This window comes from Gemmobacter caeruleus (assembly GCF_008271655.1).
Taxonomy (GTDB): domain Bacteria; phylum Pseudomonadota; class Alphaproteobacteria; order Rhodobacterales; family Rhodobacteraceae; genus Gemmobacter; species Gemmobacter caeruleus.
Genome location: NZ_VKKX01000022.1, coordinates 609055 through 664438, shown reverse-complemented (window position 1 = coordinate 664438; position 55384 = coordinate 609055). Strand labels below are relative to the sequence as shown.

57 protein-coding genes and 3 riboswitches (2 of these 60 running past the window's edge) are annotated in these 55384 nt (G+C 68.5%); of the genes, 32 read left to right on the top strand and 25 right to left on the bottom strand.

Going from position 1 to position 55384, the window contains the following annotated elements; all coding sequences use genetic code 11:
* On the bottom strand, positions 1-39 hold the start of the coding sequence (locus tag FOA17_RS10185) for a methylated-DNA--[protein]-cysteine S-methyltransferase (protein WP_149141354.1). Its footprint begins 855 nt before the window's first position; the window shows 39 of its 894 coding nt (coding positions 1-39); the start codon lies at positions 37-39; its stop codon lies beyond the left edge, outside the window.
* A 111-nt stretch (positions 40-150) separates the two neighbouring features.
* Between FOA17_RS10185 and nth the strand changes: the two genes are divergently transcribed.
* Together nth and FOA17_RS10175 are read left to right on the top strand one after the other, a co-directional pair.
* A complete protein-coding gene (nth, locus tag FOA17_RS10180) occupies positions 151-795 on the top strand; it encodes an endonuclease III (protein WP_149141353.1) in 645 nt (214 codons plus the stop codon).
* Complete coding sequence (locus FOA17_RS10175) at positions 792-1775, top strand: adenosine kinase (protein WP_149141352.1); 984 nt, start codon at positions 792-794, stop codon at positions 1773-1775. Before nth ends, FOA17_RS10175 begins: the two co-directional genes overlap by 4 nt.
* A 261-nt stretch (positions 1776-2036) precedes the next feature.
* On the opposite strand, the gene FOA17_RS10170 is transcribed toward FOA17_RS10175, so the two are convergent.
* Entirely contained in the window at positions 2037-2696 is a 660-nt protein-coding gene (locus FOA17_RS10170) for a ribonuclease T2 family protein (protein WP_149141351.1), read from the bottom strand.
* 128 nt (positions 2697-2824) lie between these two features.
* On the opposite strand from FOA17_RS10170, the gene FOA17_RS10165 reads away from it, so the two are divergent.
* The 3 genes from FOA17_RS10165 (at position 2825) to FOA17_RS20300 (ending at position 6976) form a co-directional block, all read left to right on the top strand.
* Positions 2825-3568 carry a DUF1013 domain-containing protein gene (locus FOA17_RS10165; RefSeq protein ID WP_149141350.1) on the top strand — a complete coding sequence of 248 codons (744 nt, stop codon included), beginning with the start codon at positions 2825-2827 and terminating at the stop codon, positions 3566-3568.
* A 193-nt stretch (positions 3569-3761) separates the two neighbouring features.
* Entirely contained in the window at positions 3762-5969 is a 2208-nt protein-coding gene (locus FOA17_RS10160) for a Hint domain-containing protein (RefSeq protein ID WP_149141349.1), read from the top strand.
* A 104-nt stretch (positions 5970-6073) separates the two neighbouring features.
* Positions 6074-6976 carry a calcium-binding protein gene (locus FOA17_RS20300; RefSeq protein ID WP_149141348.1) on the top strand — a complete coding sequence of 301 codons (903 nt, stop codon included), beginning with the start codon at positions 6074-6076 and terminating at the stop codon, positions 6974-6976.
* 10 nt (positions 6977-6986) lie between these two features.
* On the opposite strand, the gene FOA17_RS10150 is transcribed toward FOA17_RS20300, so the two are convergent.
* Together FOA17_RS10150 and FOA17_RS10145 are read right to left on the bottom strand one after the other, a co-directional pair.
* Complete coding sequence (locus FOA17_RS10150) at positions 6987-7916, bottom strand: 2-hydroxyacid dehydrogenase (protein WP_149141347.1); 930 nt, start codon at positions 7914-7916, stop codon at positions 6987-6989.
* Entirely contained in the window at positions 7913-8335 is a 423-nt protein-coding gene (locus FOA17_RS10145; RefSeq protein WP_149141346.1) for a tellurite resistance TerB family protein, read from the bottom strand. Before FOA17_RS10145 ends, FOA17_RS10150 begins: the two co-directional genes overlap by 4 nt.
* A gap of 115 nt (positions 8336-8450) precedes the next feature.
* Between FOA17_RS10145 and FOA17_RS10140 the strand changes: the two genes are divergently transcribed.
* The gene (locus tag FOA17_RS10140; protein WP_149141345.1) at positions 8451-10031 is read left to right on the top strand and encodes a lysine--tRNA ligase; all 1581 of its coding nucleotides are present in this window, start codon (positions 8451-8453) and stop codon (positions 10029-10031) included.
* Positions 10032-10202: 171 nt separating this feature from the next.
* Here FOA17_RS10140 and truA read toward each other — a convergent pair whose 3' ends face one another.
* Entirely contained in the window at positions 10203-10976 is a 774-nt protein-coding gene (truA, locus tag FOA17_RS10135; RefSeq protein WP_149141344.1) for a tRNA pseudouridine(38-40) synthase TruA, read from the bottom strand.
* Between the two features lie 190 nt (positions 10977-11166).
* On the opposite strand from truA, the gene FOA17_RS10130 reads away from it, so the two are divergent.
* The 5 genes from FOA17_RS10130 to rodA are packed head-to-tail and all read left to right on the top strand — an operon-like array spanning position 11167 to position 16788.
* A complete protein-coding gene (locus FOA17_RS10130; RefSeq protein WP_149141343.1) occupies positions 11167-12201 on the top strand; it encodes a rod shape-determining protein in 1035 nt (344 codons plus the stop codon).
* A 26-nt stretch (positions 12202-12227) separates the two neighbouring features.
* On the top strand, positions 12228-13166 hold the full coding sequence (gene mreC / locus FOA17_RS10125; protein ID WP_149141342.1) for a rod shape-determining protein MreC: 939 nt from the start codon (positions 12228-12230) through the stop codon (positions 13164-13166).
* A complete protein-coding gene (locus FOA17_RS10120; protein ID WP_149141341.1) occupies positions 13159-13698 on the top strand; it encodes a rod shape-determining protein MreD in 540 nt (179 codons plus the stop codon). The genes mreC and FOA17_RS10120 overlap by 8 nt, the downstream gene beginning before the upstream one ends.
* Positions 13695-15638: a penicillin-binding protein 2 gene (gene mrdA, locus FOA17_RS10115; protein WP_149141340.1), complete on the top strand. Its 1944-nt coding sequence runs from the start codon at positions 13695-13697 to the stop codon at positions 15636-15638. Before FOA17_RS10120 ends, mrdA begins: the two co-directional genes overlap by 4 nt.
* 10 nt (positions 15639-15648) lie before the next feature.
* Positions 15649-16788 carry a rod shape-determining protein RodA gene (rodA, locus tag FOA17_RS10110; RefSeq protein WP_149141339.1) on the top strand — a complete coding sequence of 380 codons (1140 nt, stop codon included), beginning with the start codon at positions 15649-15651 and terminating at the stop codon, positions 16786-16788.
* Between the two features lie 40 nt (positions 16789-16828).
* On the opposite strand, the gene FOA17_RS10105 is transcribed toward rodA, so the two are convergent.
* The 3 genes from FOA17_RS10105 to dacB form a co-directional block, all read right to left on the bottom strand.
* A complete protein-coding gene (locus FOA17_RS10105; RefSeq protein ID WP_149141338.1) occupies positions 16829-17413 on the bottom strand; it encodes a hypothetical protein in 585 nt (194 codons plus the stop codon).
* A 21-nt stretch (positions 17414-17434) separates the two neighbouring features.
* Entirely contained in the window at positions 17435-18883 is a 1449-nt protein-coding gene (locus tag FOA17_RS10100; protein ID WP_149141337.1) for an OmpA family protein, read from the bottom strand.
* A 105-nt stretch (positions 18884-18988) separates the two neighbouring features.
* Positions 18989-20455, bottom strand: a complete 1467-nt coding sequence (gene dacB / locus FOA17_RS10095) for a D-alanyl-D-alanine carboxypeptidase/D-alanyl-D-alanine endopeptidase (protein ID WP_149141336.1) — start codon at positions 20453-20455, stop codon at positions 18989-18991.
* Between the two features lie 148 nt (positions 20456-20603).
* Here dacB and FOA17_RS10090 point away from each other — a divergent pair, with 148 nt between their 5' ends.
* The 8 genes from FOA17_RS10090 (at position 20604) to FOA17_RS10055 (ending at position 30799) form a co-directional block, all read left to right on the top strand.
* Positions 20604-21635 (top strand): lysine-2,3-aminomutase-like protein, encoded by a 1032-nt coding sequence (locus FOA17_RS10090; RefSeq protein ID WP_149141335.1) that lies wholly within the window; start codon positions 20604-20606, stop codon positions 21633-21635.
* Between the two features lie 257 nt (positions 21636-21892).
* Positions 21893-23470 (top strand): 2-isopropylmalate synthase, encoded by a 1578-nt coding sequence (locus tag FOA17_RS10085; RefSeq protein WP_149141334.1) that lies wholly within the window; start codon positions 21893-21895, stop codon positions 23468-23470.
* A 131-nt stretch (positions 23471-23601) separates the two neighbouring features.
* Positions 23602-25338 (top strand): heparinase II/III family protein, encoded by a 1737-nt coding sequence (locus FOA17_RS10080; protein ID WP_238991776.1) that lies wholly within the window; start codon positions 23602-23604, stop codon positions 25336-25338.
* Between the two features lie 13 nt (positions 25339-25351).
* Complete coding sequence (gene purH / locus FOA17_RS10075; protein WP_149141333.1) at positions 25352-26965, top strand: bifunctional phosphoribosylaminoimidazolecarboxamide formyltransferase/IMP cyclohydrolase; 1614 nt, start codon at positions 25352-25354, stop codon at positions 26963-26965.
* Between the two features lie 4 nt (positions 26966-26969).
* Positions 26970-27518 (top strand): signal peptidase II, encoded by a 549-nt coding sequence (lspA, locus tag FOA17_RS10070; protein WP_149141332.1) that lies wholly within the window; start codon positions 26970-26972, stop codon positions 27516-27518.
* Positions 27519-27569: 51 nt separating this feature from the next.
* Positions 27570-28079, top strand: coding sequence for a DUF3035 domain-containing protein (locus FOA17_RS10065; protein ID WP_203232297.1), 510 nt, complete (start codon positions 27570-27572; stop codon positions 28077-28079).
* An 81-nt stretch (positions 28080-28160) separates the two neighbouring features.
* Positions 28161-29495: a M16 family metallopeptidase gene (locus FOA17_RS10060; RefSeq protein WP_149141331.1), complete on the top strand. Its 1335-nt coding sequence runs from the start codon at positions 28161-28163 to the stop codon at positions 29493-29495.
* Positions 29492-30799, top strand: a complete 1308-nt coding sequence (locus tag FOA17_RS10055) for a M16 family metallopeptidase (protein ID WP_149141330.1) — start codon at positions 29492-29494, stop codon at positions 30797-30799. Before FOA17_RS10060 ends, FOA17_RS10055 begins: the two co-directional genes overlap by 4 nt.
* Here FOA17_RS10055 and cobF read toward each other — a convergent pair.
* The 9 genes from cobF to cbiE all read right to left on the bottom strand — a co-directional run bounded on the left by cobF (position 30788) and on the right by cbiE (position 37571).
* Positions 30788-31555 (bottom strand): precorrin-6A synthase (deacetylating), encoded by a 768-nt coding sequence (gene cobF / locus FOA17_RS10050; RefSeq protein ID WP_149141329.1) that lies wholly within the window; start codon positions 31553-31555, stop codon positions 30788-30790. The two genes, FOA17_RS10055 and cobF, sit on opposite strands and share 12 nt — an antisense overlap.
* Before the next feature lie 54 nt (positions 31556-31609).
* Positions 31610-32353, bottom strand: a complete 744-nt coding sequence (locus FOA17_RS10045; protein ID WP_149141328.1) for a CbtA family protein — start codon at positions 32351-32353, stop codon at positions 31610-31612.
* A gap of 16 nt (positions 32354-32369) precedes the next feature.
* Positions 32370-32540, bottom strand: a complete 171-nt coding sequence (locus FOA17_RS10040) for a CbtB domain-containing protein (RefSeq protein WP_149141452.1) — start codon at positions 32538-32540, stop codon at positions 32370-32372.
* A gap of 35 nt (positions 32541-32575) precedes the next feature.
* Positions 32576-32796, bottom strand: a riboswitch (cobalamin riboswitch).
* Positions 32797-32863: 67 nt separating this feature from the next.
* Positions 32864-33181 (bottom strand): DUF1636 family protein, encoded by a 318-nt coding sequence (locus FOA17_RS10035; protein ID WP_149141327.1) that lies wholly within the window; start codon positions 33179-33181, stop codon positions 32864-32866.
* Positions 33178-33906, bottom strand: coding sequence for a uroporphyrinogen-III C-methyltransferase (cobA, locus tag FOA17_RS10030; RefSeq protein WP_149141326.1), 729 nt, complete (start codon positions 33904-33906; stop codon positions 33178-33180). The genes FOA17_RS10035 and cobA overlap by 4 nt, the downstream gene beginning before the upstream one ends.
* Positions 33903-35237 carry a cobyrinic acid a,c-diamide synthase CobB gene (locus FOA17_RS10025; protein WP_149141325.1) on the bottom strand — a complete coding sequence of 445 codons (1335 nt, stop codon included), beginning with the start codon at positions 35235-35237 and terminating at the stop codon, positions 33903-33905. Before FOA17_RS10025 ends, cobA begins: the two co-directional genes overlap by 4 nt.
* A complete protein-coding gene (gene cobM, locus FOA17_RS10020; protein WP_149141324.1) occupies positions 35234-36013 on the bottom strand; it encodes a precorrin-4 C(11)-methyltransferase in 780 nt (259 codons plus the stop codon). The genes FOA17_RS10025 and cobM overlap by 4 nt, the downstream gene beginning before the upstream one ends.
* Positions 36010-36396: a cobalamin biosynthesis protein gene (locus FOA17_RS10015; RefSeq protein WP_149141323.1), complete on the bottom strand. Its 387-nt coding sequence runs from the start codon at positions 36394-36396 to the stop codon at positions 36010-36012. Before FOA17_RS10015 ends, cobM begins: the two co-directional genes overlap by 4 nt.
* The gene (cbiE, locus tag FOA17_RS10010) at positions 36393-37571 is read right to left on the bottom strand and encodes a precorrin-6y C5,15-methyltransferase (decarboxylating) subunit CbiE (protein WP_149141322.1); all 1179 of its coding nucleotides are present in this window, start codon (positions 37569-37571) and stop codon (positions 36393-36395) included. Before cbiE ends, FOA17_RS10015 begins: the two co-directional genes overlap by 4 nt.
* On the opposite strand from cbiE, the gene FOA17_RS10005 reads away from it, so the two are divergent.
* A complete protein-coding gene (locus FOA17_RS10005) occupies positions 37570-38331 on the top strand; it encodes a cobalt-precorrin-6A reductase (RefSeq protein WP_149141321.1) in 762 nt (253 codons plus the stop codon). The genes cbiE and FOA17_RS10005 overlap by 2 nt on opposite strands.
* On the opposite strand, the gene cobJ is transcribed toward FOA17_RS10005, so the two are convergent.
* The 7 genes from cobJ to FOA17_RS09970 are packed head-to-tail and all read right to left on the bottom strand — an operon-like array spanning position 38298 to position 46188.
* Positions 38298-39041 (bottom strand): precorrin-3B C(17)-methyltransferase, encoded by a 744-nt coding sequence (cobJ, locus tag FOA17_RS10000; protein ID WP_149141320.1) that lies wholly within the window; start codon positions 39039-39041, stop codon positions 38298-38300. The genes FOA17_RS10005 and cobJ overlap by 34 nt on opposite strands.
* Entirely contained in the window at positions 39038-39778 is a 741-nt protein-coding gene (locus FOA17_RS09995) for a precorrin-2 C(20)-methyltransferase (protein WP_203232296.1), read from the bottom strand. The genes cobJ and FOA17_RS09995 overlap by 4 nt, the downstream gene beginning before the upstream one ends.
* Before the next feature lie 2 nt (positions 39779-39780).
* Positions 39781-40410, bottom strand: a complete 630-nt coding sequence (locus tag FOA17_RS09990; protein WP_149141319.1) for a precorrin-8X methylmutase — start codon at positions 40408-40410, stop codon at positions 39781-39783.
* Positions 40410-41546, bottom strand: coding sequence for a precorrin-3B synthase (gene cobG / locus FOA17_RS09985; RefSeq protein WP_149141318.1), 1137 nt, complete (start codon positions 41544-41546; stop codon positions 40410-40412). Before cobG ends, FOA17_RS09990 begins: the two co-directional genes overlap by 1 nt.
* Positions 41543-44782, bottom strand: a complete 3240-nt coding sequence (gene cobN / locus FOA17_RS09980; RefSeq protein ID WP_149141317.1) for a cobaltochelatase subunit CobN — start codon at positions 44780-44782, stop codon at positions 41543-41545. The genes cobG and cobN overlap by 4 nt, the downstream gene beginning before the upstream one ends.
* A gap of 9 nt (positions 44783-44791) precedes the next feature.
* Positions 44792-45826 carry a cobalamin biosynthesis protein CobW gene (gene cobW, locus FOA17_RS09975; protein ID WP_149141316.1) on the bottom strand — a complete coding sequence of 345 codons (1035 nt, stop codon included), beginning with the start codon at positions 45824-45826 and terminating at the stop codon, positions 44792-44794.
* Positions 45827-45834: 8 nt separating this feature from the next.
* Positions 45835-46188: a DUF1636 family protein gene (locus FOA17_RS09970; RefSeq protein ID WP_149141315.1), complete on the bottom strand. Its 354-nt coding sequence runs from the start codon at positions 46186-46188 to the stop codon at positions 45835-45837.
* Positions 46189-46274: 86 nt separating this feature from the next.
* A riboswitch (cobalamin riboswitch) is annotated at positions 46275-46471 on the bottom strand.
* A 54-nt stretch (positions 46472-46525) separates the two neighbouring features.
* Between FOA17_RS09970 and FOA17_RS09965 the strand changes: the two genes are divergently transcribed.
* From FOA17_RS09965 to FOA17_RS09910, 12 genes are all read left to right on the top strand, one after another.
* On the top strand, positions 46526-47002 hold the full coding sequence (locus FOA17_RS09965; protein ID WP_203232295.1) for a CopD family protein: 477 nt from the start codon (positions 46526-46528) through the stop codon (positions 47000-47002).
* A 68-nt stretch (positions 47003-47070) separates the two neighbouring features.
* Positions 47071-47700 (top strand): cob(I)yrinic acid a,c-diamide adenosyltransferase, encoded by a 630-nt coding sequence (gene cobO / locus FOA17_RS09960; RefSeq protein WP_203232294.1) that lies wholly within the window; start codon positions 47071-47073, stop codon positions 47698-47700.
* A 56-nt stretch (positions 47701-47756) separates the two neighbouring features.
* A riboswitch (TPP riboswitch) is annotated at positions 47757-47859 on the top strand.
* 60 nt (positions 47860-47919) lie between these two features.
* Positions 47920-48720 (top strand): bifunctional hydroxymethylpyrimidine kinase/phosphomethylpyrimidine kinase, encoded by an 801-nt coding sequence (thiD, locus tag FOA17_RS09955; RefSeq protein WP_149141313.1) that lies wholly within the window; start codon positions 47920-47922, stop codon positions 48718-48720.
* A complete protein-coding gene (locus tag FOA17_RS09950; protein WP_149141312.1) occupies positions 48717-49703 on the top strand; it encodes an FAD-dependent oxidoreductase in 987 nt (328 codons plus the stop codon). Before thiD ends, FOA17_RS09950 begins: the two co-directional genes overlap by 4 nt.
* Complete coding sequence (thiS, locus tag FOA17_RS09945; protein WP_149141311.1) at positions 49681-49878, top strand: sulfur carrier protein ThiS; 198 nt, start codon at positions 49681-49683, stop codon at positions 49876-49878. Before FOA17_RS09950 ends, thiS begins: the two co-directional genes overlap by 23 nt.
* 1 nt (position 49879) lies before the next feature.
* The gene (locus FOA17_RS09940) at positions 49880-50653 is read left to right on the top strand and encodes a thiazole synthase (protein WP_149141310.1); all 774 of its coding nucleotides are present in this window, start codon (positions 49880-49882) and stop codon (positions 50651-50653) included.
* The gene (locus tag FOA17_RS09935) at positions 50653-51249 is read left to right on the top strand and encodes a thiamine phosphate synthase (RefSeq protein WP_149141449.1); all 597 of its coding nucleotides are present in this window, start codon (positions 50653-50655) and stop codon (positions 51247-51249) included. The genes FOA17_RS09940 and FOA17_RS09935 overlap by 1 nt, the downstream gene beginning before the upstream one ends.
* Complete coding sequence (locus tag FOA17_RS09930; protein WP_149141309.1) at positions 51246-52187, top strand: HesA/MoeB/ThiF family protein; 942 nt, start codon at positions 51246-51248, stop codon at positions 52185-52187. Before FOA17_RS09935 ends, FOA17_RS09930 begins: the two co-directional genes overlap by 4 nt.
* An 18-nt stretch (positions 52188-52205) precedes the next feature.
* Positions 52206-53141, top strand: coding sequence for an ABC transporter substrate-binding protein (locus tag FOA17_RS09925; protein ID WP_149141308.1), 936 nt, complete (start codon positions 52206-52208; stop codon positions 53139-53141).
* A complete protein-coding gene (locus tag FOA17_RS09920) occupies positions 53138-53809 on the top strand; it encodes a TenA family protein (protein ID WP_149141307.1) in 672 nt (223 codons plus the stop codon). The genes FOA17_RS09925 and FOA17_RS09920 overlap by 4 nt, the downstream gene beginning before the upstream one ends.
* Positions 53806-54522, top strand: coding sequence for an ABC transporter ATP-binding protein (locus FOA17_RS09915; RefSeq protein ID WP_149141306.1), 717 nt, complete (start codon positions 53806-53808; stop codon positions 54520-54522). Before FOA17_RS09920 ends, FOA17_RS09915 begins: the two co-directional genes overlap by 4 nt.
* Positions 54510-55253, top strand: coding sequence for an ABC transporter permease (locus FOA17_RS09910; protein WP_149141305.1), 744 nt, complete (start codon positions 54510-54512; stop codon positions 55251-55253). The genes FOA17_RS09915 and FOA17_RS09910 overlap by 13 nt, the downstream gene beginning before the upstream one ends.
* Here FOA17_RS09910 and FOA17_RS09905 read toward each other — a convergent pair whose 3' ends face one another.
* Positions 55254-55384 carry the 3' portion of a type II secretion system F family protein gene (locus tag FOA17_RS09905; protein WP_149141304.1) on the bottom strand. It continues 799 nt past the right edge of the window, so only the last 131 of its 930 coding nucleotides appear in the window; the start codon falls outside the window, past its right edge — the gene reads right to left on this strand; it ends in the stop codon at positions 55254-55256. It abuts the gene before it with no gap.

Genomic DNA, 55384 nt, shown 5'->3' with positions numbered 1-55384 from the left:
GATCACCGTGTAATGATAGCTCTGGCTTTGATCGGTCATCGGCGTCTCCTGCGCGGTATCGGCCCATATTAGGCGCCAATCGCCCGCGCTTCGACCCGGAACATGCGGCATCGCTTGGCAGCGCCTGCCCGGCAGGGTAGGAGGGGCGCCATGGCAAGGCAGCTCGATTATCACACGATCCGCGCGATCTTTACCCGGTTCCAGGCCGCCGAGGCCGAACCGCAGGGCGAATTGCACCATGTCAACGCCTATACCCTGCTGGTGGCGGTGGCACTTTCCGCGCAGGCGACCGATGCGGGGGTGAACAGGGCCACGCGGCCGCTGTTCGCCACGGTCGATACGCCGCAAAAGATGCTCGATCTGGGGCTGGAAGGCCTGACCGAGGCAATCAAGACCATCGGCCTGTTCCGGCAAAAGGCAAAGAACGTGATCCGCCTGTCGGAAATACTGGTGGCTGATTACGGCGGCGAGGTGCCCTCGTCGCGCGCGGCGCTGCAATCGCTGCCGGGCGTGGGGCGCAAGACAGCGAATGTGGTGCTGAACATGTGGTGGCATGTGCCGGCGCAGGCGGTCGATACCCATATCTTCCGCGTCGGCAATCGCACCGGCATCTGCCCGGGCCGCGATGTCGATCAGGTCGAACGCGCCATCGAAGACAATATTCCGGCGGAGTTCCAGCAACACGCCCATCACTGGCTGATCCTGCATGGCCGCTATATCTGCACCGCGCGCAAACCGCGCTGCGCCGATTGCCTGATCCGGGATCTCTGCTCATTCGAGGAAAAGACGGCATGAAAAAGTATCAGGTCATCGGCATCGGAAATGCCATCGTCGATGTATTCGCCCAGGCCGATGAGAGCTTTCTGGAGCTGATGGGCATCGAAAAAGGCATCATGCAGCTGGTGGAGCGGGAGCGGGGCGAACTGCTTTATGCCGCGATGAAGGACCGCGTGCAGGCGCCGGGCGGTTCTGTAGCCAATACGCTGGCGGGCTTGGGCAATCTGGGGCTGAAGACCGGCTTCATCGGGCGCGTGCATGACGATGCGCTTGGCCGCTTCTACGCCCGCGCCATGGCCGAGGAAGGCACCGATTTCGTGAACGCGCCGGTGCCGGGTGGCGAATTGCCGACCTCGCGGTCGATGATCTTCGTGGCGCCGGATGGCGAGCGGTCGATGAACACCTATCTGGGGATCTCGTCCGAACTTGGCCCCGAGGACGTGTCGGAAGCGGTGGCAAGCCAGGCATCGCTGCTGTTCCTGGAGGGCTACCTTTACGACAAGCCCAAGGGCAAAGAGGCGTTCGAGCGCACATCGCGTCTGTGCCGCAATGCCGGCGGTCAGGCCGGGATCGCGCTGTCCGACCCGTTCTGCGTCGATCGCCACCGCGCCGATTTCCGCCGTCTGGTGCGGGATTTGGATTATGTGATCGGCAACCAGCACGAATGGGAAAGCCTCTATCAGACCGACCTCGACAGCGCGCTGCAACAGGCGGCGGCCGATGCGGGGCTGGTGGTCTGCACCCGCTCGGGCGAGGAGGTGATCGTGATCCGCGGTAGCGAACGCGCCGTCGTGCCGGTGCGCCGCGTGGTGCCGGTGGATGCGACCGGCGCCGGCGACCAGTTTGCCGCCGGTTTCATTTATGGCATGGCGACGGGTCAGAGCCTGGAGATCTCCGGCCGCATGGGCTGCGCCGCCGCCGCCGAGGTGATCAGCCATTTCGGCGCGCGCCCCGAAACCGACCTCAAGGCGCTGTTCCGCAAGGAAGGCCTGATCTGAATGCAGGGGCCGCCCGGCTCGGGCCCCGTCGGGGCCTTCGCCGGGCGGCATTGCCATGGCAGGCGGCGCCCGCGCGCAGAAATTTTGCGGGCGCGCGGCGTCGGGCAAGAATGAGTATTTGGACAAGGAGCAAGGGGGCAGGCAGGTGCTGCGGTTGGTAAGCCGTTTGGCCATCCCCTTGGCCGGATTTGCCTTTGCTTCTTGCCCAAATACTCAATGACCCCATGCGGGATCAGCGCGGCGGTTCGAGGCCCCCGCGCATCAGCGCGGCGGTTCGAGGATCGCGTCTTTCAGTCGGCAATCGCGGATGGCATCCGGGCCGCAGCGGCGGGGCTGGAGGTCTTTGGTCAGGCAGAGCCGCACCTCCTGGATCAGGCCGTCATCGCAGGTGATGGTGATCTGATCGGCTTGCAGGCCGGGATTGGCCTCGAGAAAGGCGTCTTCGACCACAGAGGCGGGCAGGCTATAGCGTTGGTCGATGGCCGCGAAGACCGGCGGGATCGTGATGCTGGCGAAGGCCTGTCGCATCGTCGCATAATAGCTGCTGGCGGGCAGGCCGGCGCAGCGGCCGTGTTTCTTCCACTGATACCAGGCGAGGCCGGAGGCCCCCATGATATCCGCCATCGCCTCGCTTTCGCGGCGGCTGGGGTCGCGTTCGCCGGTGCGGCAATAGCTGGGCCAGCCCTGTTCGTTCTGCGGCCAGAGCCCGTGCAGGGTGAAGGCGCGGTTGCTGCCCTTGCGGCATTCGGGGGCGCCGCGGGCATCGCCCTCCTGGGCGCACCAGTTGGGCGACCAGCTGAGCGCCATGACGTAATAGTCGAAATCCCCGGCGCGTTCGCCTTCGGCGGTGGCGGGGGTGGTGGCGCAGGCGATCAGGATGGCGGTCAGGATCGCGGGGGCGGCCCCTGCAAATGCACGCATTTTCTCTTTCCCCCGCGCTGAATTCGCAGTATAGGGACCGCTGAATTCCCCGAAAACGTGGAAATCGCAGCCGGATCGGTTGCAGCCGTTTTCCCGGCACGGGAGAGATTTGTAAAGGAGAGATCCGCATGTCGAAACCGCTGATGGCCAAGGCGACCGCAGTCTGGCTGGTGGACAATACGACGCTGAGCTTCCGGCAGATCGCCGATTTCTGCGGGATGCACGAGCTTGAGGTGCAGGGCATTGCCGATGGCGATGTGGCGACGGGCGTGAAGGGTTTCGATCCGGTCGCGAACAACCAGCTGGATGCGATCGAGATCGAGCGCGGCCAGAAAGACCCGCTGTACAAGCTGAAGCTGAAGTTCAACGCCGCCGCCGTGGGCGAGGACAAGCGTCGCGGGCCGCGCTATACGCCGCTGTCCAAGCGTCAGGATCGTCCGAATGCGATCCTGTGGCTGGTGAAGTTCCACCCCGAACTGTCGGATGGGGCGATCGGCAAGCTGGTGGGCACCACCAAGCCGACCATCGCCTCTATCCGTGAACGGACGCATTGGAACATCCAGAACATGCAGGCGATCGACCCGGTCGCGCTTGGCCTGTGCAAGCAGTCGGAGCTGGATTCCGCGGTGCAGGCCGCCGTGCGCAAGAAGGCGGCCGAGGGCGGCGTGATGTCGGATGACGAGCGTCGCAAACTGGTGTCCACCGAACAGTCGCTGGGCATGGCGCCCGAGGCCCGCACGGCCGATGCGCTGACCGGGCTGGAGGCCTTTGGCGCGCCCGAGAAAGAGGAAAGCCCGGCCGATTATTCCGACGCCGACAGCTTTTTCAATCTGCCGCATGGCGATGACGAGGATGACGAGGACGAAAACTGATCCGGCGGACCCGGCGCAGTTCCTTGTAATTTCATGGGAAACCCCGGCCTTGCCGGGGTTTTTCCGTCACAGGTGGCGGGCTTTCCGCCGCCGGCCTGCCACCTTTGTCTAAAATTTGCCGCAAAGCTGACGTAATCTGGACGCCGAGCAGTTTCGCACCGGGGCAAACCCCGGGCATGACAGGCAGGCAGACGTGGCAACCTATAACGGAACGTCAGGGAACGACACCCTGAACGCGGGGAATGGTTCGGATTCGCTGTTTGGCGGCGCCGGCAATGACCTGCTGAGCGGCAATGGCGGTGCGGACACGCTGTTTGGCGGGGCCGGGGCTGATACGCTTTATGGCGGGTCGGGCACCGATACGGCGGATTATTCCGATTCCAATGCCGCGGTCGATGTCGATCTGGCCACGGGCGACGGGCATGGCGGCCATGCCGAGGGCGATGTCCTGTCCTCGATCGAGCGGCTGGTCGGGTCGGATTTCAATGACACGCTGACCGGCAACAGCAGTTCCAACCAGCTGACGGGCGGCGCCGGGGATGACCGGCTGGATGGCGGTGCCGGCAGCGATTCGCTCTATGGTGGCGAAGGTGCCGACACGCTGATCGGCGGCACGGGTTCGGATACGCTGGAGGGCGGCGCGGGCGTCGATACGGCGGATTATTCTGCCTCCACGTCGGGGGTGAATGTCTCGCTCGGGTCGGGCACCTGGCTGGGGCTTGACCTTCTGGGCAATGATCTCGGGTTTCTGACCAGCAGCCTGGGCACCGGCTATGGCGGCGATGCCAATGGCGACCGGCTGCGCGATATCGAAAACCTGCTCGGCAGCGCCTATGCCGACACCCTGACCGGCAACGAGGCGAACAACCGGCTCGAGGGCGGCGCCGGCAGCGATTACCTTTCAGGCGGCGAGGGCAACGATACCCTGATCGGCGGCGAAGGGGCCGACACGCTGATTGGCGGCGAGGACATGGATTATGTGGACTACAGCGACTCGAACGCTGCGGTCTCGATCAACCTTTCCAACAATACGGCCAGTGGTGGCCATGCCGCGGGCGATGTGCTGTCCGGGGTGGACGGCGTGTTCGGGTCGGCCTTCAACGACACGATCATCGGCTTCGACAATCAGGGCCTGTCGGGCGATATCTATACCAACGTCCTCTATGGGGCGGCGGGCGATGACTATATCGACGCGCGCGGGTCCGATGACCAGGTCTATGGCGGGGTCGGCAATGACACGGTGTTGGGCGGCGCCGGCAATGACTCGCTCTGGGGGGATGCGGGCAACGATCTTGTCTATGGCGGCGACGGGCAAGACAACCTTGACGGCGGCGCGGGCAATGACCTGCTGGATGGCGGATCGGGCAATGACCTTCTGTATGGTGGCGCCGGCAACGACACGCTGAGCGGCGGCGCCGGCAATGACGCGCTGCTGGGCGATGACGGCAATGACTCGCTTTATGGCGGGCCGGGCGACGACACGCTGGATGGCGGGGCCGGCAATGACTGGCTTGAGGCGGGCGACGGCAATGACTGGCTCTATGGCGGCGCGGGCGAGGACACGCTGGTCGGCGGGGCCGGCAGTGATTTCCTGACCGGCGGTGGCGACCGCGATTTCATCTATGCCGGACTGGGCGACACCATCGACGGCGGCGAGGCGGGCGATGATATCGACACGCTCGACCTGACCGGGCTGGGGCCGCATCGCATCATTCGCGACCCGCTGAACGGCGAGAACGGCGTGGTGCAGTTCCTCGATTCCTGGGGCAATGTCACCGGCACCATCACCTTTCTGAATATCGAGAATATCGTGGCCTGTTTCACCCCCGGCACGGCGATCGTCACCGATCGCGGCGAGGTGGCGGTGGAAAATCTGCGCCCGGGCCAGCGGGTGATGACGCGCGACCATGGCTTGCAGCCGATCCGCTGGGTCGGGCAGCGTCGGCTGGGCATTGGCGAACTGATCGCCGACCCGGCACTGCAACCCGTGCGCATCCGCAAGGGCGCGCTTGGCCAGGGCCTGCCGGAACGCGACATGCTGGTGTCGCGCCAGCACCGGATGCTGGTCACCGGACAGCGCGCCGAGCTGATGTTCGGCACCGATGAGGTGCTGGTACGCGCCATTCACCTGGTCGGCCAGCCGGGCATCGAATGCGCCGCGCTGCGCGAGGTGACCTATATTCACCTGCTGTTCGACCGGCATGAACTGGTGCTGGGCGATGGCGCCTGGAGCGAAAGCTTCCAGCCCGGCGACCGCAGTCTGGCGGGCCTCGATTGCCCGACCCGCGACGAGGTGGTGAAGCTGTTCCCCGATCTGGCGACCGGCGTTCTGCCGCGCAATTTCGAGGCCGCGCGCATGACGCTGAAATCACACGAGGCGCGCGCGCTGCTGCGGGTCTGACCGGGCGCAGCGCAAGTATCGCACCGCCGGGGGCTGCCCCGTCGCAGTTTGCGTTTCGCGTTATGCGTGCATAGGACCGGCGCGACACAGGCAGGAGTGCGATTTTGGCCCGTTTCTGGTTTCACAAGCGTGATCACGGGGCGTTTCACGGCGAGGATATCGTCGATATCTGGCAGAACCGCACCAGCACGGAATTCAACCCCCATTTGCGCTATGATGGCGGGCGTCATTCCCCGGCATTTGTTCTCGAAGGATTGATGTTCGGGGATTACAAGACCCGCATCGTGTTCTTGGGCCAAGACCTGAACGGGCGCGGCGATGGAGCAGATGGCAGCGCGGGGCGGATGACCGGCGGTCATGTCGCACGGGTCACATTCCTTGGTTATGTCGAAGGCGAAGGCTGGCGGTCGGCCCTGACGATCAGTGGGCTGGACATCCCGGCGCGCAAGTTGCAGTCGCTGATGTCGAATGCGGACCCCTATTCCTGGGACCATGCGATCGGCAAGCTGCTGCGCAGCGGCAATGACCGTATCCTGCTGAACAATATGTCCGGTGGCGCGGACGGCGGGGCGGGAAATGACACCATCATCGGGGCGAGCCTGAACGAAACGCTTGAAGGCGGGCGGGGCGACGATCGTCTGATAGGGGCGCGCGGCCATGACAGGTTGGATGGCGGCTACGGCAATGATGTGCTGGATCCTGGCCCCGGGCATAATGAGCTGCTTGGCGGGGCGGGCGCGGATCAGTTCCTCTATCGCGCCGGCGACGGAATTTCCAACTACAACAGCCAATATGACGACGTGATCTGGGATTTCGTGCCCGGCGAAGACAAGATCGTCTTCGATGTTGTCAATGCGCATCCGAGCTTTCGGCGCCATGTGGCATTCGATGGGTATGGTGAGGCCGGCGTCAAGATCGAGCTTCACACGCTCCACGGACACAAGGCCATCATTCTGGCCGATGTGAAGTGGGAAGACCTTGGCAAGGACGACTTCGTCTTCATCTGATCGCGCGGGGTCAGTAGCCCCGCGCGCGGTCCACCAGATGCAGGAAGGGCAGGCCCGCTTCGCCGCGCCGGATATTCTCGGCGATGACCCGCGCGGCGGATGTGGCCCGGGTATCGGCGGCGATATGCGGCGTGACCGTGACGCGCGGATGATGGCGAAACGGGTGATCCTCGGGCAGAGGCTCGGTGCGGAACACGTCGAGCGTGGCATGGCCAAGCGCCCCCCGGTCCAGCGCATCCAGCAACGCCGCATCGTCGATCAGCGCCCCGCGCCCGGGGTTGATGATCACAGCACCGGCAGGCAGCCAGGACAGGCGCGTGGCATCCAGCAGGTTTTCGGTCTCGGTCGTGCGGGGCAGCAGCGTCACCACGATCTCGGCCTGCCGCAGCACGGTTTCCAGCCCCGCGGCGCCGTGATGGGCCGGCAGGTCGAGACCGGGCTTCGGGCTGCGGCTCCAGCCGGTCACCTGAAAATTCAGCGCCCGCAGCGCGCGCGCGCAGGCAAGGCCCAATGCGCCCAGCCCCAGCACCGCCACCCGGCGTTCGCGCGCCAGCGGCGGCACGATCTGGTCCCAGCCGGGCGCGCCCTTGATCCAGCGATCCATGCCAAGGTGATGGCGCAGGACATGGCCGGTGACATATTCCACCATGCCCTCGGTCAGACCCGGATCGACCATCCGGCACAGCGGCTGGGTCAGTGTCGGGTTGCCCACGATGCGTTCGACCCCCGCCCAGAGGTTCAGCACCGCCTTGCAACGGGTATAGGGCGTGAAATCCTGCAACGGGCTGCCCGGGGCATAGACGATATATGCCACCGCCTCGGGCGCGGCCTCGGGCGTCAGTTCGACCGCCAGCCCCGCCTCGGCAAAGGCCGCCCGCAGCGGCGCGGCATATTCGGGCCAAAGCGCGGCGCCCGCGCCGAACAGCACGGTGACGGTCATGGTTGCAGATGCCGCACGCGGGTGCCCCATTCGATCGCCGCCGCATGCAGGCGGTCGATGCTCAGCTCGTCGCGGATCTCCTCCAGCATGCGCAATTCGGCATCGGTATGGCGCCCATCGGCCGTCACCACATCGCAGGCCAGCGCATAGGCGGTCTCATACAGCCGCTCGGGCAGCGCATCGCGGATCAGGCCGAACAGCGCATCCAGCCCATCCTCCACCTCGAACAGATCCAGCACCGTCTGGCTGACGCGGCGGATACGGTCGGCGTCATAGCTGGCAAAGACCGGCATGTGGTTCACCATGCGCTGAATGGCAACCAGTTCGGCCGTGCGCATGTTTTCGTCGCTGGCCGAGGCCGCGACCATCACGGCGACCAGCGCATCCTGCGGCGAAAGGGAAGGGGTGTTGTCCGACACGGGCGGTATTCCTTATGGCGTTTCGCGCCCGAGAATATTGACGCGCGACAGGGCCGGCAATAGGAGAGGCAGGTTCTGCGCGGGCACGGGGCCCGCCCCTTGAGAGGATGCGACCATGTCCGCCCTTCGTGATGCCGCGATGAAATCGAAAGCCTGGCCCTTTGAGGAAGCCCGGAAGATTCTCAAGCGGTATGAAAAGAAGGCGCCGGAAAAGGGCTACGTCCTGTTCGAGACGGGCTATGGCCCCTCGGGCCTGCCGCATATCGGCACCTTTGGCGAGGTGGCGCGCACCACGATGATCCGCCGCGCCTTTGAGGTGATCAGCGACATTCCGACGCGGCTGATCTGTTTCTCGGATGATGTGGACGGCATGCGCAAGGTGCCGGAAAACGTGCCGAACCAGGAATTGCTGCACGCCAATATCCAGAAGCCGCTGACCTCGGTCCCCGATCCTTTCGGGGAATATGAAAGCTTTGGCCACCACAACAACGCGATGCTGCGGCGGTTTCTCGATACGTTCGGGTTCGAATACGAATTCTATTCGGCGACCGACTTCTACAAGTCCGGCCGTTTCGACGACACGCTGAAGCTGGCGACGGAACGCTATGACGCGATCATGGCGATCATGCTGAAATCGCTGCGCGAGGAACGTCAGCAGACCTATAGCTGCTTCCTGCCGATCCACCCGGAAACCGGGCGGGTGCTTTATGTGCCGATGAAGAACGTCGATCCGGTGAACCACACCATCACCTTCGACGACGAGGATGGCCGCGAATGGACGCTGCCGGTGACGGGCGGCCATGTGAAGCTGCAATGGAAGCCCGATTTCGGCGCCCGCTGGGCCGCGCTGGACGTGGACTTCGAGATGTATGGCAAGGACCACTCCACCAATACCCCGATCTATGACGGGATTTGCGAGGTGCTGGGCGGCCGCGCGCCGGAACATTTCACCTATGAGCTGTTCCTTGACGAACACGGCCAGAAGATTTCCAAGTCCAAGGGCAACGGGCTGACCATCGACGAATGGCTGACTTATGCCTCGGCCGAAAGCCTGAGCTATTTCATGTATCAGAAGCCCAAGACGGCCAAGCGGCTGTGGTGGGATGTGATCCCGCGCGCGGTGGATGAATACCACCAGCAACTGCGCGCCTATCCGACGCAGGATGTGGACCAGCAGGTGAACAACCCGGTCTGGCATATCCATGGCGGCAACCCGCCGGAATCGAAGATGGTGGTGCCGTTCTCGATGCTGCTCAACCTCGCGAGCGTGGCGGGGGCGACGGATGCCAAGGGGCTGTGGGGCTTCATCAAGCGCTATGCGCCCGAGGCCAGCCCCGAGGGCAACCCGGATCTGGATGCCGCCGCCGGCTTCGCGGTGCGCTATTTCACCGACAAGATCGCCCCCACCCGCGTCTTCCGCCTGCCGACCGAGGCGGAACGCGCGGCAATCGCCGATCTGCGGGCGCGTCTGGTGGCCTGGGAGGGCGGGCTGGACGACGAGGCGCTGCAAAGCATGGTCTTCGCCGTCGGTAAGGAACATGGGTTCGAGCCGCTGCGCGACTGGTTCAAGGCGCTTTATGAAACGCTGCTCGGCGCCTCCGAAGGGCCGCGCTTCGGCGGGTTCATCGCGCTCTATGGCGTCGAGGAAACCATCGCGCTGATCGACCGGGCACTGGCGGGCGAACTGGTGCGCTGATCCCGGCCGCGCCTTGGCGGACCGGCCAGGCAGGGGGCGCTCGCGCCCCCTCTTTGCTGCGCAAATTCACCCCCTGAGGATATTTGAAAACAGATGAAAAGGCAGGATTTGCCCTCATCTGTTCAAAAATATCCTCGGGGGTGCGGGGGCAGACAGCCCCCGCGCGCGGGTTCAGCCGGCGAAAGGATCGACCGGATAGCCGACACCGGTCAGATAGAGCCCTTGCGGCGGGCAGACGGGGCCACAGGCGGCGCGGCTGCGGGCCTCAAGCGCGTCGCGCACCGCCTCGGGCGCCCAGGCCCCGGCGCCCACCCGTTCCAGCGTGCCGACGATGGATCTGACCTGATTGTGCAGGAAGCTGCGCGCGCGCAGGTGAAAGCGGAACTCGCGCCCGCCGGGATAGTCCAGCTCCTCGATGCGGATTTCGTCCAGCGTCTTGACCGGCGATTTCGCCTGGCAGATCGACGAGCGGAAGGTGGTGAAATCGTGATGCCCGACCAGATGCGCCGCGCCTGCGCGCATTGCATCGCCGTCAAGCGGGTTCAACACCTGCCAGACCAGCCCCTTGTCATGGGTGACCGGCGCGCGGCGCTGCACCAGACGAAAGGTATAGCGCCGTTCCGTCGCGGAAAAGCGCGCGTGGAAATCATCGGCCACGCGCGCGACCTGCACCACCGCGACGGGGGCGGGTTTCAGGTGCCAGTTCAGCGCCTCGGACAGGCGGAACATGTCCCAGTCGCGGGCGAGATCGCAATGGGCGACCTGGCCCGTCGCATGCACGCCCGCATCGGTGCGCCCGGCGGCGGCGATGGTATGGGGGCCGGGTTCCAGCCGCGCCAGCGCCGCCTCGACCGCGCCCTGCACCGAGGCGCGCCCCTCGGCCTGGCGTTGCCAGCCCGCGAAGGGGCCGCCGTCATATTCGATCCTGAGCGCAAATCTGGGCATGTCCCCCGCCTAGCGCAGCCTTGCGCGGGTCGCAACACGCGGATTTGTGCCATTCGCGCCGGGGCGGGGGTTTCGCTGCATCCGCGCTGTCTTTATATGGGGGCGCCCGGCCCGGGTTCCCCCTGAGTCGCGGGCCAAACCGCTTTTGTGCCTTGCACATTGCCCCACGTTCACGAAGGACCACGTCCGCATGTCTCTTACCGGCCTTTTCTCGTCGGATATGGCGATCGACCTCGGCACCGCCAATACGCTTGTCTATATGCGGGGCAAGGGGATCGTGCTGAACGAGCCTTCGGTGGTGGCCTATCACGTCAAGGACGGCAAGAAGCAGGTGCTGGCCGTGGGCGAGGACGCCAAGCTGATGCTGGGCCGCACCCCCGGCAGCATCGAGGCGATCCGCCCGATGCGCGACGGTGTCATCGCCGATTTCGACAGCGCGGAGGAAATGATCAAGCATTTCATCCGCAAGGTTCACAAGCGCACCACCTTTTCCAAGCCCAAGATCATCGTCTGTGTGCCGCATGGCGCGACGCCGGTCGAAAAGCGGGCGATCCGCAATTCGGTGTTGCAGGCGGGCGCCCGCCGCGCCGGTCTGATCGCCGAGCCGATCGCCGCCGCCATTGGTGCCGGTATGCCTATCACCGAGCCGACCGGCAGCATGGTCGTCGATATCGGCGGCGGCACGACCGAGGTCGCGGTGCTGAGCCTGGGCGACATCGTCTATGCCCGTTCGGTGCGGGTGGGCGGCGACCGCATGGATGAGGCGATCATCTCCTATCTGCGGCGCCATCAGAACCTTCTGGTCGGCGAGGCGACGGCCGAGCGGATCAAGACCTCGATCGGCACGGCGCGGATGCCCGATGACGGGCGTGGCGCCTCGATGCAGATCCGGGGGCGCGACCTGCTGAACGGCGTGCCGAAGGAGACCGAGATCAACCAGGCCCAGGTGGCCGAGGCGCTGGCCGAACCCGTGCAGCAGATCTGCGATGCGGTGATGCAGGCGCTGGAAACCACGCCGCCCGATCTGGCGGCCGATATCGTGGACCGGGGCGTGATGCTGACCGGGGGCGGGGCGCTGCTGGGCGATCTGGATCTGGCGCTGCGCGAACAGACCGGCCTGTCGATCAGCGTGGCCAATGAATCGCTCAATTGCGTGGCGCTTGGCACCGGCAAGGCGCTGGAATACGAAAAGCAACTGCGTCACGTCATCGACTACGATACCTGATCCCCTGAACCGGGGAGGGCCGTCCCTTGGCACGCAATCGCACATCGCCCGAAGAATATACCCGCCCGATCCGCCGGATTCTGGTGGGGCTTCTGGTGCTGTTCCTGCTGGCGGTGTTTCTGCTCTGGCGGATCGACAGCCCGCGGGTGGAACGGTTCCGCACCGCGCTGATCGACCGGGTGATGCCCAGCTTTGACTGGGCCATGGCGCCGGTCACCCATGCCACGACCATGGTGCAGGGATTCCAGAGCTATCAGAGCCTTTACCAGCAGAACCAGGAGCTGCGCGAGGAGCTGAAGCAGATGCGCGGCTGGAAAGAGGCGGCGCTGCGGCTGGAGCAACAGAATGCCAAGCTGCTCGACCTCAATCAGGTGCGGCTCGACCCCAAGCTGACCCATATCACCGGCGTGGTGATGGCCGATAGCGGCAGCCCGTTCCGCCAGTCCGTCTTGCTGAACGTGGGCGCCCGCGATGGCATCCGCGACGGTTGGGCGGCAATGGATGGCATCGGGCTGGTCGGGCGCATTTCTGGTGTGGGCAGGCGCACCGCGCGGGTGATCCTGTTGACCGATACGAACAGCCGCATTCCGGTCGTGGTGCAGCCCTCGGGGCAAAAGGCGCTGCTTTCAGGCGACAACAGCGCCGAGCCGCCGCTGGAATTTCTGGAAAAGGCCGATCTGGTGCGCCCGGGCGACAAGGTCGTGACCTCGGGCGATGGCGGGGTGTTTCCCGCCGGGCTGCTGGTGGGCGAGGTGATCCAGAAGCCCGACCGCCGGTTGCGCGTGGTGCTGGCCGCCGATTACGAAAGGCTGGAATTCCTGCGCGTGCTGCGCAGTCACGATCTGGAGCCGATCACCGATCCGGGCGGGCTGGTGACGCCGCCGGTGGGGGCCGATGTGATCGGCCCGCCGCCCCCGCAGGCCGAGGTGGATGCCGAGGCGCCGTCCGGGGATGGCAATGGTTGATCCGCTGCGCCGCGACGTGCTGGTTCATCGCGGGCTTTATGTGCTGATGGCGCTGGCGCTGCTGTTCCTGCGGCTGTTGCCGCTGGGCAATGGCGCGAATGGCCTGCCGGGGCCGGATCTGCTGCTCTGTGTGACGCTGTGCTGGCTGTTGCGGCGGCCCGATTACCTGCCGGCGCTGCTGATCGCGGCGGTGTTCCTGCTGGAGGATCTGCTGCTCTTGCGGCCGCCGGGCCTGTGGACGGCCATTGTCCTGCTGGGCACCGAGGTCTTGCGGTCGCGCATCGCACTGACCCGTGAATTGAGTTTTCCGCTGGAATGGCTATTTATCGGCCTGTTGATGACAGCCATGTTCCTGGCCTACCGGCTGGCCTTTGCGGTGACGCTGATGCCGCAGGTCGGCTTTGGCTTTGCCATGGTGCAGGTTGTCGCCTCCATTTTGGTCTATCCGCTGGTGGTGTGGCTCTCGCATCTCACGCTGGGCGTGCACAAACCCGGCATGGGCGAGGTGGATGACATGGGACGCAGGCTATGAGACGCAACCCGAAGGATACCGAGGAAAGCGCCCGCAAGGTGCGCCGCCGCGCCTTTCTGATGGGCAGCGCCATGGGCGCCTTTGTCGCTGTTCTGGGCGCGCGGATGCGGTATCTGTCGGTCGATCAAGCCGACCAGTTTCAGCTTCTGGCCGAGGAAAACCGCGTCAATATCCGGCTGATCCCGCCGGCGCGCGGGCTGATCCATGACCGCAACGGCAAGCTGATCGCTGGTAACGAACAGAATTACCGCGTGGTCATCACCCGCGAGGAGGCCGGCGATGTGGAACAGGTGCTGCGGCGCCTGGCGGCCATCGTCCCGCTTTCGGCCGATGACATTGCCCGCACCCTCAAGGAAACCGAACGCCGGTCGTCCTTTGTGCCCATCATCGTGGCCGACCGGCTGAGCTGGACCGATTTTTCCAAGATCGCGCTCAATGCGCCCTCCTTGCCCGGGGTGACGCCCGAGGTGGGGCTGAGCCGCATCTACCCGCTGGATACCGATCTCGCGCATGTGGTGGGCTATGTCGGCCCGGTGTCGGAGCGCGATCTGGCCGGGCTGGAAAACCCCGATCCGGTGTTGCAGATCCCGAAATTCCAGATCGGCAAGATCGGCATCGAACGCTGGCGCGAGGATGCCTTGCGCGGTCGTGCCGGGCAAAAGCGCATCGAGGTCAACCATGTCGGCCGCGTCATGCGCGAACTGGGCCGGATCGAGGGCGACCCCGGCGACGACCTGCGCCTGACCATCGACGCGGAGATCCAGAATTTCACCCAAGCGCGGCTGGGCAACGAAAGCGCCGCCGTGGTGGCGATGGATGTGCGCAATGGCGATCTGCTGGCCATCGCCTCGTCGCCGTCCTTTGACCCCAACCTGTTCGTGCGTGGCATCAGCCGGGCCGATTATGCCATGCTGACCGAAAACGACCACCGTCCGCTGGCCGACAAATCGGTGCAGGGCGTCTATCCGCCGGGATCGACCTTCAAGATGGTCACCGCGCTGGCGGCGCTGGAAAGCGGGCTGGTCAATCTGGGCAAGGGCGTCTACTGCCCCGGCCATTACGAGGTGGGCGGCCGCCGCTTCCACTGCTGGAAACGCGCGGGCCATGGCACCGTCACGCTCAATTCCGCGCTGGCGGAAAGCTGCGACGTGTATTTCTACGACGTGGCGCTAAAGGTAGGCATCGACAAGATCGCCGAGATGGGCCGCAAGCTGGGTCTGGGCGTCAAGCATGACCTGCCCATGTCGGCCATCGCCGCCGGCACCATGCCCGACAAGGCGTGGAAGATGGAAAGCTATGGTCAGGAATGGCGCATCGGCGACACGGTCAATGCCTCGATCGGGCAGGGCTATGTGCTGACCTCGCCGCTGCAACTGGCGGTGATGGCGGCGCGCATCGCCTCGGGGCGGGCGGTGTCGCCGCGGCTGGTGCTGGCGGTCGGCGATCAGGATGTGCCCCCCGCCGAGGCCCCGCCGCTGGAGATCGACCCCGATCACCTGACCGCGGTGCGGCGCGGCATGTATGAGGTGATGAACGGCGCGCATGGCACGGCCAAATCTTCGCGCATTGCCGATGATACCATGCTGATGGCCGGCAAGACCGGCACCGCGCAGGTGCGCAACATCTCGGCCAATGAGCGCGCCTCGGGCGTGCGGTCGAACGATTCGCTGCCCTGGCGGTTCCGCGACCATGCGCTGTTCGTCTGCTTTGCGCCCTATGACAATCCGAAATACGCGGTCTCGGTCGTGGTGGAACATGGCGGCGGTGGTTCGACCGTCGCAGCGCCCATTGCGCGCGATGTGCTGCTGCGCTGCCTGACCGGGGGCATTCCGCCGTTGTCGGCCTATCCCGCGGCACAGCGTGGCCGGATCGAGACGCAGTTCAAGGAAATGAAGCTGCGCGAGATCGCGGAGCCGTCGCAAGGCCGGTCGCGGGCATGAGGGGCGGGCGATGAGCTTTCTGGAATATCGCATCAAGACGGCGCCCAGCGGGCTGCGCAAGGTGCTGTTCGTCAACTGGCCGCTGGTCCTGCTGATCAGCGCGGTGGCGGCGGTCGGTTTCCTGATGCTCTATTCGGTTGCCGGCGGCGACATTGCCCGCTGGGCCGAGCCGCAGATGAAGCGGTTCGGCGTCGGCATGGTGCTGATGTTCGTTGTGGCCTTCACCCCGATCTGGCTCTGGCGCAACCTGTCGGTGCTGGCCTATCTCTCGGCCTTCGCGCTGCTGATCGTGGTGGAGGTGGCGGGCCGCGTCGGCATGGGCGCGCAACGCTGGATCGAGCTGGGGCCGATCATCCTGCAACCGTCAGAGATGATGAAATTCACCCTCGTGATGATGCTGGCGGCCTATTACGACTGGCTGGACCCGAAAAAGGTGTCGCATCCCCTGTGGGTGTTGCTGCCGGTGCTGATCATCGTGGCGCCCACGGTGCTGGTGCTGATGCAGCCCAACCTCGGCACCTCGGTCATGCTGCTGGCGGCGGGGGCGGCGGTGATGTTCTGCGCCGGGGTCAGCTGGCTTTATTTCGCGGGCGTGGCGGGCATCGTGGGCGGCGCGGTCTGGGGCGTGTTCCATTTCCGCGGCACGCCATGGCAGTTCCTGCACGATTATCAATACAAGCGGATCGACACGTTCCTCGACCCGACCGCCGATCCGCTGGGCGCGGGCTACAACATCATCCAGGCCCAGATCGCGCTTGGATCGGGCGGCTGGGGCGGCAAGGGTTTCATGCAGGGCACGCAATCGCGGCTGAACTTCCTGCCGGAAAAGCACACCGACTTCATCTTCACCACCCTGGCCGAGGAATTCGGCTTCATCGGGGCCTTCTCGCTTTTGATGCTATATGCCGCGATCATCGGGTTCTGCGTGGTGTCGGCCATGCAGAACCGCGACCGCTATTCGCAACTGCTGATCCTTGGGGTGGCGGCGAACCTGTTTTTCTATATCGCGGTGAACCTGTCGATGGTGATGGGCATGGCCCCGGTGGTGGGCGTGCCGCTGCCGCTATTGTCTTATGGTGGCTCGGCCATGCTGGTGCTGCTCGTGGGCTTTGGTCTGGTGCAAAGCGCGCATGTGCATCGGCCGCGCTGAATGAAAACGCGCCCCGAAGGGCGCGTTTGCGGTTCCGGTCTCAGCCTTCGCCACCCGGGCGGGGCGGCAGGCCCTTTGCCAGGTCGCGCGCCTGAGCCACCCATTCGTCGCGGGTGACGCGGCCCTTGAAGCCCTCCAGGTTTTCATCCACCCAGGCGATTTCGGCGGCGGTCCAGCCGGCGATCTGGTCGAAATGATAGAAGCCGAGGCTATGGAGCAGCGCCTCCAGTTTCGGCCCGACGCCCTTGATCAGCTTCAGATCGTCGGGCTGGCCGTCGCGCGCGGCCTCCAGCCGGGCGGGGCGGGCTGCGATCAGCGCCTCGGCCAGCGGTGCCTCGGCGGCCATCAGCGGGGTGACCATCGCCGGCTGCGGCACTGGCATGGCATGGGGCGCTGGCGCGGCGGCGTCGCGTTCCAGCGTGGCAATGCGGGCGGCCTGATCGCGGCCCTTTGCCTCGCACTCCGCCAGCTTGCGGCGCAGCCGATCCGCCTCGCCGCTGTCAAGCCGCGCCGGCGCCTCGGCCCGGCGGCCCCAGATCAGCCAGCCGGCGATCAGCCCGATCAGCGCCGCCAGCGCGATCAAAACCCAGATCTCACCCAGCAGAAAACCCCAGTTCCTGAACATCGCGAACCTCCTGTCCCACACTCATTCCGACCAGATGACGGTCGTGCGCCGGTTCCTTGCCCGGCCTTCCTCGGTTGCGTTATCGGCCACGGGCTGCGCCGCACCATAGCCCTGCGCGCGCAGCGTCGCGGCATCCACCCCGCGCGCGATCAGCGCCGCGCGCACGGCATCGGCGCGCCGCTGGCTGAGCCCGATATTCGCCAGCGTATCGCCCGACGCATCGGTATGACCGCCGATCTCGGCCCGGAGGCCCGACCCGGCACAGGGCGCGATGACACCGGCCAGCCGGTTCAGCACCCGCAGCGCCGAGGCATCCAGCCGGTCGGATCCGGTGACAAAGGTCACGGTCGTTGCGCTCAGCACCGCATCGGCCTCGGCCTGGCAATTGGCCTTGTCCACCGCAAAGCCCGCGACCGGCAGCCAAAATCCCGCCGCCAGCCGCTCGGTCTGACCGCTGGCGGGGTTGGTGCGTTCGGTGCCTTCGGGCGCGTCCGGCGCCACGCTTTCCACCGTCAGATCGACATCGCCCAGATCGGCCGCCAGCCCCGCGCGCATCAGATCGAGATCGGCGCCGCGCCCCAGACCCGCCACCACCACCGGCCGCCCCGTCGCCGGCAGGCTGACGCGCAGCCGCTCCAGATCGGGCAACCAGCGTTTCAGCGCGGCGAACAGGCCCGGCAGCGGCGGTGCATCGCCCAGAAGCGCCTGTTGCGCATTGGTGGCGATGCCATTCAGCCCCAGGCGGTCTTGCAGCGCCGCCAGATCAAAGCCGCGCGGCAGCTTGCCAGAGATCATGGCCCCCGACATCGCGCTGTAATCCAGGCTCCAGTCTGGCGGCGTGCCGTCATCCAGCAAGGTCAGCGTGGCGGTGGTCAGGTCGGGCGGCACGCGCGCCAGTTCCGCCTCCACAGCGGCCTTTTCGGCCGGGCCGGTCACCGCGCCCGTCAGGCGCAGCAGGCCGTCGGTCACATCGGCCTTGCCCTGCACCATCAGCGCCAGCGCCGCATCCGCGGTCTCCAGCAGCCCGACCTGCGACACCGGCGCGCCCGAGGCAAGGGTCAGCCCCGCCACCTTGTCGGCGCCGAACCGCGCGGCCAGAGTCTCGCGCGCGGCCTCGCTCGGGACATGCCCGCTGAGCGTCAGCGCCCCGGTCGCGTCGCGTTCGACCTGCGTCGTATAGGGTTTGGCCGGGGTCAGGATCGTCAGATCATCGCGCAGCACGCGCCGGCCCGGAACCGCATCATAGGCGGCGATCAGCAGGGCTTTTTCCTCGGCGCTGTCGGCCAGACCGGCGATCTCGATATCGCGGCCGCGCACGGTGGCGGTGACACCATGCACCGACCCGGCGCCGATCCCCTCCGCCGCGGCGGCGATCGCGCGCTCCATCCGGGGGGCGTCATGGCTGCTGCCCCACCAGCCCAACAGGGCGACCCCGCCCAGAAGCACGCTCCAACCCAGGGTTTTCCGCACGGCACCACTCCTTTCCGACCCGCACGCGCCCAGCCTGCCGCCCCGGCGCCCCGGCCACAAGGGGGAGTTTGCGGGGAGTTTGCGCGCGACCGCGTCAGAATGGCGTCAGGCGTGCAACTGTGCCCAGCGGGTGATCAACTGCCCCTGAAGCACCTTGGCACGGCGATTCCAGGCCTCGCCGCCCGGGGGCGATTCGCGCTCCGACAGGCTGAGACCGGCGCGGCGTTCGGCATCGGCGGCAAAGATGGCAAAGGCCAGACGCCGCCCGCCCGGCGGTTCGATATAGCCCGCCAGCGCAGAAACGAAATTCAGCGTGCCGGTCTTGGCCCGCACCCGCACCGGGTGACCCTTGATCGGCTTGCCCTTGTCGTCATGCATGCCGTGTTCCTTGAGCAGCCCGGGCAGCGCACCGCCCTGCACATCGACCAGAAGCCGCACCATCTGTGCCGCCGAAATGCGCGAGGCCGCGCCCAGCCCGGAATGATCGGCGATCACCGGCGCGATGCCGTGCCGCGCCTTGGCCCATTCGCGCATCGCAAAGGCCGAAGCGCGGTGCGTCGCCGCCTGCGAGGCCGACATGCCCGCCACCTCGGCGGTGAGATTGGTCGAATGTTTCAGCATGTCGCGCAGAATCTCGGCCAGCGGCGCGCTGTCCTGCCGGGCCAGAACCTGCCCCTCGGGGCGGGTTTCGGCCAGATCGGGCTCGGGCAGGGCGATGCCATGGGCGGCAACCAGCGTGCGGAACACCTCGCCGGCATAAAGCGCGGGGTGGCGCACCGGCAGCCAACGCGCGCCGCCCTTGCCAAGCGCGGCCGAAGCGACAGTCCAGGCCTCGTCGCGCGGGCCGCCCTTGTAGGTGAACAGCGGCGCCTCGCGCTGCGCGATGCTGACACGGGCCAGCGTGACCGGCGGCACAAAGCGTTCGGCGCGCGCATCCATCGACAATTGCCATTTCCCAGACCCGGCACGGCGCCATTCGAAATGCACACGGTTGAAGTTCAGGTTCAGCCCGGAAATCGCCGGGTTGTAGCCGACGAAATCGGGCTGCTCGGTGTCGATCCGCTCCATCCGGGGCAGCGCGGCATCCCAAAGCAGAAAGCGCCCGGTCACCCCCCGGATGCCGGTAGCGGCCAGTCGCGCCGCCAGATCGCCCAGCATGTCGGTATCCAGCACCGGATCGCCGCCCCCCGCCAGCACCAGATCGCCCTGCACCACGCCGCCCTGCACCGGCCCGGTCGCCAGCACCAGCGTCGCAAAACGATGCGCAGGCCCCAGACGATCCAGCGCATAGGCCGCGGTCAGCGATTTCATCACGCTGGCAGGCGGTTGCGGCGCGTCGGGGTCATGCGTCTCGATCACCGCGCCGGTTGCGGCATCGGCCAGCACGAAGCCCAGCGTGCCGCCCAGCTTGGCCGCCGCGATCAGCCTGTCGGTGCCGACGGCCTCGCGCCGGGTGGCACCGCCATCTCCGCGCCGGCGCGGCAGCGGCGAGGTCAGCGGCGCCTCGGCCAGTGCCGGCGCGGCCAGACCCGCCAGCAACCCCGCCATCATCCCGCGCCGCGTCAACTGCATCAGACTCATCCCCTCTTGCATCGGTCTTTCCCATATCCCGCGCCGCGCCGCGCGAAAACCCCGCGCCAAAGGATGTGAACGGCAGGGCGGCTTCCCTTGCGGGCGGAACCTTGCTACACCCGCGCGCCCTGCCGCATCGGAGCCCCGGATGTCTGCCGCCCTGACCACGATTGCCGACCTCGTCGCCGAGGGGCTGGCCGACCCCGCCGAGGCGGAGGCGCTGACCCGCGTGACCGACCGCTTTCGCCTGCGCCTCTCGCCCACGATGCGCGCGGCACTGCCCTCGGGCGGCATCGCCGCGCAATTCCTGCCGCAGCCGCGCGAGCTGACGATCCGCCCCGAGGAGCGCACCGACCCGATCGGGGACCGCGCCTTCAGCCCGGCCCCGGGCCTGACGCATCGCTACCCCGATCGGGTGATCCTGGCGGTGACCCAGGTTTGCGAGGTCTATTGCCGTTTCTGCTTTCGCCGCGAGACGGTCGGCGCGACCGGCATCCTGCCTGAGGCCGATCTGGCCGCCGCGCTGGCCTATATCGCCGCCACACCCGCCATCCGCGAGGTGATCCTGACCGGGGGCGATCCGCTGTCGCTTTCGGCCCGGCGGCTGGGCGCGGTGCTGGACCGGCTGGAGGCGATCCCGCATCTGGAGACGCTGCGCATTCACAGCCGGGTGCCCGTGGTCGCGCCCGAGCGGCTGGATGCGGCGATGATCGCCGCGCTGGACCGGGAAAAGCCCGTGCATCTGGTGATCCATACCAATCACCCTGACGAACTGACGCCCGAGGCCTGCGCCGCGCTGCGCCGGCTGAACCGGGCGGGGGTGGCCATGTTCTCGCAATCCGTGCTGCTGCGGGGGGTGAACGACGATGCCGGGGTGCTGGAGACGCTGTTCCGCGCGCTGCTGCGCAACCGGGTGAAGCCCTATTACCTGCACCATTGCGACCTGGCCGAGGGCACCAGCCATTTCCGCACCACCATCGCTGAGGGCCGCGCGATCATGGCAGAGCTGAAGCGCCGCCTCTCGGGCCTCGCGCTTCCGGCCTATGTGCTGGATATTCCCGGCGGCGCCGGCAAGGTGGCGCTGACGCCCGGCATGGCCGAGGAACTGGCACCCGGTGCATGGCGTGTGACCGACCGGCTGGGACAGGCCCATCTCTATCACGACCCCGACCGCGCCTGACCCGCCCCGCGCGCGGCCCCGGTCGGGGCGCACGATCCTTCGTCGAAGGATCGAATCCCCCTTTCCTTTCCCGTCTCGCCCGGTATAGTCCGGCGCCATGACCACGGGCCAACATATCATTTCCCTGCGCGCCTGCGCCTCGGCCACCCGTGGCCTGCTTCTCCTTACCTGCCTCTGAGCGTGCCTTCGGGTGCGACCGCTCAGAGGTGTCCAGCACCCGGGACCGGAGACAGCAGAGACAGCAAGGATATACAGATATGACCGCCCCCAACACGCAAGACCGCGTCGTCATTTTCGACACCACCCTGCGCGATGGCGAACAATCGCCCGGCGCCACCATGACCCATGATGAAAAGCTGGAAATCGCCGGCTTGCTGGATGAAATGGGTGTGGACATCATCGAGGCGGGCTTTCCGATCGCCTCGGAGGGCGATTTCAACGCCGTGTCCGAAATCGCGAAACGGTCGAAGAACAGCACGATCTGCGGGCTGAGCCGCGCAAATTTCAAGGATATCGACCGCTGCTGGGAGGCGGTGAAGCACGCCGCCTCGCCGCGCATCCACACCTTCATCGGCACTTCGCCGCTGCACCGCGCCATTCCGAACCTGACCATGGATGAAATGGCCGAGCGCATCCATGAAACCGTCACCCATGCCCGCAACCTGTGCGACAATGTGCAATGGTCGGCGATGGATGCGACGCGGACGGAACATGATTACCTGTGCCGCGTGGTCGAAATCGCGATCAAGGCCGGCGCGACCACGATCAACATCCCCGATACCGTGGGCTATACCGCGCCGCGCGAAAGCGCCGATCTGATCCGCATGTTGCTGGAGCGCGTGCCGGGGGCCGACGAGGTGATCTTTTCCACCCATTGCCACAATGATCTGGGCATGGCGACGGCGAACAGCCTGGCCGCGGTCGAGGCGGGGGCGCGTCAGATCGAATGCACGATCAACGGCCTGGGCGAACGCGCCGGCAATGCCGCGCTGGAAGAGGTCGTCATGGCGCTGAAGGTCCGGAATGACATCATGCCCTACCGGACCGGCATCGACACGACCAAGATCATGCATCTGTCGCGTCGGGTCTCGACCGTTTCGGGCTTTGCGGTGCAGTTCAACAAGGCCATCGTCGGCAAGAACGCCTTTCTGCACGAAAGCGGCATCCATCAGGATGGCGTGCTGAAGAATGTCGAAACCTTTGAAATCATGCGCCCCGAAACCATCGGCCTGACCGCGAAGAACATTGCCATGGGCAAGCATTCTGGCCGCGCGGCGCTGCGTGCCAAGATGAAGGAACTGGGCGTCGAACTGGGCGACAACCAGTTGAACGACCTGTTCGTGCGCTTCAAGGCCTTGGCCGACCGCAAGAAAGAGGTCTATGACGACGATCTGCTGGCGCTGGCCAAGGATGCCGACACGCATGAGGCGCATGACACGCTCCAGGTGAAACGGCTGCGCGTGATCTGCGGCACCGAAGGCCCGCAAGAGGCCGAGCTGACGCTGGCCATTGACGGTGTGGAACATGCGATCGACGCGACCGGCGATGGCCCGGTGGACGCGGCCTTCAACTGTGTCAAGATGCTGTGGCCGCACAAGGCGCGGTTGCAGCTCTATCAGGTGCATGCCGTGACCGAAGGCACCGATGCGCAGGCCACCGTCAGCGTGCGGATCGAGGAAGAGGGCCGCATCGCGACCGGTCAGTCGGCCGATACCGATACCATCGTGGCCAGCGTGAAGGCCTATGTGAACGCGCTGAACCGCCTGATCGAACGCCGCAAGAAATCCAATCCCGGCGACGATGTGAAGACGGTCGATTACCGCGACGCCGGCTGACATCCTGCGCCCCTTTCCGCGCTGCGGAAGGGGGCGCACGGGCTTTTGCGGTGACAGCGCGGCGCCCGGCGGCTATGGTGCAGCCCAAGAAAGCCCGGAACCGGGCGGGTGTGGCAGAGCGGCGAGTGGGCATGGCAGGCGTGGCGCGCAGCGCATGGTGGCAAGAGGCGTGGGTCCAGGCGATGAACCGTCTGGCGGCCCGTCGTGCCGCGCGGGCGGAACCCGCGGCGGGCTTTGTCTCGCAGCCCGAACCCCGCACCATCGGGCTTTATGCGCGCGGCAAACAGCTTGTCGCCGGGAATTTCCTGTTCGCCGGTCACCTGGTCGAGGCGCCGGGGCTGGATCTGTGGGATATCGCCCGCCCCAGCCCGGCCTATGAGGCCGAATTGCACGGCTTTGCCTGGCTGGACGATCTGGCCGCCGTGGGCGATCCGGCGGCGCGCAAGCGGGCGCAGGACTGGACCTTTGGCTGGATCGCGCGGCACGGGCGCGGGCAGGGCATGGGCTGGTCGCCTGACCTGACCGGGCGTCGGCTGATCCGCTGGATCAACCACGCGATCCTGCTTCTGGGCGGGCAGAACCGCGACCGCTCGCTGGCCTATTACCATTCGCTGTCGCAGCAGACCCTGTTCCTGTCGCGCCGCTGGCAGGCCGCCTCGCCGGGCCTGCCGCGATTCGAGGCGCTGACCGGGCTGATCTATGCCGGCCTTGCCCTGATCGGGATGGAGGATCACGTCGATCCCGCCGCCGCGGCGCTGGCGCGCGAATGCACGCGCGAGATCGACGCCCAAGGCGGCATCCCCACCCGCAACCCCGAGGAGTTGCTGGAGGTGTTTACCCTGCTCACCTGGGCCGCACAGGCGCTGGCCGATGCGGGCCGCGTGGTGCCGGCCAGCCACCTGGAGGCGATCGAACGCATCGCCCCCACGCTGCGCGCGCTGCGCCATGCCGATGGCGGGCTGGCGCGGTTTCACGGCGGCGGGCGCGGGCTGGAGGGGCGGCTGGATCATGCGCTGGCCAATTCCGGCGTGAAACCGGCGCCGCATCCCGGCCCGGCCATGGGGTTCGTGCGGCTGTCGGCGGGGCGGTCTTCGGTCGTGGTCGATGCCGCGCCGCCGCCGGGCGGGCAGGCGGGGGCCTCGGCCCATGCCTCGACCCTGGCTTTTGAGCTGACCTCGGGGCGGCGGCCGGTCGTGGTGAATTGCGGATCCGGCGCGCCCTTTGGCGCCGACTGGCACCGCGCCAGCCGCGCCACGCAAAGCCATTCCACGCTCAGCATCGACGGCTATTCCTCGTCGCGCTTTGCCCATGACGGGCGCGAGGTGCTGGAGCTTTGCGCCAATGTCGCCCCCTTGCAGAATGCCGCCGGCGACCCCGATCCGCATCTGCTGGCCGGGCATGACGGCTGGCGTGCCACCCATGGCGTGCAGCATCTGCGCGATCTGACGCTGTCGGCCGACGGGCGGCATCTGGCGGGGGTGGACATGCTGCTGGCCGAAACCCCCGACGATCAGGCCCGGCTGACCGCGCTCTATCGCCGGCAGCGCGCGGGGCTGGGCTTTGCCATCCGCTTTCACCTGCACCCCGATGCGGATGTCGCGCTGGACATGGGGGGCACGGCGGTTTCCATCGCGCTGCGTTCGGGCGAGATCTGGGTTTTTCGCCATGACGGGGCCGCGCGCCTGTCGCTGGAACCTTCGGTCTATCTCGAAAAGGGCCGTCTGATGCCGCGCGCGACCCGACAGATCCTGCTCAGTGCAGAATTGAAGGGGTTTGAGGCCCGTATCGGCTGGACCTTGGCGAAGGCACAGGATACTCCGCTGGCCATCCGCGACCTTGACCGGGAAGACCCGACCTCCCGCCCCTGATCAGGAGAGATCCATGCACAGCGCCTCCGCCACCCCGCCCGTGAACCTTGTGCCCGTGGGGCGCGCCCTGATTTCCGTTTCCGACAAGACCGGGCTGGTGGATTTCGCCCGCGCCCTGGCGGCGCAGGGGGTGGAACTGATCTCGACCGGCGGCACCTCGGCGGCGCTGCGGCAGGCCGGTCTTGCGGTGCGCGACGTGTCCGAGGTGACGGGCTTTCCCGAGATGATGGATGGTCGCGTCAAGACGCTGCACCCGATGGTGCATGGTGGCCTTCTGGCGCTGCGCGACGATGACGAACATCTGGTCGCCATGGCCGCCCACGGGATCGAGCCGATCGACCTGCTGGTGGTGAACCTCTATCCCTTCGAACAGACCGTGGCGCGTGGCGCCTCTTATGCCGAATGTATCGAGAATATCGACATCGGCGGCCCGGCGATGATCCGCGCGGCGTCCAAGAACCACAAATTCGTCAATGTCGTCACCGACCCGCAGGATTACGACGCCCTGCTGGCCGAGATGAAGACCCATGACGGCGCCACCTCTTACGCCTTCCGGCAGCGGCTGGCGCTGACCGCCTATAGCCGCACCGCCGCCTATGACGCCGCCGTGTCGGCCTGGATGGCGGGGGCGATCAAGGAAACCGCGCCGCGCCGCCGCGCCTTTGCCGGCCAGCTGGCGCAGACCCTGCGCTATGGCGAAAACCCGCACCAGTCCGCCGCCTTCTATACCGATGGCACGCAGCGTCCCGGGGTGGCCACCGCGCAGCAATGGCAGGGCAAGGAACTGTCCTACAACAATATCAACGACACCGACGCGGCCTTTGAACTGGTGGCCGAGTTTGACCCGGCGCAAGGCCCGGCCTGCGCCATCATCAAACACGCCAATCCCTGCGGCGTGGCGCGTGGTGCGACGCTGGCCGAGGCCTATGCCCGCGCCTTTGACTGCGACCGCACCTCGGCCTTTGGCGGCATCATCGCGCTCAATCAGCCGCTGGACGAGGCGACGGCGCGCGAAATCACCGGCATCTTCACCGAGGTGGTGATCGCCCCGGGCGCGAGCGCGGAGGCACGCGCGGTGTTCGCGGCGAAAAAGAACCTGCGCCTGCTGACCACCGACCGCCTGCCCGACCCGCGCGCCAAGGGGCTGGCCTGGAAACAGGTCGCCGGCGGCTTTCTGGTGCAGGACCGCGACAATGGCGCCATCGCGCTGGCCGACCTCAAGGTCGTCACCAAACGCCAGCCGACCGAGGCCGAACTGCGCGACATGCTGTTTGCCTGGACCGTCGCCAAGCATGTGAAATCCAACGCGATCATCTATGTGAAGGACGGCGCGACCGTGGGCGTGGGCGCCGGCCAGATGAGCCGCGTCGATTCGACTCGCATCGCCGCCCGCAAATCGCAGGACATGGCCGAGGCGATCGACGCCGCCGGCCCGCTGACCCAAGGGTCGGTCGTGGCGTCGGATGCGTTCTTTCCCTTTGCTGACGGTCTGATCACCGCGGCCGAGGCGGGTGCTACGGCGATCATCCAGCCCGGCGGGTCGATGCGCGACGATGAGGTGATCGCGGCGGCCGATGAGCGCGGCCTTGCCATGGTCTTCACCGGCATGCGCCATTTCCGGCACTGATCCGATGCGGCGCGTTGCCCTTGCCGCCCTGCTGGTCTTTGGACTGGACCAGATCACCAAGCTGGCCGTGGTCTTTGGCCTGGACCTGCGGGCGCGGGGCGAGATCGACGTGCTGCCGCCGCTCCTGAATTTCCGCATGGCGTGGAATCAGGGGGTGAATTTCGGCCTCCTGTCCTCCAGCACGGAAATCATGCGCTGGCTGCTGATCGTGCTGTCGCTGGTCATCACCGCCTGGGTCTGGATCTGGGTGCAGCGCGGCCAGCATGGCAAATGGATGCAGATCAGCGCGGGCGTGCTGATCGGCGGCGCGCTTGGCAATGTGGTGGATCGCGTGGCCTATGGCGCGGTGGCCGATTTCCTGAACATGTCCTGCTGCGGGTTTGAAAACCCCTACGCCTTCAACGTGGCCGATATCGCGATCTTTGCGGGCGCGGCGGGGCTGGTGCTGTTCGGCGGCAAGGCCGATCGCGGGGGCAGGGCGGGGGCCACCGGCAAGGGCGGCGCGGCAAAACCGCCTCGCAAAGCCGCGCCACCGCGCCGAAAGACCCCGTGACGCGCCCGGGGCTTTGCGCTAAGACGAAGACGAGAACGGCGGGAGTAGGGTATGCAGGCAGTTCCGAAGGCATGTGTGGCGATGGCGCTGATGCTCGCGCTATCGGCCTGTGGCGGATCGGACGAGCCGCAGCTGATGAACCTGCGCTCATCGGGGAACGGGCCGGATGAATTCGCCATCCTGCCGCCCAAGGCCCTGCAAATGCCGCCCAGCCTGTCGGCCCTGCCGCCGCCCACCCCGGGCGGCAGCAACCTGACCGACCCCACGCCCGAGGCCGACGCGATCACCGCGCTTGGCGGTCGCCCCGGTGCCGGCGTCAGCGATGCGGCGCTGGTGGCCTATGCCGCGCGCAACGGGGTTGCCGCCGATATCCGGCAGGTTCTGGCGGCCGAGGATCTGGAATACCGGCGCAAGCATGACGGGCGCCTGCTGGAACGGCTGTTCGACGTGAACGTCTATTTCCGCGCCTATGAGCCGATGTCGCTGGACCAGCATGCCGAATTGGCCCGCTGGCGCCGGCTTGGCGTGGCCAACCCCTCGGCCCCCCCGAAATCGGAGTAAACTCCGCGTCAGCACCCGCCCGCGCCGCTTGACCCCGCCGCGCCCTTGCGTAGCTATGGGGCAGTCCAGCGGGAGGTGCCCATGCGCAAGGTCTTGTCCGGTTTCGTGTTTTTCCTGTCGCTTCCCGTGGCGGCGCTGGCCGGACCGGTCACCCAGTTCAAGCTGGATAACGGGCTGGACGTGGTGGTGATCGAGGATCACCGCGCCCCGGTGGCGGTGCAGATGATGTGGTATCGCATCGGCGCCGCGGATGAGCCGCCCGGCCATTCCGGCATCGCGCATTTCTTTGAACATCTGATGTTCAAGGCCACCGACGATCTGAAGGCGGGCGAGTTCTCCGATATCGTCGAGGCGCAGGGCGGCAATGACAACGCCTTTACCAGCTGGGATTACACCGCCTATTACCAGCGTGTCGCGGCCGATCGTCTGGATCTGATGATGAAGATCGAGGCCGATCGCATGCGCGATCTGCAACTGACCGATGATGTGGTCAGCACAGAGCGCAATGTCATTCTGGAGGAACGCAATCAGCGCGTGGACAGCGACCCGGGCAGCCTGTTCAGCGAACAGACCCGCGCGGCGCAATACCTCAATCATCCCTACGGCATTCCGGTCATCGGCTGGCGGCACGAAATCGCCGCGCTGAACCGCGCCGATGCCGAGGCGTTCTACAAGACTTTCTACGCGCCCAATAATGCGGTGCTGGTTGTCGCGGGCGATGTCACCCCCGAGGCCGTGCGCCAGATGGCCGAAACGCATTACGGCCCCGTCGCGCCCACGGCCGATCTGCCCGCGCGCCACCGCCCGTCCGAGCCGCCGCAACTGGCCGAGCGCCGGCTGACCATGCGCGACGCCCGCGTGTCGCAACCCTTCATCATGCGCAGCTATCTGGCGCCCAAGCGTCGCAGCGGCGACCAGAAAGAGGCGGCGGCGCTGCTGTATCTGGCGGAATTGCTGGGCGGGTCGGGCACGACCAGCCTGTTTGCCCGCCAGCTCCAGTTCGCGGATCCCAAGGCCGTCTATTCCTATGCCTTCTACGATGGCACCGCGCTGGACAGCGGCACCTTTGGCCTGGGTCTGGTGCCCCTGCCCGATGTGAAACCCGAAGAGGCCGAGGCCGCGATGGACAAGGTGATCGCCGATTTTCTGGCCAGCGGCCCCGACCGCCCCGCCTTTGACCGCATCCGCACCCAGTTGCGCGCGGCCGAGATCTATGGCCGCGACGATGCGCAGGGCCTGGCGCAGCGCTATGGCGAGGCGCTCTCGGTCGGGCTGACCGTGCAGGACGTGCAGGATTGGCCGCAGGTGCTGCAAGAGGTGACGCCCGAGGATGTGATGGAGGTGGCCCGCAAGGTGCTGGACCGCCGGCAGGCCGTGACCGGCTGGCTCTTGACCGATGAGGAGGCCGCGCAATGATCCGCCGCGTTCTGACCCTGCTGTTCCTGCTGGCGGCCACGCCCCTGCGCGCCGAGATCGCCATTCAGGAGGTAACATCCCCCGGCGGCATCCGCGCCTGGCTGGTCGAGGAACATGGCATCCCCTTCACCGCGCTGGAAATCCGCTTTCGCGGCGGCACCGCGCTGGATCAGCCGGGCAAGCGCGGCGCGGTCAATCTGATGACCGGCCTGATCGAAGAGGGCGCGGCCGAGATGAATGCCCAGAAATTCGCCGAAAGCCGCGATGCGCTGGCGGCCGAGTTCCGCTTCAACGCCAGCGCCGATTCGGTGGGCGTTTCGGCCCGGATGCTGACCGAGAACCGCGCCAAGGCGGCCGAACTGCTGCGCCTCGCGCTGACCGTGCCGCGCTTTGACGCCGATGCGGTGGAGCGGGTGCGCGGGCAGGTTCTGTCGAATATCCGCGGCAATGCCAAGGAACCGAACGAGATCGCCGGCCAGGTCTTCAACCGGCTGGCCTTTGGCGACCATCCCTATGGCAGTTCGGGCGATGGCACGCTGGACAGCGTGGCGGCGCTGACCCGCGACGATATCGTGGCGGCGCACAAGGCCGCGCTGGCCCGCGACCGCATCTATGTCGCCGCCGTGGGCGATATCACCCCCGCCGATCTGGGCGCGCTGCTGGATCAGGTTCTGGGCGGCCTACCGGAAACCGGCGCCGCCTTGCCCGGCCCGGCGACGGTCGGTCTGACCGGCGGCATCACGGTCGAGCCCTTCCCGACGCCGCAGGCGGTGCTGCTGTTCGGCCATGAGGGGATCGAACGCGACGACCCCGATTATTTTGCGGCCTTCATCCTGAACGAGATTCTGGGCGGCGAACGCTTTGGTTCGCGCCTGATGCGGGAATTGCGCGAAAAGCGCGGGCTGACCTATGGCGTCGGCACCTGGCTTGCCGATTACGATCAGGCCGATCTGGTCGCCGGGCAGTTCGCCACCGCCAGCAAGACCGTCGCACAATCCATCGAGATCCTGCGCGCGGAATGGGCCAAGGCCGCCGAGGGCGTGACCGAGGAGGAACTGGCCAATGCCAAGACCTATCTCACCGGCGCCTATCCGCTGCGTTTTGATGGCAATGGGCCGATCGCCAATCTGCTGGTGGGCATGCAGATGACCGGCCTGCCGATCGACTATCCGCTGACCCGCAATGACAAGATCAACGCCGTGACGCTGGAGGATATCCGCCGCGTCGGTGCGCGGCTGTTCCGGCCGCAGGATCTACGCATCGTGGTGGTGGGCCAGCCCGAAGGCGTGACCTCAACCCCCTGAGGCGCGACGCATCAGGTAGATATCCATGATCCAGCCATGTGCCGCCCGCGCGGCGGCGCGGGTTTCCAGGATGCGCGGCGCCACCTCGGCCAGCGGCCCGGCGATCAGGATCTGTTCGGCCATGCCGACATAGGCGCCCCACCAGATCTCCACCCCGTCTTGCGGGATGGCCTGAAAGGCGCCGCCGGCATCCAGCATCACCACCACCGTATCGGCATCCGCCGGCCAGCCATGGTCGCGCAGGCGCCGCCCGGTGGTGATCTGCACCGGCGCGCCCAGATCGTTCAGCGGAATCGCATGGGCCGCGCACAGCGTCTGGATCGCGGTGATGCCCGGAATGACGCGCAGCGCGACTGCCATCCGCCCCCGCAGCCGCGCGGCGATGCGCAGCGTGCTGTCATAGAGCGACGGATCGCCCCAGACCAGCAGCGCCACGCGCGGCCCGCCACCAGCGGCCAGATGCGCGCGGATCGGCGCCTCCCATGCGGCGGCGATGGCGTCGTGCCAATCCTCCACACCGTCCAGATAGACCGGGTTCGCGGCGTCGCGGCGGGGCAGATCGAATTCCAGCAGGGCAGGGCGGGCCTCGCCCAGCACGCGGTCACAGATCGCGCGGCGCAGCCCGGCCAGATCGGCCTTGTCCTCGCCCTTGAGCGGGATGAGGATCAGATCCGCCCCCCGGATGGCCTGCGCCGCCTCGGCGGTCACATGGTCCGGGTTGCCGGTGCCGATCCCGATCAGAAAAAGCTCGATCATGCAGATGCCCTCAATGTCCAAGGGGGCCGACAGGCGCGGCCCCCTTGCAATCGTTCATGCCTGTGCCGCGTCCCGGGCCCAGATCCGGCCCGAAACCCAGCCCAGCACCGCCCAGACCGCCAGACCCACGCCCAGCACATGCGCCGCATAGGCCGCCGAAAGTTCGGGCGGGGCGCTGCCGGCGTAAAAGTCCAGATGCGGGGCGCCGATCACATGCGGCGCCGCCAGCAGCAGCACCGCCACCGGCACCAGCCAGAGCGCGCGGCCATAGCCCAGCAGCAGCAGGCCGCCGCCCGTCGCGATGGCGGTCAGCCACCACCAGACCTGCCGGTCGCCCAGGGCGGCCGAGGCCGTGCCGGGCAGTTCCGGCGCCAGACCCATGGCCGGGGCCATCTGGAAGGTCACAAAGCCCGCGACCCCCCAGATCAGCCCGGTCGTGGCATCGATCTTGCGGCCGATGGATGCCGCCAGACCAAAGCCCGCGAACAGCAGCAGCGCATAGCTGACATAGATCATGACCGAGAACATCACCGTCAGCGCATTGCGCTGAAGCGTCGAGGTCTCGCCTTCGGCGGCGCCGTGTTCGTGGTCATGGGCCTCGGCGGTGGCCCCATGGTCGTGGCCCTCTGCCGCAGTCGGGGCCGGCGCGGGGGCCGTCTCGAAATGCGTCAGTTCGCCGGTTTCATAAAGCTCGCCTTCCAGGATCAGGCTCTGGATGAAGGCGAAATGCAGAATTGCCGCAAGCAAGCCTGCGGCAAGACCGGCGATCAACGCGCCGGTAACCAGTCTTTTCAGCATGGAACCGCTTTCGCCCTCAGTGGCAGGGGAAGCCGGTCGCGTGGCGCATGTCATGCGCGGCATCGTGCAGGGTCTGCGACTGCACATGGCCCGCCACCACCATCAGCGCAAGACCAAGGGCTGCGGTCACCAGAATCTGCGCCAGGCCGGTCTTGGCTTTGGTCGCGGTCGCGTTCAGGGTCGTCATCATCTCATGTCTCCGGCCGTCACACCCGACGGCATAAGGTTGCACCATGCAGGGCCGGTCTCCTGGCTTGCGGGTCGCTGCGACCTTCGCCTTCCCATCCGGTTTCCCGGACAGTGGCTCTTGAAGGCCGCTCGCCGCTGACAGTCGCGGGGGCGGCTGGGGCAAGGGGCGCCGCTTTTGGTCCGCCCCGTCCCCATTCCCGTTTCAGTCCCGGCGCTTTGCACCTTGATGGGACACCTTGCCCTGTCTTCATGCGCCCTGCGCCCCGCTCCGGTCAAGCCCAATCGCGACCTCGCGGATGCTTTTCCCGGCGCTGTCGCGCCCTAGCCGGGGATCCGCGCCAGCGCCTTCAGGCGCAAGGCACCCAAGGGGCGCGCATCGGCCAGGACGCCATCGGGCGCGGCGGCATAAAGCCCTGCAAAGACAACAAGATCGGGCAGGTCCGACTCGGTCAGGTCGCCGAAAAGATAGGCGGTCTTGCCCTTGTCGCGAAAGGCGCATGTCGATCCGCGCGCGCAACCCGACATGCACTCGGTCAGCGCGATTTCGGCCCCGATTCCGGCCGCCGCCAATGCGGCGTCCAGATGCGCGGCAAAGCCCGCGCGGCCAAGCGCGCAAGACCCGCAAAGCGTGATCTTCATTCCACCGCCCCGGACAGCGGGCCATAGAGGATCAGCGCCGGATGTTCGCCCTGCCCCTCGGCCCGCAGCGCGGCGGCGATGCCCGCCACCGTGCCGCGCTCCAGCCGCTGATGCGGATGGCTGACGGCCTCGGCCAGCAGGGCGGGGGTGTCGGGCGGCAGACCGGCGGCGATCAGCCGCTCGGCCAGCACGGGGAAGGTGCGCTTGCCCATATAGACTACGGTCGTGGCATTCGCATCGGCCAGCGCCGCCCAGTTCAGGCTGTCGGGCAGGCCGCCGGTCACATCCGCGCCAGTCACGAATTGCACCCGCCGCGCGGTCAGGCGCCGGGTCAGCGGAATCGCCGCCGCTGCCGCCGCCGCACAGGCCGAGGGCACGCCCGGCACGATCTCGAACCCGATCCCGGCCTCGGTCAGGGCGGTGATTTCCTCCTCCAGCCGGCCAAAGATGCCGCTGTCGCCGGATTTCAGCCGCACCACCCGCGCGCCGGTCAGTGCATGATCGACCAGAAGGCGGTTCACATGATCCTGCTTGGCGCTTGGCCGCCCGGCACGTTTGCCCACGGCGATCAACTCCGCCTGCGGCCCGGCCTTGGACAGGATCGGCCCCGAGGCCAGATCGTCGAACAGGATCACATCGGCCTCCGCCAGTCGCGCGGCGGCCTTGAGGGTCAGAAGCTCCGGGTCGCCGGGGCCGGAAGAAACGAAAGAGACGAAGCCGGTCATGCCTGGGACTCTGCTGCTGCGATCAGGTGAAAGAATGTGCCGCTGACACGGCCGCCACCAGCCATATCACGGCTTGAACCGGTTTCCGCAACCGGATCGCCGTTTGCATCGGCAACCTGTGCCAGCGCTGCATCGGGTTGCGCCAGAATGGTGGCGTAATGGAATTCGTGCCCGCGCAGCGCACCGCCCGCCGGCGCCCAGGGCAGCGGGCGCAGGGGCCGGGCCAGACGGTAGCCCAGATGCATCTTGCGCTTGGCAAAGCTGGTTTCCAGCCCCAGCAGCCCCACCATTTCATGCCTTGTGCCATCGGCGGCCACCAGACCGGCGCCCAGTGTCATGTAGCCGCCGCATTCGCCATGGACAGGCCGCGTTTGCGCAAAGGCGCGCAGGCCCTCGCGGAATCCGGTGCAGGCTGACAAGCGCGGTGCGTGCAGTTCGGGATAGCCGCCGGGCAGCCAGCAGACCGTGGCGCTGTCATCCGGCACCTCGTCCGCCAGGGGCGAAAACGGCAGGATCGTCGCGCCCTGTGCCCGCCAATCGGCCAGAAGATGCGGATAGACAAAGGAAAACGCGGCGTCGCGGGCCAGCGCAATCCGTTCGCCCGGCGCGGGCATTGGTTTTGCCTGCACCGGCAGGGTGCGGGTCGGGCGGGCGGCGGCGCGAATGGCATCCAGGTCGCAATGCGCCGCGACGAATTCGGCAGCCTCGGCCAGAAGCGCCTGCAATTGCGGCAACTCCTCAGCCTGGACCAGCCCCAGATGGCGTTCCGGCAACGCGACCGAGGCGCGGCGGGGCAGGGCGCCCAGCACCGGCAGACCCGCCGCCGCCATGCCCGCGCGCACCAGCGCCTCATGCCGGGGCGAGGCGACCTTGTTCAGGATCACCCCGGCCAGCGGCACATCGGCGCGAAACCGCGCCAGCCCCGCCGCCACCGCCGCCGCCGTCTGCGCCTGACCCGAGACATCCAGCACCAGCAGCACCGGCCAGCCCATCCGGGCCGCGATATCGGCGCTGGCGCCATTGCCGGTCTCGCCCGGCAGCGCCACGCCGTCGAACAGACCCATCGACCCCTCGGCCAGCACCAGATCGGCGCCGGTGGCCGCGCAGGCCAGCCCCGCCAGACGGCCCCGGCTCATCGCCCAGCTGTCCATGTTGACCGAAACCCGCCCCGCCGCCGCGCTGTGAAAGGCGGGGTCGATGTAATCCGGCCCGCTCTTGAACGGCTGCACCGCCAGCCCGCGCGCCCGGAAGGCCGCCAGCAGGCCCAGCGTGACCGTGGTCTTGCCGGTGCCCGAAGCCGGTGCCGAGATCAGAAGACCCGGCGCGGTCATGCGCTTTCCGGAAAGCGCGGGTTGGTGCCGACGGGCCGATAGCGGCGGTCGTAATCGCCCGCGTAAAGCCGGCTTTCGTCGAAACCCTCGGCTGCCAGTGCGCGCCCCACAAGGATCAGCGCCGTGCGTTCGCCCGCGCCGATCGCCGGGTCGAGCTCGGCCAGCGTGGTGCGGATCACCCGCTGGTCGGGCCAGCTGGCGCGGAACACCACGGCGACCGGGCAATCGGCGCCGTAATGCGGCACGAGGTCGGTCTTGACCCGGTCCAGCACATGCACCGACAGGTGAATGGCCAGCGTGGCGCCGGTGCGGGCGAAATTCTCCAGGCTCTCGCTCTCGGCCATCGCGGTTGCGCGGCCGGTGGTGCGGGTCAGGACAACCGATTGCGCGACGCCCGGCAGGGTCAGTTCCGCCCCCAGCACGGCGGCGGCGGCGGCAAAGGACGGCACGCCCGGCGTCACGTCATAGGGGATGTTCAGCGCGCGCAGCCGGCGCAGCTGTTCGCCCATGGCCGACCAGACCGACAGATCGCCGGAATGCAGCCGCGCGACATCATGCCCTTCGGCATGGGCATCGGCGATCTCGGCCATGATCTCGTCCAGGCTGAGCGAGGCGGTGTTGACGATCCTTGCCCCCGGCGGGCAATGCGCCAGCAGGGCCTCGGGCACCAGACTGCCGGCGTAAAGGCAGACCGGGCAGGCGGCGATCAGGTCGCGCCCGCGCAGGGTGATGAGGTCGGCCGCGCCCGGCCCGGCGCCGATGAAATGAACGGTCATGCGATGTCTCCGATAGGGCGGGGCGATGGGGCTTCGGCCATGGCGGCGGTGGCCATGCCGTCGGGGGTTGCGATGCGGGCGACGGTCAGGTGGGCGCCCGGCCCGGCGCCGGCCAGAGCCGCGGCCTCGGCCAGCGATCCGGTGCCGAACCGCGCCTGCACGCGGGGCGAAAGGGTGGGCGTGTTGATCCCGGCCAGATCGGGCAGGGCCAGCACCGGCAGGCCGCGCGCCCGGGCCAGTGCCTGCAATGCGTCAGCCCCGGCCTTGACGGCAAGGGTGGCCAGCGCCTCGGCCCGGCCACCCCGCGCCTCGACCTCGGCCAGGGCGGCGGCCAGCGAGGCCAGCGGGGCCGCCGCGCGAAATCCGATCCCGGCGACCCTCATCGCGTCACGCTCCATTGCACCACGGGGCGGGCGGCCTGCCAGCCGCGCATCCGGCCCAGCGGCGCCGCCTCGGCCAGATCGACGCGCAACAGGCTGCCACCATGGCGGGCATGCAGGCCCGCCAGCAGCGCCTCGGTTTCCAGCGTCACGCCATTGGCGACCAGCCGCGTGCCCGCTGGCATCGCCGCCCAAAGCGCCTCATGCAGCGCGGCATCGCCGCCGCCGCCGACAAAGACCGCATCCGGCGCCGGCAGGCCGGCCAAAGCGACGGGGGCGGCGCCCTCGATCACCGTCAGGCGATGCGCCAGACCGAAATCCGCGGCATTGCGGCGGATATTGGCGGCGCGGTCGGCCCGCGTCTCGATCGTGCTGGCATGGCCGCCGGCCAGACACCATTCGACCGAGATCGACCCCGAACCGCCGCCGATATCCCATAGATGATCGCCCGGCCGGGGGGCGAGCGCCGAAAGCGTCAGCGCCCGCACCGGGCGTTTGGTGATCTGGCCGTCATGGTGGAACATGTCGTCAGGCAGGCCGCCGGCACGCGGCAGACCGGCCGCGCGGGGCAAATCGGCGCCATCCAGCGCCACCGCCACCGGCGCGGCGATATCGGTCCAGCCGGCGCCCTGCCGCAGCCGCTCACGCGGGCCGCCAAGCGCCTCGCAGACGGTGATCCGGGTGGCGCCAAAGCCGTTTGCATCCAGCCAGCCGGCCAGTTCTGCCACCGCCGCGCCGTCGCGCAGCGTGGCGATCACCCGGACACCACGCGCCAGCACGGGGCGCAGCCGCGCGAAAGGCGCGGCATGCAGGCCCAGGCAATGCACCTCCTCCAGCCGCCAGCCCATGCGGGCCGCCACCAGCGAGAAGGTGCCCGCCACCGGAAAGGCGCGCCATTCCTCGGGCGCCAGATGCCGCGCGACCGACCCGCCCGCGCCGAACCAGAACGGATCGCCCGAGACCAGCATCGCCACCCGCCGCCCGCGCAGGGCCAGTAGCGGCGCAAGGTCGAACGGCACCGGCCAGTCGCGCCCGCGCCCGCCCGCGCCCACCAGCGCCAGATGCCGGGGGCCGCCGAACACGATCTCGGCCGCCGCCAGCGCATCGCGGCTTGCCTCTGACAGGCCCGCCGGTCCATCTTCGCCCAGACCGATGATCGACAGCCAGGGCTCAGCCATGACATGCATCCTTTTGCTGGGCGGCACGACCGAAGCCAGCCGTATGGCCCGCGCCCTGGCCGAGGCCGGACTGGCGGCCGAGTTTTCCTATGCCGGGCGCACCGAGGCGCCGGTGGCGCAACCGCTGCCGACCCGTGTGGGCGGCTTTGGCGGCGTGGCGGGGCTGGTGGATTATCTCCGCGCGCGGGGCATCAGCCATTTGATCGACGCCACCCACCCCTTTGCCGCACAGATGAGCCGCAACGCCATTGCCGCCTGCGCCGAGACCGGCACCGCGCTGATCGGGCTGGAACGCCCGGCCTGGGCCGCGCAGCCGGGCGACCGCTGGACCCATGTTGCCGATATCGCGGGCGCCGTCGCGGCCCTGCCCGAGGCGCGCGCGCGGGTGTTCCTGGCCATCGGCAAGCAGACGCTGGCGCCCTTTGTCGCCCGGCCACAGCATCACTACCTGCTCCGGCTGGTCGATCCGCCCGAGGGCGCGTTGCCCTTGCCCGATGCCGCCGCGGTCATCGCGCGCGGGCCGTTCGACCTGGCCGGCGATACCGCGCTGCTGCGCGATCACGCCATCACCCATGTCGTTGCCAAGAATGCCGGCGGCGCCGGTGCCAGCGCCAAGCTGGAGGCCGCGCGCGCCCTGGGCCTGCCCGTCATCCTGATCGACCGCCCCCGCCTGCCGCCCCGGCAGGTCAGCGCGACGGTCGAAGGCGTGATGGGCTGGCTGGCGGGTCATACCGCCCCCTCGACCGAGCGGGGCGTATAGACCCAGCGACCCACCCGCCGCGTGGCGGCATTGCCGACGATGACGACGGTGCGCATATCGGCCATTTCCGGCGTGGCATCGGCCAGCGTCACCGTCTCGATCCGTTCCTCGGGGGTGGTGACGGCGCGGGCGAACAGGATCAGCCGCGCCCCCTCGCATTCCTCGCGCAGGATCTCCAGCACGCGGGCAAACTGATGCGGGCGCGATCTGGAACGCGGATTGTAGAAGGCCATGGCGAAACCGCCCTGCGCGGCGTGCCGCAACCGGCGTTCCACCTCGGCAAAGGGTTTGAGGTTGTCGCTCAGGTTGATCGCGCAGAAATCATGGCCCAGCGGCGCCCCCGCCCGTGCCGCCGCCGCCAGCATCGCGGTGATGCCGGGCAGGATGCGGATATCAAGGTCATGGCAGTCGGGCCGCGTCTCCAGCGCCTCGAACAGGGCGCTCGCCATGGCGAACACGCCCGGATCGCCGGACGAGACGATGACCACCCGCCGCCCGGCGCGCGCCATGTCCAGCGCGGCCTGCGCGCGGTCCAGCTCCACCCGGTTGTCCGAGGGGTGCAGCACCAGCCCCGGGCGCGGCGCCACCCGCGCGACATAGGGGATGTAGCCCACGATATCGGTCGCCTCGGCCAGGGCTGCCGTCACCTCGGGAGTGACCAGCGCCTCGGCCCCCGGGCCAAGGCCCGCGACGCTGATCCAGCCGGTCATTCCTCGCCCCCTGCCACCGGGCGGCGGCCATGGCCATGCACCAGCACGATCGCGAAATAGGGGCAATCGTCGCCCTTCACCTCGGCCAGGGGCTGCACGCGCTGGCCCGGCATGGTGCCGCGTTCGATCAGCACGGCATCCTGCAACCGGCCCGCCGCCGCCAGCGCGCGGCGCACGCGCGGCAGGTTGCGTCCGGTCTTCATGATGGCCAGCGCGTCGGAGCCCTGCATGTGGCGGGTCAGCTCGTCCTCGGGCAGGGTTCCCATCAGCACGGTCAGCACATCGTCGCCCCAGGTGATCGGCTGGCCGGTCGCGTTCCAGCAGCCGACCATGCCCGGAATGCCGGGGATCACCTCGACCGGCACCCGGTCCTTCAGCCGCACATAGAGATGCATGAAAGACCCGTAGAAGAACGGGTCGCCCTCGCACAGCACCACCACCTCTTGCCCCGCCGTGACCAGCGCGGCCAGCCGCTCTGTCCAGTCGTCGTAAAACGTGGCCAGAGCGCGGTTGTAATCGGGGCTGTCAAAGGGGATCTCGGTGGTGACGGGATATTCCATCGCATGTTCTACCGCGCCGGGGGCCAGCATCCCCTCGACGATGCGGCGGGCCTGGCCCTGACGGCCGGCCTTGCGGAAATAGGCGATATGGCGCCCGGCGCGGATCGCCCGGTCGGACCGGACCGAGATCAGGTCGGGATCGCCGGGGCCAAGCCCGGCGCAGATGATGCGGCCCATGATCATTCCTTGCGGCTGGCCAATGCGTTGACGGCGGCGACTGTGATCGCCGACCCGCCGAGCCGCCCCTCGACGATGACCGAAGGGGCAGGCGGTGCCGCCATCAGCGCCTCTTTCGATTCCGCCGCGCCGATGAAACCGACAGGGCAGCCGATGATCGCGGCAGGGCGCGGGCAAGCGGGGTCTTCCAGCATGTTGAGCAGATGGAACAGCGCGGTCGGCGCATTGCCGATCGCCACCACCGCGCCAGCCAGATGCGGGCGCCACAGCTCCACCGCCGCCGCGCTGCGGGTATTGCCGATCTCGGCCGCGAGCGCGGGGACCGAAGGATCGTGCAGGGTGCAGATCACCGCATTCTCCGCGGGCAGGCGCGCGCGGGTGATCCCCTCGCTGACCATGCGGGCATCGCACAGGATGGGGGCGCCGGCCTCCAGCGCGGCGCGGGCGGCAAGGGCCATGCCGGGGGTAAAGCGCACATGGCGTTCCAGCCCGACCATGCCGGCAGCATGGATCATGCGCACCACCACCACCTCCTCCTCGGGAGTGAAGCGGGCCAGATCGGCCTCGGCCCGGATGGTGGCGAAGGATTGCAGGTAAATCTTCGCGCCATCGGTTTCATAAAGATGCGGCATCAGAACAGTCCTTTCAGGTCCGGCGCGGCAGGGGCCGGCACGGACAGGCAGGGCGCATCCTGTGCGGTGCCCCCCTTGATCACGTCAAAACCTTGGGCTGTGGCGGTCAGCGTCACATCGGCCCGCGCCGGCAGGGCACAGCCCTTGGCGCAGCCCGAGACATGCAGCACCCGCCCCTCGGGCACCTGCGGCGCCAGCCGCCGGGCCAGATCGCGCACCGGCTGATGCGCCTGCAAACAGCCCGGCGCGCCGGTGCAGGCCACCACGCGGCGCAGCGGGTCGTCGGCATGCAGGATCAGGCCCGGCAGATCGGGCAGGGCGCGGGCGCCCTCGATCAGCAGCATCCGCCAGGGTGTGACGCGCAGCGCGCCATGGCGGGCCAGCGCCGCCAGCGTTTCGGCCTGCATCTGCCCGAAGGCAAAGCCCACCAGCGCGCCCTGCGGCACCAGGCCCGGGCCAGGCGGCGCGGCGGTGGTGGCAGGCGCCACGCGCCCGGCCAGTGCGCCTTCGGGCCGCGCGCCGCGCGCGATCAGCGCCGCCATGCGGCCCCTTCCGTTCTGTATGCCGCCCTGCGCCACGAACCATTCCGCCAGCGCCAGCGCCGCCTCTGGCGCCGCCGCGTCAGCGACCGGCGCGCCCAGCGGCGCCCCCTCGCAGCGCAGGATCAGCCCGCCATCCGCCGCGCGTTCCAGCCGGATATCGGCGGGCGTCGCGGTCATCAGCGGGGCGGGGCCGGTGTCGATGGCAAAGCCGAACTTGCCCGGCAGGGCGGGCGCACGCGGCAGCGCGGCGCCAAGCGCTGCGGCCAGCGCATCGGTCGCCGCATCGGCAAAGGGGGTGACCAGCAGATTGCGCCGCGCCTCGGCCGCCTGATCGGGGTCGATCAGGCCAAGCGCGCGCAGATCGGCGATCAGCGCCGGGTGGCGGTCCTCGGTCACGCCGCGCAACTGCACATTGCCGCGCGCCGACAGGTCAATCAGCCCGTTGCCATGCGCCCGGGCCGCCGCCGCGATGCCCGTGGCCTGCGCCGCGCTCAGCCGTCCTGCATCGGGGCGCACCCGCACGACCAGCCCGTCGCCCGACATCATCGGGCGCAGCGCGCCGGGGCACCAGCCCTGAACGGTGAATTCGGTCATGCCCGATCCTCCAGCGCGGCGGCGATGGAATTGCGGCGCGTGATCCACAGCCCCGCCTCGCGCAGCCGCCCGAACAGGTCGCGCAGCGCCGCCAGCGCAGCCGGGTTTTCGCGTGCCATGAACTCCACCAGATCGGCGCGGCCCAGCGTGGCCTCGTGGTAAAGATCGAACAGATGCGGCGGCACCACCCCCGCCAGATGGGCAAAGGCTGCCATGTGATCCAGCGTCGCCGCGATCTCGGCCGCGCCACGAAAGCCATGGCGCATCATGCCATCGGCCCAGCCGGGATCGGCGGCGCGGGCGCGCACCACGCGGGCAATTTCTTCGGGCAGGCTGCGCGCGCGCGGGCGGTCGGGCTGCGTGACATCAAGGTGATAGAGCGCGGGCCGCGCCGCCCCCAGACGCGCCAGCGCGGCGGCAAAGCCCGCCTCATGCGCGGCATAATCGGCGGCCAGCAGCAGGTCGCTTTCCGGCAGATCCTGCGCGTGGACGAAACTGTCGGCCCCCTTCAGCCGCGCCTCAAGCCGCGCCCGGTCGGGGCGCGACTGGCCATCGGCGCCAAGCGCCCAGCTTGAGGCCGTGATCCAGGCCTCGCCCGCCGCCGCCCGCGCCTCGGCGGTGAACTGGTCCATCGCCACGCCCATGCCCAGACCATATTGCCCGGGCCGGGGGCCAAAGACCCGCGCGCCCTGATCGCGATAGGGGTTGTCGCCCGCATCTTCGTCGCGCTGCGCCAAAGCGGCGGCCCCGGTTTCAAACAGCGCGGCCAGCCCCGGAAACACATCGCGGAACAGGCCCGAAACCCGCAGCGTCACGTCGATGCGCGGCCGGCCAAGCAGCGCCAGCGGCACGACCTCGACCCCCGTCACCCGGCCCGATTTCGCATCCCAGACCGGCGAAAGGCCGGCCAGATGCAGCGCCATGGCGAATTCCTCGCCCGCCGTGCGCATGGTGGCGCTGCCCCACAGATCCACCACCAGCCCGCGCGGCCAATCGCCCTGATCCTGCAAATGCCGGCGCAGCAGTTCCTCGGCCAGCTTCACGCCCTGGGCATGGGCGGCGCGGCTGGGCACCGATTGCGGATCGACGGCAAAGAGGTTGCGCCCGGTAGGCAGCACATCCGCCCGCCCCCGGTTGGGCGAGCCCGACGGCCCCGCCGCGACCCGCCGCCCGACCAGCGCGGCCCGCAGCCCGGCGCGTTCCTCGGGGCCGCAGGCGCCCTGGCCCAGCACATGCAGCCCGGCGCCATACTGGCTTTCCTTGATGTCGCAGACGAAACGGTCGATCCGGGTGATTGCCTCGGCCATGCTGGCCTCCGGCGGCAGGCCCAGATCATCCTCCACGCCGCTGGCGCGCGCCTCGTCGCGGATCGCGCCGATCAGCCGGTCGCGCCGCGCCGGATCCAGCCCGTCGGCGGTGGAATATTCATCGAGCAGCCGTTCCAGATGCTGCATCCCCTCGGGCATGGTGCCCTGCACCAGTGGCGGCGGCAGATGGCCCAGCGTCAGCGCGCCGATGCGGCGCTTGGCCTGCGCGGCCTCGCCCGGGTCGTTGACGATGAAGGGATAGATCACCGGCAAGGCCCCGATCAGCGCCTCGGGCCAGCAATCGGGGCCAAGCGCCACCGATTTGCCCGGCAGCCATTCCAGCGTGCCATGCGCGCCCATATGCAGCAGCGCATCCACCCGCTGAGCCCGCAGCCAGAGGTAAAAGGCCACATAGCCATGGCGCGGCGTGCGGGCCAGATCGTGATAATCGCCGTCGCGGGTGGTCACGTCGCCGCGTTCGGGTTGCAGCGCGATCAGCGCCTTGCCCCGATGCAGCGCGGCAAAGTGAAAGGCGCCGTCCTGAACCGCCGGGTCATCCTCGGGCGCGCCCCAGGCATCGGTCAGCGCCTGGTGCAGCGCGGCGGGCAGGGTGGCCAGCGCCGCGCGGTATTCGGCCAGCGGCCAGGTCTCGCGGGTTTCCAGCAGGGCAGGGCCAAGCCGCTCGCCCGGCGTGACGGCGTAACCCGCATCCGCCAGATCGGCGAGCAGCGCCTCGGTCGAGGCCAGCGCGTCCAGCCCGACGGCATGGGCGATCTGATGCGCGCGGCCGGGATAGGTGGACAGCACCACCGCCAGCCGCTTTTCCGCCGCAGGCGTCGCGGCCAGCCGCAACCAGGCCGCCACCTTGGCCACCACGGCGGCCACGCGCCCGGCATCGGCCCGATGCGCAAAGCGCGAGAATTGCAGCGCATCGTCGCGCCGCCCCGGTGATTTGAAGGACACAAGCCCCGCAAACAGCCGCCCGTCCACCTCGGGCAGCACGACATGCATGGTCAGATCGGCGGGCGACAGCCCGCGGTCAGACCCCGCCCAGTCGCGCCGCCGCGCGGTTGAAAGCGAGACCTGAAACACCGGGCAATCGGCGGCGTCGAAGGGGGTCGTGCCATCCTCGGCCCGGGAGGAAAAGGCGGTAGCGTTCACGATGGCCAAGGGCGGCTGACGCTCCAGCCAGGGGCGGAGCCAATCCGCCACCCCCGGCGCCTTGAGCGACGGCGCAAACACCCCGCAAGCCGCGAAACCGGCGGCACGAAAGCCCCGGATCAGCGCATCGACCGGGTCGGTATCGGCGGCGGTCAGATAGGATCGGTAAAAGCTGATCAGCACCGGCCGCCCCTCGGGCGGAGCGGCGATCACGCCCAGATCGGGGTCATAGAACCCCATATCCGGCACGCGCTTGTCACCCGGCACCGGCCCGGCATAAAGCCCGGCGGCCAGGCAAAGCTGTGCCAGCGCCGCCTGTGCCGCCACCGCGCCGCCGGCATCGCACAGGTCTTGCAGCCGCCGCAGCGTCGAGATCGGCAGGGTCGAGGCGGCATCGAGCGCGGCATCCACCCGCCCATCCGCCGGCAGGACCGCCAGCGCGATTCCCTTGCGCCGTGCCAGATCCTGCACCGAGGCCAGACCATAGGGCCAATAGGCCTCGCCGCCGATCAGCCGGATCAGGATCGCCTTCGCGCCCGACAGCGTGCGCTCCACATAGGTATCGACCGAAACCGGATGCCGCAGCGCCACGATGTTTTGCAGCCGCAGCCCGGGCAGCGCACCGCCCGCCCGATGCCAGCCCGCCGCGAAAGCCCCCAGATCGCTGTCGGAAAACGACAGCACCACCAGATCCGCGGGGTCTTGCCCGGGATCATAGGGGGTGGCCGTTTCCTCCAGCCCGTGACTTTCGCGAAAGACGACGTGCATGGCCCGCGCTTACGCCCCCAGAACGGTGCGGATGGCGCCGGGGTCGATATCGTGATGTTCGGCAATGACCACCAGCCGCGACTGGCGCGGGGCATCGCCCCAGGGGCGGTCGAACTGGTGGCGCACCCTTTCGCCCACGGCCTGCACCAGAAGGCGCATCGGCTTGCCTGTCACCGCGACATAGCCCTTGACCCGCAGCGCATGCTGTTCGCGGGCCAGCCGTTCGATCCGGGCGACCAGATCGGCGATATCGGCCACTTCGGGCAGGTCGATCACCACGCTGTCGAAATCGTCATGTTCATGATCGTCGGCGCCGTCATGATGGCTGGGGCGCGCGGCCAGATCATCCTCGGCGGCGGCGCCCAGACCCAGCACGACGCGCGGGTCGATCACCCCGTCGGTCATCGGCAGGATCGGCAGCGGGCGCGGCGCCTCGGCCTCGATCACCGCGCGGGCGGTGGCCAGCCCGGCCTCGCCGGCCAGATCGGCCTTGGAGAGCAGCACCAGATCGGCGCAGGCGATCTGATCCTCGAACACCTCCGACAGCGGGGTTTCGTGATCGAGACTGTCATCGGCGGCGCGCTGCGCATCGACCGCCGCGACATCGGGGGCAAAGCGGCCCGTCGCCACGGCCTCGGCATCGGCGAGGGCGATGACGCCATCGACGGTGATCTTCGACCGGATCGCCGGCCAGTCAAAGGCCTTGAGCAAGGGCTTGGGCAGCGCCAGGCCCGAGGTTTCGATCAGGATATGATCGGGCCGTTCCGGCCGCGCCATCAGTGCCTCGATCGTCGGGATGAAATCATCGGCCACGGTGCAGCAGATACAGCCATTGGCCAGTTCCACGATGTTTTCCACCGGGCAGTTTTCGTCGGCGCAGGATTTCAGGATATCGCCATCCACCCCCACCGTGCCGAATTCATTGACCAGAATGGCCAGCCGCTTGCCCTGCGGGTTCTGCATCAGATGGCGGATCAGCGTCGTCTTGCCCGCGCCCAGAAAGCCGGTGATGACGGTTACGGGGATCTTGGTCAGGTCGGTCATCGCGTGTCTCACTCCTGCGGGGGGATGCGCGCAAGGCTTTGCTTGCGAAAGATTTCGGGCCGTTCGCGCCAGGGCACCAGCCCGTCGGCAGTGCCGGCATAGGCGGCGGCGCCGGCCAGAATGGCGGGGGCGTCCTGGGGTGTCAGGCGGCCATAGACGTAAGACCACTTGCCCTTGAAGCTGAGCGCGACCGAACAGCCCTGGGTGCAGGCCGACAGGCATTCCACCAGCCGGATCTCCACCCCTTCGGGGCAGGGCTCGGCTTGCAGGGCGGCGGCCAGCTGGCTGCCGGGGCGCGGCGCCTCCGGCTCTGCCGGGGTTTGCCCGCGGCAGGTGGTGCAGACGTGAAGAACAGCGCCCATCGGCCCCTCGTTCCTGTGGCGCGGGATGAGAGGGGCCAGAGGGGCCGCCTGCGCGGCACCATCCGGTCGCGGCACACCCCGTCCGCCCGTTGATCGTCGCGCTGGCAGGTCTCCCGGCTTGCGGAGCGGGTTTCCCCCCGGCCGCGCCTTCCCGGATTGCTCCAGTGGCGATGCGGCCTCTCCGGTCACGGTCGCGGGGGCGGCTGCGCTTGGCCCTGTGCGGGCCTGTCGCATTCCCTCTTGGCCTGCCGATATGGCAGGAACCAGCCTGACTGCCTTGGGGCAGTTTCCCCCCCGAGTCAAGCCGGCGCGCGGCGCATCCGGGACCGGGGGCGACATGTCGCGGAAAGGGGCGATCATGGGCGATATCGGGGTCTGGCTGGTCTTTGCGCATCTCCTGGGCGCCTGCGTCTGGGTGGGCGGCCATCTGGTGCTGGCGCTGCGCATCCTGCCCGCCGCGCTGCGGGCGCGCGATGTGGGGGCCATCCAGCGTTTCGAGGCCGCGTTCGAGGGGCTGGGCCTGCCCGCCTTCGCGCTTCAGGTGGCGACGGGGCTGTGGCTTGCGCTGCGCCTGTCGCCCGATCCCTGTGCCTGGCTCGATCTGTCCGATCCGCTGTCGCGGGCGATCCTGCTCAAGCTGGGGTGTCTGGCAGCCTCGGTCGCGCTGGCGGCCCATGCGCGGCTGCGGCTGATCCCCGATCTGCGGACGGAAACCCTGCCGGCGCTGGCCGGCCATATCCGCGCGATCACCGCCGTTTCGGTGATCTTCGTGCTGGCCGGCGCCAGTATCCGGGCGGGCGGTCTGGGCCTCTGACCCGTCGGCTTCACCCTACCGGCCCGCGCCGGGATCGGCTAGCCTTGCCCCCGACACAGGAGATGCAGATGACCGAAGACAGCCCCACCACCCCCGAGGATCTGGCCCGCCATGCCAGCAAGATGGCCAAGAAAAAGGCCGCGCGCGACAAGATCATGGCCACGAAATCGGGCGAAAAGGGGCTGATCATCGTCCATACCGGGCCGGGCAAGGGCAAATCCTCGTCCGGCTTCGGCATGATCCTGCGCTGCATCGCGCATGGGATGCCCTGCGCCGTGGTGCAGTTCATCAAGGGCGCCTGGGATACCGGCGAGCGCCGCCTGATCGAGGGGCATTTCGGGGACCTCTGCCAGTTTCACGCCATGGGCGAGGGCTTTACCTGGGAAACCCAGGACCGCACCCGCGACATCGCGGCGGCGCAGGCCGGCTGGGAAAAAGCCAAGGAATTGATCCGCAACCCGGAAATCCGTTTCGTGCTGCTCGATGAGATCAATATCGCGCTGCGCTACGACTACCTGGATATCGACGAGGTTCTGGCCTTTCTGGCGGCCGAAAAACCGCCCCTGACCCATGTCTGCCTGACCGGCCGCAACGCGAAAGAGCCGCTGATCGAGGCGGCCGATCTGGTCACCGAAATGACGCTGGTCAAGCACCCGTTCCGGTCGGGCATCAAGGGCCAGCCGGGGGTGGAGTTCTGATCCACGGCCCGGATTTTCCGGCTTTACGCAGCGGAAAATCCCCGCTACCCAAATAGGCGAATCTGTTGGGGTGCCCTGTTGCAGGGGCTGAGAGGCGCAAGCCAACCCATTGAACCTGAACCGGTTAGGACCGGCGTAGGAAACAGAACTCGGCCGCCTTTGACCGCGTGCCGACGCCCGTATCCCATGCCCGCCCGACCCCTGGCACGGAATGCGGATATGGCCACAGCCATCGCCTTGACCATTGCGGGATCCGACAGCGGCGGCGGCGCCGGTGTGCAAGCCGATCTCAAATCCTTTGCCGCTCTGGGCGTCTATGGCGCCAGCGTCATCACCGCCGTCACCGCGCAGAACACCCGTGCCGTCACCGCGATCCATCCGGTGCCCGTCGAGGTGGTCACGGCCCAGATCGCGGCGGTGCTGGAGGATCTGGCGCCGGGCGCGATCAAGATCGGCATGCTGGGCGATGCGGCGCTGATCGCGGCGGTGGCCGAGGCGCTGTCGGACTATCGTGGGCCGGTGGTGCTGGACCCGGTGATGGTGGCGAAATCCGGGGCGCAATTGCTGCCCGATGCCGCCACCAGGGCGCTGCGCCGCCACCTTCTGCCGCGCGCCACCCTGCTGACCCCCAACCTGCCCGAATCCGCCCGCCTGCTGGGCGCGCCCGAGGCGGCGGATGAAGCCGCGCAACGCGCACAGGGTCGCGCCCTGCGCGCGCTTGGCCCGCAGGCCGTGCTGATGAAGGGCGGCCATGCCAAGGGGCCGGATTGCGTGGATTGGCTGATCGAGGCCGGGGGTGAGACCTGCCTGCGCGCCCCGCGCATCGCCACCCGCAACACCCATGGCACCGGGTGCAGCCTGTCTTCGGCCATCGCGGCGGGGCTGGCGCGTGGCCTGCCGCTGCCCGAGGCGGTGGCGCGCGCGCAATCCTGGCTGCACGGCGCCATCGCCGCCGCCGACCGGCTGGCGGTTGGCCAGGGTCACGGCCCGGTCCATCATTTTCACGAGGTCTGGGCATGACCGCTGAAGCCACCATTCTGGGCGCCGGCGTCATGGGCCTTTGCGCCGCGGCCGAATTGTCGGCGCGGGGCGTTGCGGTGACGGTGATCGACCCCGCCGGGGGGCCGGGGCCGCAGGGCTGTTCCTGGTGGGCGGGCGGCATGCTGGCCCCCGATTGCGAAGGCGCATTGGCCGAGGAGCCGGTGGTGCGGCTGGGCCATCGCGCCGCCGACTGGTGGCAGGCACAGGGCGCCAGCCTCACCCGCGCCGGCACGCTGGTCGTGACGCCGGGCCGCGACCGGGGCGAGCTGGACACCTTTGCCCGCCGCACGACCCGCCACCGCTGGCTTGATGCCGCGGGCATCGCGCAGGCCGAACCGCTGCTGGCCGGCCGTTTCGACCGCGCCCTGCTGATGGAGGCCGAGGCGCATCTGACTCCGCGCCAGGCGCTGACCGATCTGCGGGCGCGGCTGATCGCGCGCGGCGTGGATTTCTGCGCCGAGGCACCGATGTGGGGCACACGGGTCGATTGCCGCGGCAGCGCCGCCCGCGACATCCTGCCCGCCTTGCGCGGGGTGCGGGGTGAAATGGTGGTGTTGCGCGCGCCCGATCTGGCCCTGTCGCGCCCGGTGCGGCTGCTGCATCCGCGCTTTCCGCTTTATGTCGTGCCGCGCGGCGATGGCGTGTTCATGCTGGGCGCGACCCAGATCGAAAGCGGCGCGCGCGGCGGCGCGACCCTGCGATCGGTGGTCGAATTGCTGAACGCGGCCTATGCGCTGCACCCCGCCTTTGCCGAGGCGGAGCTGCTGGAAATCGGCTGCGACGCGCGCCCCGCCTTTCCCGACAACCTGCCCCGCATCGGCCCGGCCGAGGGGGGCATCTACCTTAACGGCCTGTTCCGGCACGGGTTTCTGCTGGCCCCCGCGCTGGCGGGCATGGCCGCCGACTGGCTGCTGACAGGCAAAAAACCGGAGTTCTGGCATGAAGATCATCGTGAACGGTGAAAGCGTGGAAAGCGGGGCCGCGACCCTTGCGGATCTGCTGGTCGATCTGGGCCATGGCGGGGCCGCCGTGGCGACGGCGGTGAATGAGGGCTTTGTGCCCGCCACCGCCCGCGCGAACTGCCCCCTGCGCCCGGGCGACCGGGTGGAAATCGTCGCGCCGCGGCAGGGGGGCTGAGATGCCGGTCTTTTACGGAACCGAGATCGCCTCGGCCCTGATGCTGGGCACCGCGCTCTATCCCTCGCCCGCCATACTGGCCGAGGCGTTTCGCCGCTCCGGCGCGGGGGTGGCGACCGTTTCCTTGCGGCGCGAGGCCGGCGGCGGGCGCGAGGGGCAGGATTTCTGGGCGCTGATCCGCGATCTGGGCGTGCGCGTCCTGCCCAATACCGCCGGCTGCCATTCGGTGCGCGAGGCGGTGACCACCGCCCATATGGCGCGCGAGGTCTTTGGCACCGACTGGATCAAGCTGGAGGTGATCGGCCATGCCGACACGCTGCAACCCGACCCGTTCGGGCTGGTCGAGGCCACGCGGATCCTCAGCGACGAGGGGTTCAGGGTCTTCCCCTACTGCACCGAGGATCTGGTCCTGTGCGACCGGCTGTTGCGGGCGGGCTGCGGGGTGCTGATGCCCTGGGGGGCGCCCATCGGCACCGGGCGCGGGCTGATGAACCCCTATGGATTGCGCAGCCTGCGGGCGCATTTCCCCGATGTGCCGCTGGTGGTGGATGCCGGGATCGGCCTGCCCAGCCATGCCGCGCAGGCGATGGAGATGGGCTTTGACGCCGTGCTGCTGAATACCGCCGTGGCCCGCGCGGGCGATCCGGCCGCCATGGCGCTGGCCTTTGCCCGCGCCATCGAGGCCGGCGCCCTGGCCCGCGCCGCCGACCCGATGGAGCCGCGCGACATGGCCGCCCCCTCCACCCCGCTGCTGGGTCAGGCGGTGCTGGCATGATGCGGCTGCCGCGCTTTTACCCGATCTTTGACGATGTGCGCTGGCTGGAACGCATGCTGCCGCTGGGGGTGAAACTGGTGCAGATGCGCCTGAAAGACCGCCCCGAGGCCGAGCTGCGCAGCCAGATTGCGCAGGCGCAGGCATTGTGCCGGGCCGCCGGTGCGCTGCTGGTGGTGAACGATCACTGGCGGCTGGCGATTGATCTGGGCTGCGACTGGCTGCATCTGGGGCAAGAGGATCTGGATGGCGCCGATCTGCCGGCGATCCGCGCCGCCGGGCTGCGGCTTGGCATCTCCACCCATGACGAGGCGGAGCTGGACCGCGCGCTGGCGCTGCGCCCCGATTATGTCGCGCTGGGCCCGGTCTGGCCGACCATCCTGAAACAGATGAAATGGCACGAACAGGGGCTGGGCCGCGTGACCGAATGGAAGGCGCGGGTCGGCGCGACCCCGCTGGTCGCCATTGGCGGCCTGACGGTGGAACGCGCGCCCGGCGCCTTTGCTGCCGGGGCGGATGTGGTTTCGGTCGTCACCGACATCACGCTGAACCCGACCCCGGAGGCGCGGCTGCGCGACTGGCTGGAGGTGACGCGATGAGCCGCTATGACCGCCAGATCGCGACGCTGGGCGCCGAAGGTCAGGCCCGGCTGCGCGCGGGGCGCGTGCTGGTCATCGGCGCGGGCGGGCTGGCGGCGCCGGTCTTGCAATATCTGGTCGGCGCTGGCGTCGGCCATCTGCGGCTGGTCGATGCCGACCGGGTTGCGCTGTCGAACCTGCATCGCCAGACGCTGTTTCGCGACACCGATCTGGGCGCGCCCAAGGTCGATGCCGCCGCGCGGCATCTGCGCGCGCTCAACCCCGATACGCGGCTGGAGCCCGTCGCGACCGCCTTTGACCCGGCCAATGCGGCGGCGCTGGCCGAGGGCGTCGATCTGGTGATCGACTGCGCCGACAGTTTCGCGGCCAGCTATATCGCTTCGGATCTGTGCCTTGCGCGCGGGTTGCCGCTGATCAGCGCCTCGGTCAGCGGGACCGAGGGCTATTGCGGCGGCTTTTGCGGCGGGGCGCCGTCGCTGCGCGCGCTATTCCCCGACCTGCCGGCGCAAATGGGCAGTTGCGCGCGCGATGGCGTGCTGGGGCCGGCGGTCGGGCTGCTGGGCGCGGCGCAGGCGCAGATGGCGCTGGCGGTGCTGGCGGGGATGACCCCCTCACCGCTGGGGCAACTGGTGACCTGCGACGCGCGGCAGATGCGCTTTGGCGGCTTTCGCTTTGCCGGTGCGGTTGAGCCGGCCCGCCCGCACCGCTTCATCGCGCGCAGCCAGATCCGGCCCGATGACCTGCTGGTCGATCTGCGGGCCGAGGGCGAGGCCGGCCCGCCCCTGCCGGGCGCGCGGCGCCTTGCCGGCGATCTGCCCGCCACCGCCCCGGGCCAACGGCTTGTGCTGGCCTGCCGCAGCGGGCTGCGCGCCTGGACCGCCTCCGCCCGTTCGGGCGCTGAAAACATCGCGCTGCTGGCGCTTGGTGACAACGACTGACCCCCGGAGGATACCCCGATGAAACGCCTATTGCTGGCCGCGCTTGCGCTGGCCGCCACCCCGGCCCATGCCGCCGACCGGCTGACCCTGCTGCTGGACTGGTTCGTGAACCCCGATCACGGCCCGATCATCATCGCGCAGGACAAGGGATTTTTCGCCGCCGAAGGGCTGGAGGTGGACATCATCGCCCCCGCCGATCCGGCCGACCCGCCCAAGATGGTGGCGGCGGGCAAGGCCGATCTGGCGGTGTCCTATCAGCCGCAGCTGCATTTGCAGGTGGCCGAGGGCCTGCCGCTGATCCGTGTCGGCACCCTGATCGCGACGCCGCTGAACTGCCTGCTGACCCGCGCCGACGGGCCGGTGCAGTCGATTGCCGATCTCAAGGGCCGCAAGGTGGGCTTTTCGGTCGCCGGGGTCGAGGAAGTGGTGATGGATGCCATGCTCAGGCCCCATGGCCTGACCCGCGCGGACCTTGAGATGGTGAACGTGAACTGGTCGCTGTCGCCGGCGCTGCTGTCGGGGCAGGTGGATGCGGTGCTGGGGGCCTTTCGCAATTTCGAACTGAACCAGATGAAGATCGAAGGAGTAGAGGGGCGGTGCTTCTTTGTCGAAGAAGAGGGCGTCCCGACCTATGACGAACTGATCTATGTCGCGCATCGCGATCACCCCGACCGCGACCGCATCGCGCGTTTCCTGCGCGCGACGGAACGCGCGACGGAATATATCGTCAACCACCCGACCGAAAGCTGGCAGGTCTTTGCTGCCCATGCGCCGGAACTGAACGACGATCTGAACCGCATGGCCTGGGGCGATACCCTGCCGCGTTTTGCCCTGCGCCCGGCGGCACTGGACCATCGGCGCTATCGCGATTTCTCGGCCTTTCTGGCGGAAAACGGCATGATCCCCGCGCCGCAGCCGGTGGCCGATCTGGCGCTGGATACGGGTGCGGAATGAGCTACGGGCTGACCTTTCCGCGCTGGCGCGCGGCAGCGGGGGCGGATTGGGCCGCCTATACCCGCCATGCCTTTGTCGCGGGGCTGGCCGATGGCAGCCTGCCCCGCGCGGCCTTTCTGCATTATCTGGTGCAGGATTACCTTTTCCTGCGGCATTTCGCCCGCGCCTGGGCGCTTGCCGTGACCAAGGCCGAGACGATGGCGGAAATGCGCTTCTGCGCCGCCACCGTGCAGGCGCTGATCCATGAGGAAATGCCGCTCCATCTTGGGCTTTGCGCCGAGGCGGGCCTTCCCGAAGCCGTGCTGGAGGCCGCCGAGGAGCGCCCCGAGACGCTGGCCTATACCCGCTATGTGCTGGATGCCGGACATGCGGGCGATCTGGCCGATCTGCTGGCGGCGCTGGCACCCTGTGTGCTGGGCTATGGCGAGATCGGCGCGCGGCTGCACGCGCAAGGCGGCGCGACGCCCTATGCCGACTGGATCGCCACCTATGGCGGCGCCGCCTATCAGGCGCTTTGCGCCGAGGTGGGCGCGCTGATCGACGCGGCCGTGGCGCTGCGGCTGGGGCCGCTGCCCGAGGACAACCCGCGCTGGCCGCGCCTGTCCCAGCGCTTTGCCACCGCGACGCGGCTGGAGGCGGGGTTCTGGGATATGGGGCTGCGGCCATGACGGCGCTGTTGCTGCGCGGCAGCGCGCTGCGGGGCGGGCGGGTGCTGCTGCGCGATCTGGATCTGGCGGTGGCGGCGGGGCAGTGGACCTGCCTTCTGGGGCCAAGCGGTGTGGGCAAGACCACGATCCTGCGCCTTTGCGCCGGTCTGGCCAACGGGGTGGAATGGCGGGGCCGGCTGGTCACGCCGGGGCCGGGGCAGGTGGCGCTGATGGCGCAGGATGATCTGTTGCTGCCCTGGCTTTCGGCGCGCGACAATGTGGCGCTTGGCGCCCGGCTGCGGGGGGTGCCGCCCGATCTGGCGCAGGCGGACCGGCTGCTGGCGCGGGTTGGCCTTGCCGGACGCGCCGGCCACAAGCCCGCCGCGCTGTCGGGGGGCGAGCGGCAGCGCGTGGCGCTGGCCCGCACCCTGATGGAGGATCGCCCGGTCATCCTGCTGGATGAGCCATTCTCGGCACTGGATGCGGGGACGCGCGCGCGGATGCAGGATCTGGCGGCGGAGCTGCTGGCCAGGCGCACCGTGCTGATGGTGACGCATGACCCGGCCGAGGCCGCCCGGCTGGGCGAGGCGATCCATATCCTGACCGGCGCGGGGGCCGAACGGATTGTTCCGCCCGCGGGCCCGATCCCGCGCGCGGTAGAGGATCCCGGCCTGTTGCGGGTGCAGGCGGCCTTGCTGGCGCGGCTGCGGGCCGGGGTGCCATGCGCGGCGTGATCGGCGGGGGCGCGTCGGCCGCGATGGCGCTGGTGCTCTGGGCCGGGCTGGTGCGGCTGTTCGATCTGCCGCGCTTCATCCTGCCCGGCCCCGGGGCGGTGGCGGCGGCGCTGTGGCGTGACCGGCTGTTGCTGGCCGACCATGCCGCCACGACCCTGACCGAGATCGGGGCGGGGCTGGTGATCGGCACGCTGCTGGGGGCGCTGCTGGCGTTGGTGCTGGCGCTGCTGCCGGGGCTGGCACGCGGGCTGCATCCGGTGCTGATTGTCAGCCAGACCGTGCCGGTCTTTGCATTGGCACCGATCCTGACGCTGTGGCTCGGCTATGGGATGGCGGCCAAGATCGTGATGGCGGTCCTGATCATCTTCTTTCCCGTCAGCACCGGCTTTCTGCACGGGCTGCGCCGCACTGAACCCGGCTGGCTGGCGCTGGCGCGGGTGATGGGGGGGGGTCGCTGGCGCATCCTGTGGCACCTGCGGGTGCCGGCCGCGCTGCCCGATCTGGCGGGCGGGCTGCGGCTGGCCGCGACCTATGCGCCGATCGGGGCGGTGATCGGCGAATGGGTGGGCGGATCGCGCGGGCTTGGCTATCTGATGCTGATGGCGAACGGGCGGGCACGGACCGACCTTCTGTTCGCCGCTCTTTTGGTGCTGGTGGCGCTGACGCTGGTGCTGCGCGCAGCGGCAGACCGGCTGGCCGACCGCCTGACCCGCCATGCGACCGGCAGCTGATCACACCCCGCCGGGCGTCATGGTGGTGATCATCCGCACGATGCGGATCAGCACCGGCACGATGACCATGACCAGATTGACCGGGAACAGGAACAGCGCCAGCGGCAACAGCATCTTGACCGGCAGGGCAT

Excerpts from the sequence above, each read along its gene's own strand:
- FOA17_RS09930 (WP_149141309.1), top strand. The coding sequence starts at position 51,246 with ATGAGCCGCTATGACCGCCAGATCGCGACGCTGGGCGCCGAAGGTCAG.
- FOA17_RS10015 (WP_149141323.1), bottom strand. The coding sequence starts at position 36,396 with ATGAGGGTCGCCGGGATCGGATTTCGCGCGGCGGCCCCGCTGGCCTCG.
- FOA17_RS09970 (WP_149141315.1), bottom strand. The coding sequence starts at position 46,188 with ATGGGCGCTGTTCTTCACGTCTGCACCACCTGCCGCGGGCAAACCCCG.
- mrdA (WP_149141340.1), top strand. The coding sequence starts at position 13,695 with ATGAGACGCAACCCGAAGGATACCGAGGAAAGCGCCCGCAAGGTGCGC.
- FOA17_RS09965 (WP_203232295.1), top strand. The coding sequence starts at position 46,526 with ATGTCGCGGAAAGGGGCGATCATGGGCGATATCGGGGTCTGGCTGGTC.
- FOA17_RS10175 (WP_149141352.1), top strand. The coding sequence starts at position 792 with ATGAAAAAGTATCAGGTCATCGGCATCGGAAATGCCATCGTCGATGTA.
- thiD (WP_149141313.1), top strand. The coding sequence starts at position 47,920 with ATGGCCACAGCCATCGCCTTGACCATTGCGGGATCCGACAGCGGCGGC.
- purH (WP_149141333.1), top strand. The coding sequence starts at position 25,352 with ATGCACAGCGCCTCCGCCACCCCGCCCGTGAACCTTGTGCCCGTGGGG.
- FOA17_RS09990 (WP_149141319.1), bottom strand. The coding sequence starts at position 40,410 with ATGCCGCATCTTTATGAAACCGATGGCGCGAAGATTTACCTGCAATCC.
- cobN (WP_149141317.1), bottom strand. The coding sequence starts at position 44,782 with ATGCACGTCGTCTTTCGCGAAAGTCACGGGCTGGAGGAAACGGCCACC.
- cobO (WP_203232294.1), top strand. The coding sequence starts at position 47,071 with ATGACCGAAGACAGCCCCACCACCCCCGAGGATCTGGCCCGCCATGCC.
- thiS (WP_149141311.1), top strand. The coding sequence starts at position 49,681 with ATGAAGATCATCGTGAACGGTGAAAGCGTGGAAAGCGGGGCCGCGACC.
- truA (WP_149141344.1), bottom strand. The coding sequence starts at position 10,976 with ATGCCCAGATTTGCGCTCAGGATCGAATATGACGGCGGCCCCTTCGCG.
- cobF (WP_149141329.1), bottom strand. The coding sequence starts at position 31,555 with ATGATCGAGCTTTTTCTGATCGGGATCGGCACCGGCAACCCGGACCAT.
- FOA17_RS09925 (WP_149141308.1), top strand. The coding sequence starts at position 52,206 with ATGAAACGCCTATTGCTGGCCGCGCTTGCGCTGGCCGCCACCCCGGCC.
- FOA17_RS10120 (WP_149141341.1), top strand. The coding sequence starts at position 13,159 with ATGGTTGATCCGCTGCGCCGCGACGTGCTGGTTCATCGCGGGCTTTAT.
- FOA17_RS10065 (WP_203232297.1), top strand. The coding sequence starts at position 27,570 with ATGCAGGCAGTTCCGAAGGCATGTGTGGCGATGGCGCTGATGCTCGCG.
- FOA17_RS09950 (WP_149141312.1), top strand. The coding sequence starts at position 48,717 with ATGACCGCTGAAGCCACCATTCTGGGCGCCGGCGTCATGGGCCTTTGC.
- cobG (WP_149141318.1), bottom strand. The coding sequence starts at position 41,546 with ATGACCGAATTCACCGTTCAGGGCTGGTGCCCCGGCGCGCTGCGCCCG.
- cobJ (WP_149141320.1), bottom strand. The coding sequence starts at position 39,041 with ATGACCGGCTGGATCAGCGTCGCGGGCCTTGGCCCGGGGGCCGAGGCG.
- FOA17_RS09935 (WP_149141449.1), top strand. The coding sequence starts at position 50,653 with ATGCGGCTGCCGCGCTTTTACCCGATCTTTGACGATGTGCGCTGGCTG.
- FOA17_RS10035 (WP_149141327.1), bottom strand. The coding sequence starts at position 33,181 with ATGAAGATCACGCTTTGCGGGTCTTGCGCGCTTGGCCGCGCGGGCTTT.
- cobW (WP_149141316.1), bottom strand. The coding sequence starts at position 45,826 with ATGACCGACCTGACCAAGATCCCCGTAACCGTCATCACCGGCTTTCTG.
- FOA17_RS10150 (WP_149141347.1), bottom strand. The coding sequence starts at position 7,916 with ATGACCGTCACCGTGCTGTTCGGCGCGGGCGCCGCGCTTTGGCCCGAA.
- FOA17_RS10105 (WP_149141338.1), bottom strand. The coding sequence starts at position 17,413 with ATGTTCAGGAACTGGGGTTTTCTGCTGGGTGAGATCTGGGTTTTGATC.
- FOA17_RS10165 (WP_149141350.1), top strand. The coding sequence starts at position 2,825 with ATGTCGAAACCGCTGATGGCCAAGGCGACCGCAGTCTGGCTGGTGGAC.
- FOA17_RS09920 (WP_149141307.1), top strand. The coding sequence starts at position 53,138 with ATGAGCTACGGGCTGACCTTTCCGCGCTGGCGCGCGGCAGCGGGGGCG.
- cobA (WP_149141326.1), bottom strand. The coding sequence starts at position 33,906 with ATGACCGGCTTCGTCTCTTTCGTTTCTTCCGGCCCCGGCGACCCGGAG.
- FOA17_RS09995 (WP_203232296.1), bottom strand. The coding sequence starts at position 39,778 with ATGGGCCGCATCATCTGCGCCGGGCTTGGCCCCGGCGATCCCGACCTG.
- FOA17_RS10090 (WP_149141335.1), top strand. The coding sequence starts at position 20,604 with ATGTCTGCCGCCCTGACCACGATTGCCGACCTCGTCGCCGAGGGGCTG.
- FOA17_RS09910 (WP_149141305.1), top strand. The coding sequence starts at position 54,510 with ATGCGCGGCGTGATCGGCGGGGGCGCGTCGGCCGCGATGGCGCTGGTG.
- FOA17_RS10005 (WP_149141321.1), top strand. The coding sequence starts at position 37,570 with ATGACATGCATCCTTTTGCTGGGCGGCACGACCGAAGCCAGCCGTATG.
- lspA (WP_149141332.1), top strand. The coding sequence starts at position 26,970 with ATGCGGCGCGTTGCCCTTGCCGCCCTGCTGGTCTTTGGACTGGACCAG.
- FOA17_RS10085 (WP_149141334.1), top strand. The coding sequence starts at position 21,893 with ATGACCGCCCCCAACACGCAAGACCGCGTCGTCATTTTCGACACCACC.
- cbiE (WP_149141322.1), bottom strand. The coding sequence starts at position 37,571 with ATGGCTGAGCCCTGGCTGTCGATCATCGGTCTGGGCGAAGATGGACCG.
- nth (WP_149141353.1), top strand. The coding sequence starts at position 151 with ATGGCAAGGCAGCTCGATTATCACACGATCCGCGCGATCTTTACCCGG.
- FOA17_RS10080 (WP_238991776.1), top strand. The coding sequence starts at position 23,602 with ATGGCAGGCGTGGCGCGCAGCGCATGGTGGCAAGAGGCGTGGGTCCAG.
- FOA17_RS09940 (WP_149141310.1), top strand. The coding sequence starts at position 49,880 with ATGCCGGTCTTTTACGGAACCGAGATCGCCTCGGCCCTGATGCTGGGC.
- dacB (WP_149141336.1), bottom strand. The coding sequence starts at position 20,455 with ATGCAGTTGACGCGGCGCGGGATGATGGCGGGGTTGCTGGCGGGTCTG.
- FOA17_RS10025 (WP_149141325.1), bottom strand. The coding sequence starts at position 35,237 with ATGACCGCGCCGGGTCTTCTGATCTCGGCACCGGCTTCGGGCACCGGC.
- FOA17_RS10040 (WP_149141452.1), bottom strand. The coding sequence starts at position 32,540 with ATGACGACCCTGAACGCGACCGCGACCAAAGCCAAGACCGGCCTGGCG.
- FOA17_RS09915 (WP_149141306.1), top strand. The coding sequence starts at position 53,806 with ATGACGGCGCTGTTGCTGCGCGGCAGCGCGCTGCGGGGCGGGCGGGTG.
- FOA17_RS10170 (WP_149141351.1), bottom strand. The coding sequence starts at position 2,696 with ATGCGTGCATTTGCAGGGGCCGCCCCCGCGATCCTGACCGCCATCCTG.
- cobM (WP_149141324.1), bottom strand. The coding sequence starts at position 36,013 with ATGACCGTTCATTTCATCGGCGCCGGGCCGGGCGCGGCCGACCTCATC.
- FOA17_RS10055 (WP_149141330.1), top strand. The coding sequence starts at position 29,492 with ATGATCCGCCGCGTTCTGACCCTGCTGTTCCTGCTGGCGGCCACGCCC.
- FOA17_RS10140 (WP_149141345.1), top strand. The coding sequence starts at position 8,451 with ATGTCCGCCCTTCGTGATGCCGCGATGAAATCGAAAGCCTGGCCCTTT.
- FOA17_RS10130 (WP_149141343.1), top strand. The coding sequence starts at position 11,167 with ATGTCTCTTACCGGCCTTTTCTCGTCGGATATGGCGATCGACCTCGGC.
- rodA (WP_149141339.1), top strand. The coding sequence starts at position 15,649 with ATGAGCTTTCTGGAATATCGCATCAAGACGGCGCCCAGCGGGCTGCGC.
- FOA17_RS10060 (WP_149141331.1), top strand. The coding sequence starts at position 28,161 with ATGCGCAAGGTCTTGTCCGGTTTCGTGTTTTTCCTGTCGCTTCCCGTG.
- FOA17_RS10045 (WP_149141328.1), bottom strand. The coding sequence starts at position 32,353 with ATGCTGAAAAGACTGGTTACCGGCGCGTTGATCGCCGGTCTTGCCGCA.